The sequence below is a fragment of the Burkholderia sp. Bp9140 genome, assembly GCF_003853425.1.
Taxonomy (GTDB): Bacteria; Pseudomonadota; Gammaproteobacteria; order Burkholderiales; family Burkholderiaceae; genus Burkholderia.
In genome coordinates this window covers 1-44,922 of sequence record NZ_QTPQ01000056.1, presented here as the reverse complement: position 1 = coordinate 44,922, position 44,922 = coordinate 1, and the positions used below count along the sequence as shown (strand labels likewise).

Below are 44,922 nucleotides of genomic sequence, written 5' to 3'. Positions count from 1 at the left end.
TTGTGGCCTTTGGGGGCCTGGCCGTCCCTAGTCTCACCCCCCCTTGTTTTGCGTCTCAATATCTGTGGGGGCGCCCGCCCGGGGGGGGGGGGGGGGGCGGGGGGGCGGCCGGCCCCCGCCGCCGGCCGCGGCGGAGCGGACGCCCGCCGCGGATACTGCCTGACTGCTTACGGCTTACTGCTGCTTTGCTGCTGCGACTTGCGCGGCCACTTCGGCGGCGAAGTCGTCCTGGCGCTTCTCGATGCCTTCGCCGACGACGAACAGCGTGAACTTCTGCACGGCGGAATCCGCCGCCTTCAGCATCTGCTCGATCGACTGCTTGTCGTTCTTCACGAACGTCTGGTTCAGCAGCGACACTTCCTTCAGGTACTTCTGGACGCTACCGTCGACCATCTTCGCGACGATTTCAGCCGGCTTGCCCGATTCCGCAGCCTTCTGCTCGGCCACGCGGCGTTCCGTCTCGATCAGTTCCGCCGGCACGTCAGCCGACGACAGCGCGACCGGCTTCATTGCCGCGATGTGCATCGCGACGTCCTTGCCGACCTGCTCTTCCGCGCCCGTGTACTCGACGATCACGCCGATACGCGCGCCGTGCAGGTACGTTGCGATCTTGTTCGCGGTTTCGAAACGGACGAAACGGCGGATCGACACGTTCTCGCCGATCTTGCCGATCAGTGCCAGACGGACTGCGTCGACCGTCGAGCCTTCGAGCGGCAGTGCCGACAGCGCAGCCACGTCGGCCGGGTTTTGCGTCGCGACGAGTTCTGCAACCGTCTTCGAGAATGCGAGGAAGTCGTCGTTCTTCGCGACGAAGTCGGTTTCGCAGTTCAGTTCGACCAGCGCGCCTGCGTTGCCGCCGACGAACGATGCGACGACGCCTTCTGCCGTCACGCGCGATGCCGCCTTGCTCGCCTTGTTGCCGAGCTTGACGCGCAGCAGCTCTTCAGCCTTGGCCAGATCGCCGTCGGCTTCCGTCAGCGCCTTCTTGCACTCCATCATTGGTGCGTCGGTCTTTGCGCGCAGTTCTGCCACCATGCTTGCGGTAATTGCCGCCATCATTCGCTCCTTGAGTCTGTATTCACAACGCCGCCCGCTTGGACGCGAACGGCCGAGATTCGTTTCCGGACCCGCGCCGATTCGGCGCGATCAGGTCCGGCGCACAAGCTTAAAAAAAGGGGGCCTGTTGAGAGCCCCCTTTTTGCGCCGGCTCGGGGCCAGTTACGCGTTTTCCTCGACGTACTCGTCGTCGCCGCGTGCGGCCTGGACCACTTCGTTGACCGCGTTCGCACGGCCTTCGAGGATCGCGTCGGCCACGCCTTCAGCGTACAGCGCGACTGCCTTGCTCGAGTCGTCGTTACCCGGGATCACGTAATCCACACCTTCCGGCGAGTGGTTCGTATCGACCACGGCGATGACCGGCACGCCCAGCTTGTTCGCTTCCGTGACGGCAATCTTGTGGTAGCCGACGTCGATGACGAAGATCGCGTCCGGAATGCCGCCCATGTCCTTCACGCCGCCGATCGACTTCTGCAGCTTGGCGATTTCGCGTTCGAACAGCAGCGCTTCCTTCTTGCTCATCTTCTCGGTTTCGCCCGATTCGACGGCCGCTTCCATGTCCTTCAGGCGCTTGATCGATACCTTCAGCGTCTTGAAGTTGGTCATCATGCCGCCGAGCCAGCGTGCGTTGACGTACGGCATGCCCGCGCGCTGCGCTTCCTGGGCGATCGTGTCACGCGACTGGCGCTTCGTGCCGACGAACAGGATCGTGCCGCGGTTCGCTGCCAGCTGGCGCACGTACTTCTGTGCGTCCGTGAACATCGGCAGCGTCTTTTCGAGGTTGATGATGTGAATCTTGTTGCGGTGACCGAAAATGAACGGAGCCATCTTCGGGTTCCAGAAGCGCGTCTGGTGACCGAAGTGGACACCCGCTTCCAGCATTTGGCGCATCGTGACTGCCATGTAAATTCTCCACGAGGGTTGGGTCTTAAGCCGGCTGCCGTACCGCCGCGCGAACCCGCCCCGAAGGACCTTCGTTCCGCGCGGCCGGCACCCTGGTTGCGCCGGCTTGCGATTCGGCACGTGCGAAAATGCCCGTGCCGCAAGCCTTTCATCGCCATGCCGCCCCAGATCGGGGCATGTTCGGCATTTGGATGTCGACTTAGCCAAAGAGTATAGCACGCCGATTTGTCGGCTCTCAAGTCGCCCGCCACTTTCGCTTGCCGCGCGGCAGCCGGCCGGACAATCCGCGAAAACCCGCATCGGCACCGCCGGCAGGGGCTGCGAGGCCCGCCATAAGGTGCGATAATCCGTCAATTCACCGCATTCCAGGCATACCTCGATGACTATTACGCTCAAAAACGAACACGACATCGCCGAGATGCGCGTCGCCTGCCGTCTCGCGAGCGAAGTGCTCGACTTCATCACGCCGCACGTCGTCGCGGGCATCACGACCGCCGAACTCGACCGGCTCTGTCACGAATTCATGCTCAACGAGCAGGGCACGATCCCCGCGCCGCTGAATTATCAGCCGCCCGGCTATCCGCCGTACCCGAAGGCCACCTGCATCTCGGTCAACGACGTGATCTGCCACGGCATTCCGGGCGAGAAGGTGATCAAGAACGGCGACGCGCTGAACATCGACGTCACCGTGATCAAGAACGGCTACTTCGGCGACACCAGCCGGATGTTCATCGTCGGCGAGGGCTCGATCCTCGCGAAGCGTCTCGTGCAGACCACCTACGAATGCATGTGGCTCGGCATCGACCAGGTCAAGCCCGGTGCGCACCTCGGCGATATCGGCTACGCGATCCAGAAGCACGCGGAAGCGCAGGGCTACAGCGTCGTGCGCGAATACTGCGGCCACGGCATCGGCACGGTGTTCCACGAAGATCCGCAGGTCGTCCACTACGGCCGTCCGGGCACCGGCATCGAGCTGAAGGCCGGGATGATCTTCACGATCGAGCCGATGATCAACGCCGGCAAGCGCGACATTCGCACGATGCCCGACCAGTGGACGGTCAAGACGCGCGACCGCAGCCTGTCCGCGCAATGGGAGCACACGGTGCTCGTCACCGAGACGGGCTACGAGGTGCTGACCGTGTCCGCCGGTACGCCGGCACGCCCGGTGTTCGCACAACCGGCCGCCGCGGTCTGAGCGCCGTCGCGCCAGCCTGCCCTGCCCGCCCCTGACCTGAACGGCCACCCATGAGCGCTCACGCCGCCCCCTCGCCCGAAGCGCTGTCGCGGCGCGCCGAATTCAAGGCCGCCAAGGCCGACATGCTCGAGCGCTTTCGCAGCGCGACGAACGTCGCGTCGCTGATGCACGCGCTGTCGAAGCTCACCGACGAGGCGCTCAAGCGCGTATGGGACGACTGCGGGCTGCCCGCGACGCTCGCGCTCGTCGCCGTCGGCGGCTACGGGCGCGGCGAGCTCGCGCCCCACTCCGACGTCGACATCCTGGTGCTGCTGCCCGATACGCACGACCCGGCGCTCGACGCGCGCATCGAGCGCTTCATCGGGATGGCGTGGGATCTCGGCCTCGAGATCGGCAGCAGCGTGCGCACGGTCGCGCAATGCATCGAGGAAGCATCGCAGGACGTCACCGTGCAGACCTCGCTGCTCGAGGCGCGCCGCATCGTCGGCAGCACCGCGCTGTTCGAGCGCTTCACCGTGCGCTATCACGAGGCACTCGACGCGCGCGCGTTCTTCACCGCGAAGGTGCTCGAGATGCGCCAGCGCCACGCGAAGTTCCAGGACACGCCGTACAGCCTCGAGCCGAACGTGAAGGAAAGCCCCGGCGGGCTGCGCGACCTGCAGACGATCCTGTGGATCGCGCGCGCGGCCGGCTTCGGCAGCAGCTGGCGCGAGCTCGACACGCGCGGGCTCATCACCGAGCGCGAGGCGCGTGAGCTGCGCCGCAACGAAGGATTCCTGAAGACGCTGCGCGCACGGCTGCACGTGATCGCCGGCCGCCGCCAGGACATGCTCGTGTTCGACCTGCAGACGCAGGCCGCCGAGAGCTTCGGCTACCGGCCGACGCAGGCCAAGCGCGCGAGCGAGCAGTTGATGCGCCGCTACTACTGGGCCGCGAAAGCAGTCACGCAGCTCGCGACGATCCTGATCCAGAACATCGAGGCGCAGCTGTTCCCCGCGACGAGCGGCATCACGCGCGTGCTGTCGCCCGATCGCTTCGTCGAGAAGCAGGGCATGCTCGAGATCGTCGACGACGGCGTGTTCGAACGCCACCCCGACGCGATCCTCGAAGCGTTCCTGCTGTACGAAGCGACCCGCGGCGTGAAGGGCCTGTCCGCCCGCACGCTGCGCGCGCTGTACAACTCGCGCGAAATCATGAACAACACGTGGCGGCGCGATCCGCAGAACCGCCGCACGTTCATGCAGATCCTGCAGCAGCCTGAAGGCATCACGCATGCCTTCAGGCTGATGAACCAGACGAGCGTGCTCGGCCGCTACCTGCTGAATTTCCGCCGCATCGTCGGCCAGATGCAGCACGACCTGTATCACGTGTACACGGTCGACCAGCACATCCTGATGGTGTTGCGCAACATCCGCCGCTTCGCGGTGGCCGAGCACGCGCACGAGTACCCGTTCTGCAGCCAGCTGATCGGCAATTTCGAGCGCCCGTGGGTGCTGTATGTCGCCGCGCTGTTCCACGACATCGCGAAGGGCCGCGGCGGCGACCACTCGACGCTCGGGATGGCCGACGCACGGCGTTTCTGCCGCGAGCACGGGATCGCCGGCGACGACGCGGCGCTTATCGTGTGGCTCGTCCAGCATCATTTGACGATGAGCCAGGTCGCGCAGAAGCAGGACACGAGCGATCCGGAGGTGATCAAGCGCTTCGCCGAAGTCGTCGGCAACGAACGGTACCTCACCGCGCTCTACCTGCTGACGGTCGCCGATATCCGCGGCACCAGCCCGAAGGTATGGAACACGTGGAAGGGCAAGCTGCTCGAGGACCTGTACCGCATCACGCTCGCGGTGCTCGGCGGCGCCAAGCCCGACGCGCATTCGGAACTGAAATCGCGACAGGAGCAGGCACTGGCGCTGCTGCGCCTCGAGACCGTGCCCGACGACGCCCACCGTGCGCTGTGGGATCAGCTCGACGTCGGCTTCTTCCTGCGTCACGACGCGGCGGACATCGCATGGCAGACGCGCGTGCTGTACCGGCACGTGAACGCCGAGACCGCGATCGTCCGCGCACGGCCGTCGCCGATCGGCGACGCGCTGCAGGTGCTCGTGTACGTGAAGGACCGCCCCGACCTGTTCGCGGGCATCTGCGCGTACTTCGACCGCAACGGGCTATCGGTGCTCGATGCGCGCGTCAGCACGACGCGGCACGGCTATGCGCTCGACAACTTCATCGTCACGCAGACCGAACGCGACGTGCGCTATCGCGACATCGCGAATCTCGTCGAACAGCAGCTCGCGACGCGCCTTGCCGATACCGCGTCGCTGCCGGAGCCGTCCAAGGGTCGCCTGTCGCGGCTGTCCCGGACGTTTCCGATCACACCGCGCGTCGACCTCCGGGCCGACGAGCGCGGCCAGTACTACATCCTGTCCGTGTCCGCCAACGACCGGCCGGGCCTTCTCTATTCGATCGCGCGCGTACTGGCCGAGCATCAGGTCGGCGTCCACGCGGCGCGGATCAATACGCTCGGCGAACGCGTCGAGGACATCTTCCTGCTCGACGGTGCCGGCCTGTCCGACAACCGCCTGCAGATCCAGCTCGAAACCGAATTGCTGCGCGCGATCGCAGTCTGAATGAATCCCAGCGTTTATGCGCACCAAATTAACCGTCAAGAATCCGAAGCCGGCATCGCCGACCCGCGCCCCTGTCCGCTCCGGCAGCCTCGTTGCCCGCAAGGCGGTGCGCCCCGCCGCGCCGCCCGCGGCCGACAAGCCCTCGCGCCCGAAGAAGGCCGCGGCACCGGCAGCCGCCGGCGAACGCGCGTTCAAGCCGCGCGGCGCGGAGGGTCCGGGCGCGGATCGCGCTCCGGCGAAGCGCGCGCCGCGTGACGGCGGTGCCGAGCGCGGCTATCGCAGCGATGCGAAGCCGGGCGGCCGCGCCGAAGGCGGTGCGCGCGCGCCCTATCGCGACAAGGCCGCTGGCGAGGGTGCGAAGCGCAGCTTCGGCGAGCGCCGTACCCCGTCCGATCGCCCCGCCCGTCGCGGCGACGACGATGCGCGCCCGCGCCGCGCGGGTGCCGAAGGCGGTGCACGCGCACCGTATCGCGACAAGGCTGCTGGCGAGGGCGAGAAGCGCAGCTTCGGCGAGCGCCGTACCCCGTCCGACCGCCCGGCGCGTCGCAGCGACGACGATGCACGTCCGCGCCGCGCAGGTGCCGAAGGCGGTGCACGCGCGCCCTACCGCGACAAGGCCGCTGGCGAGGGTGCGAAGCGCAGCTTCGGCGAGCGCCGTACCCTGTCCGACCGCCCGGCCCGCCGCAGCGACGACGATGCACGTCCGCGCCGTACAGGCACCGAAGGCGGCGCACGTGCCCCCTATCGTGACAAGGCCGCCGGCGAGGGCGCGAAGCGCAGCTTCGGCGAGCGCCGTACCCCGTCCGACCGCCCGGCCCGCCGCGGCGACGACGATGCACGTCCGCGCCGCGCGAGCGCCGAAGGCGGCGCACGCGCGCCCTATCGCGACAAAGCCGCCGGCTATGGCGAAAAGCGCAGCTTCGGCGAGCGCAGCGGCACCGAGCGCCGCTCGACTGGCACCGCGCCGAAAACCGCACAACCGGTCAAGCGCCGCGCCGCCGACATCGATCACGGGGACGAAACGGGCCTGATGCGCCTGTCGAAGCGCATGTCCGAGCTCGGACTGTGCTCGCGCCGCGAAGCCGACGAATGGATCGAAAAGGGCTGGGTGCTCGTCGACGGCGAACGCATCGATACGCTCGGCACCAAGGTCCGTCCGGACCAGAAGATCGAGATCGACGAGCGGGCGAGCGCCGCGCAGGCCGCGCAAGTGACGATCCTGCTGCACAAGCCGGTCGGCTATGTGTCGGGGCAGGCGGAAGACGGCTACGAGCCCGCGTCGGTGCTGATCACGCGCGCGAACCAGTGGAGCGGCGACCGTTCGCCGGTTCGCTTCTCGCCGCAGCACCTGCACGCGCTCGCGCCGGCCGGCCGGCTCGACATCGATTCGACCGGCCTGCTCGTGCTGACGCAGAACGGCCGGATCGCGAAGCAGCTGATCGGCGAGCAGTCGGACATCGACAAGGAGTATCTGGTACGCGTGCGCTTCGGCGAACGGCTGATCGACATCGATCAGCACTTCCCCGCGGAATCGCTCGCGAAGCTGCGCCACGGCCTCGAACTCGACGGCGTCGCGCTGAAGCCCGCGATGGTGAGCTGGCAGAACGGCGAACAGCTGCGTTTCGTGCTGCGTGAAGGCAAGAAGCGCCAGATCCGCCGGATGTGCGAACTGGTCGGTCTCGACGTGATCGGCCTGAAGCGCGTGCGGATGGGCCGCGTGATGCTCGGCGCGCTGCCGCAAGGGCAATGGCGCTACCTGTCGGCCGACGAGTCGTTCTGACAGCGGGCACGCGCTGCGTGCCACGCAATGCAAAGCCCGCGCAAGCGGGCTTTTTCATTTCCGGTACGACGACGGCGCGCAACATGGCGCACCGCCGCAAGCCGGTCAGTCGTCGGTCGGATCGAGCCCCGGGAACAGCACCTCGGTGAAGCCGAAGCGCGTGAAGTCGGTGATCCGCATCGGATACAGCTTGCCGATCAGGTGGTCGTATTCGTGCTGCACGACCCGCGCGTGAAAGCCTTCGGCGACGCGGTCGAGCTTCGCGCCGAACTGGTCGAAGCCGCTGTAGCGCACCTTCGCATAGCGGCTGACGACGCCGCGCATGCCCGGCACCGACAGGCAGCCTTCCCAGCCCTCTTCCATGTCCGGCGGCATGTACTCGAGCTTCGGGTTGATCAGCACGGTCTCGGGCACGGGCGGTGCGTCCGGATAGCGGTTGTTGCTGCCGAAGCCGAAGATGATGATCTGCAGGTCGATGCCGATCTGCGGCGCGGCAAGTCCCGCGCCGTTCGCGTGATGCATCGTCTCGAACATGTCCGCGACGATCTCGTGCAGTTCGGGGGTATCGAACCGCTCGACCGGCTTGGCGACTTCGAGCAGGCGCGGATCGCCCATCTTCAGGATCTCGCGAATCATGGCGTATTGCCCTCCAGGAGTTGGTGCAGTCCGTCTTCGTCCAGTACGGGGATGCCGAGTTCCTCGGCCTTCACGAGCTTGCTGCCGGCTTCCGCGCCCGCGACCACGTAATCCGTCTTCTTCGATACCGAGCCCGCGACTTTCGCGCCCGCCGCCTCGAGCATCTCCTTCGCCGCGTCGCGCGTGAGCGTCGGCAGCGTGCCCGTCAGCACGACCGTCTTGCCGGCCAGCACACCCTGCGGCGCCTTCGGCGCGGGCGGGCCTTCGGACCACGTGACCTTGCCGGGTGCGCGCAGTTGCTCGATCACGGTGCGGTTGTGCTCTTCCGCGAAAAACTGGTGGAGCGACTCGGCGACGATCGGCCCGACGTCGTTCACTTCGAGCAGCTCCTCGATCGACGCGTCCATGATCGGGTTCAGCGACCCGAAATGCTTCGCGAGATCCTTCGCGGTCGATTCGCCGACATGGCGGATCCCGAGCCCGTAGATGAAGCGCGCGAGCGTCGTGTGCTTCGCCTTCTCGAGCGAGTCGAGCAAATTCTGTGCGGACTTCTCGGCGAACCGGTCGAGTTCCGCGAGCGTCGCGAAACCGAGATTGAACAGGTCGGCCGGCGTGCGCACGAGATTCAGTTCGACGAGCTGATCGATGATCTTCTCGCCAAGCCCGTCGATGTCGAGCGCACGACGCTGCGCGAAGTGCCACAGCGCCTGCTTGCGCTGCGCCGGGCAGAACAGGCCGCCCGTGCAGCGCGCGATCGCCTCGTCCGGCAGACGCTCGATCTTCGAGCCGCATACCGGGCACTCGGTCGGCATCACGAACTCGGCCGCGTCGTCCGGCCGGCGGTCGAGCAACGCACCGACGACCTCGGGAATCACATCGCCCGCGCGCCGCACGATCACGGTATCGCCGATCCGGATGTCCTTGCGGCGCACTTCGTCCTCGTTGTGCAGCGTCGCGTTGGTCACCGTCGCGCCGCCGACGAACACGGGTTCGAGCCGCGCGACCGGCGTGATCGCGCCCGTGCGGCCGACCTGCACGTCGATCGCGACGAGCTTCGTCAGCGCTTCCTGCGCGGGGAACTTGTGCGCGAGCGCGAAGCGTGGGGCGCGCGACACGAAGCCGAGGCGGTCCTGCTCGTCGCGCCGGTTCACCTTGTAGACGACGCCATCGATATCGTACGGCAGCGACTCGCGCTTCTCGCCGACCTTGCGGAAGAAGCCGAGCAAGCCGTCGGCGCCGTGCACGACCGCGCGCTCGCGATTCACCGGCAGGCCGAGCGACTCGTACCAGTCGAGCAGCGCGCTGTGCGTGTCCGGCGTCGGCATCCCGTCGAGCACGCCGATCCCGTACGCGAAGAACGACAGCGGACGCTGCGCGGTGATCTTCGGATCGAGCTGGCGCAGGCTGCCGGCCGCCGCGTTGCGCGGGTTCGCGAATTCGCGCTGCTCGGCCGCGCGCTGGCGTTCGTTCAGGCGTGCGAAATCGCGCTTGAACATCAGCACCTCGCCGCGTACGTCGAGCACGGCCGGCACGTGCGCGCCCTTCAGCTTCAGCGGGATCGAGCGGATCGTGCGGACGTTCTCCGTCACGTCCTCGCCCGTCGTGCCGTCGCCGCGCGTCGAGGCCTGCACGAACACGCCCTGCTCGTAGCGCAGCGAAATCGCGAGGCCGTCGAACTTCAGCTCGCACGCGTATTCGACCGGGGCCGTCACCGAGCCGGCGAGATCGGTCGTCTTGTCGAGCGCATCGGCGACGCGCTTGTCGAACGCAGCGATGTCCTCGTCCGCGAAGCCGTTGTTCAACGACAGCATCGGTGCGTCATGGACGACCGGCGTGAATCCGTTCGCCACTTCGCCGCCGACGCGCTGCGTCGGCGAATCGGGCGTCACGAGTTCGGGGTGAGCGGTTTCGAGTTGCTGCAGCTCGCCGAACAGCCGATCGTATTCGGCGTCGGGCAGATCCGGCTGGTCGAGCACGTAATAGGCGTAATTCGCCCGCTCGAGTTGGTCGCGCAACCACGCGGCACGCGCGTCGGGCTGGCTGGCTGGCGGTTCGGCTTGGGTTCGGGCCATGCTGGCGGCAGATTCGTTCTGAAAAATCGGATGTGCGATTATCTCAGTTTGACGCTGCGACGGGGGCATGCGATGCGTGCCGCGCAGCCCCGCTGCAGTGCACACAAGCGGCGTGTGTGCACTGCAGCGACGGGCGACGGCACCGAAGACCGCCGCCCGTGAAACGCGTTACTGGCTGAAGAGGCGGCGCGTGACCGGCGAACCGGCCGGGATGCCCGCTTCCTCGAGCTTCGCGTACAGCTTCATCAGTTGCTGGTCGATCGCGACGAGCGTCGATTCCGGCAGCGGCCGGCGCGAATCGTCGACGACCCGCGCACCGATCCGCTCGGACAGCGACTTCGCGTAATCGCACATCAGCCGGAACGGCAGGATGTCCTCTTCGGCGACCGGCACGTCGAGCACCAGCGTGATCATGTTGCCGCCCTTGTACGTGAGGTCGTCGCGCAGGAAGTTCGTGTCGCCGAACTGCAGCATGAACACCGGGTTCTGCTTCGCGTCGAGCTTCACGAAGCGCGTGCCGTCGCGCGACAGCAGCAGCCCGTCCTGGGAAGCGACGGCCTGCACGTAGTTCGCCGACCACGGCGCGCCGTCCGACATCACGTTGATCGACAACTGCGCGTCGCACTGCGCGGCAAAGCCGTCGAGCTCGCGCGCCATCGCGACCGTCTCCATCATGTCGGGGAATTCCGGGGCGCCGTCGATCGCGTCGGCGAACTGCTGGACGCCCGTCACGAACTCCGAGAATTCGAGCTCGTTCAGCGCGCCGCTGCGGTTCGCGAGCTGCGCGGCCGCGCGCAGCTCTTCATAGCGCACGCCGTTCTGCAGCAGCTCCCACTGGCCGCCCTCCGGCTTGCCTTCGATATGCACGGGCTTGCTGCCCGCCCGGCGCAGCCGCTGCGCGGCCGGCAGGATCTTGTCGCCCGGCAGCGGCCCGCCGAGGCGAATCGGCACGATGCAGTCGATCCGGCGGTCGACGATCGCGGGCGGCGCCGACGAGATCGTCGTCGCGGCCGGCAGCACGGGTTCGGCCGGTTCGTGCGAGGTATCGGCGGCCTGCGCTTCCTGCGCGGCGGCGACCGAACCTTCGTCGACGGACTGCTCGGCCGGCTCGGTCGATTCCGACGGCATGTCGACCCCGGTGGCCTCGGCCTGCAGATCGGCCGGCATGTCGGCCGGCGCCGCGCCACTCGCGGCCCCACCGAAGGTCGGCTCGACGCGCGCGGCTTCGGCCGGCGCGCTCGCGGCGGCCGCCGGTGCCGGCGCCGCGGGTTCGCGGCGCACGGGCTGGCGCACCGGCTCGATGAACGGCAGCTCATCGTCGCGCTCGGGGCGATTCATCGCCTCGGCCGCCTCTTCCGGCATCGGGCGCGGCATCCTGCGCCGCACCTTCGCGCCCTGCCACGCGTTGTAGACCACGACGCCGCCCACCACGACGGCGCCCGCGCCGATCAAACCGAGTGTCAACTCGTCCATGCACGCTCCATCAGCAATTCTTGTTCGTCGGACCCGCGAACGGGCGCCCATGCGCCGCGCGAACGCGGTCCGGTTTCGTCAAACGTCAATTCTGGGCAAAGCCCGCGGCGGTTTCCATGTCCACCGCGACGATCCGCGACACGCCCTGCTCCTGCATCGTCACGCCGATCAGTTGCTGCGCCATCTCCATCGCGATCTTGTTGTGCGAGATGAAGAGGAACTGCGTCTTGTCGGACATCGCGCGCACGAGATTCGCGAAACGCTCGGTGTTCGCGTCGTCGAGCGGCGCATCGACCTCGTCGAGCAGACAGAACGGTGCCGGGTTCAGCTGGAACATCGCGAACACCAGTGCGGTGGCGGTCAGCGCCTTCTCGCCGCCCGACAGCAGGTGGATGGTCGCGTTCTTCTTGCCCGGCGGCTGCGCCATCACCTGCACGCCCGCATCGAGGATCTCGTCGCCCGTCATGATCAGCTTCGCCTGGCCGCCGCCGAACAGGCGCGGGAACAGGTCGCTGAAGTGACGGTTGACCTCGTCGAAGGTGCCCTGCAGCAGCGTGCGGGTTTCCTGGTCGATCTTGTGGATCGCATCCTCGAGCGTCGTGATCGCGTCGGTCAGGTCGGCCGACTGCGCATCGAGGAATACCTTGCGCTCGCTCGCGGCCTTCAGTTCGTCGAGCGCGGCCATGTTCACCGGGCCCAGCGCGTTGATCGCGTTGTTCAGGCGCGTGACCTCGCCCTGCAGGTACGCCGGCTTCAGGTCCGGCGTCAGCTTCTCGCGCAGCGCTGCCTCGTCGACCTCGGCCGCCGTGAGCTGCTCGGCAAACTGCTCGACGGACAGGCGTGCGGCCTGCTCCTTCAGCTGCAGTTCGGTGATGCGGTCGCGCAGCGGCTGCAGCGAGCGCTCGGCGACGAGACGCTGCTCGTCCGATGCGCGCAGCTTCGCGGTCAGGTCGTCGAGTTCGATCCGCGCGGCCTGCAGCGCTTCTTCCTTCACGGCGCGAATTTCGAGCGCGTCCTGCAGGCCGGTGTGCGCGGTCTGCTCGTTGATCGTCTCGAGTTCGGCGCGCGCGTCTTCCAGCGACGCGGCAACGCGCTCGCTCTGCTCGTGCGCGACCTGGATGCTGCGCTTGAGCTCGTCGATCCGCGTGACCGCGTTGCGCGCGGCGAAGCGCGCGTCGTTCGCGCCGCGCTCGAGGTCGCGCGCTTCCTGGCGCGCCTGCGTCAGCGATTCGTCGAGCGCCTCGAACGCGAGCTGGTTGTCCTCGAAGCGCGCCTGCAGTTCCGCGAGTTCGCCGTCGAAGCGCTCGAAGTTCGCTTCCGATTCCGCGCGTAGTGCGCGCTGCTCGTCGATCTGCGCGCCGATTTCCTCGAGCTCCTCGCGGATCTGCGTGCTGCGCTGCGTGTAGCGTTCATGCGCCTGCGCGAGCTTCAGCACGTCCATCTGCAGCGCGTGCACGCGCTGCGTCGCGCGCTCGGCCTGCGCACGCACGTCGCCGAGCGCCTGGGTGGCCTGCGTGTGCGCGGCCTCCGCCCGCACGGCGGCCGTGCGGGCCTCGTCGGCGAGCAGCGCCTGCGCGCGCACCTGGCGCGTCAGGTTCTCGATTTCCTGCTGGCGGGCCAGCATCCCGGCCTGCTCCGAATCGGCCGCGTACAACTGCACACCGACACGCGTGACGATGTGGCCGGCCTTGACCACGAACGCGCCGCCTGCCGGCAGTTGCGCGCGCGCCGCGAGCGCCTGCGCGACGTCGTCGGCGACGTACACGTTGCCGAGCCAGTCGTTCAGCACCGCACGGATGCCCGCATCGTCGATGCGCACGAGCGACAGCACCGGGCGCAGCCCGGCCGCGGCGGCCGGCGGCTCACCGGCCGCGGGCGGCGCGTAGAACGCGAGCTTCGCGGGCGGCGCATCGGTCGCGAACGCCTTCACCCAGTCGAGATTCGACACTTCGAGCGCGGCAAGGCGCTCGCGCAGCACGGCCTCGAGCGCCGCTTCCCAGCCCGGTTCGACATGCAGCTTCTTCCACAGGCGCGGCAGCGCGCCGAGCTCGTGCTTGTCGAGCCACGGCTGGATCTTGCCTTCGGTCTGCACGTTCTCCTGCAGCTGCCTGAGTGCGGCGAGCCGCGCCTCGAGCTGGTGGATCTGCGCGCTTTCCGCCTGCACGCGCTCCTGCGCGGCACGGCGTTCGCCGTCGAGGCGCGGCAGCGCTTCCTGCGCATCGGCGAGACGCGCCTGTGCCTCGGCGAGGACCTCTTCCTGCTCGGCGAGCTGCATGCGCAGCTCCTCGAGCTGCGCCTCGTCCGGTGCGTCGAGCCCGCCCGCCTCGGACTTCAGGCGCTCATGGCGCTGCTGAAGCTGCTGGAGCTGCTGGTCGGCATTGCGCTGGTGCGCGGCCTCGAGCTTCAGCGACTGTTCCGTCTGCGCGATCCGCGCGCGCTCGTCGTTGAGCTGCGCCTGCGCATCGCGCCATTTCGCTTCGAGCGCCGGCAGCGCATCGTGTTTCGCGGCCGCGTTGTCTTCAGCGAGCGCGGCCTTCTCGTCGGCCATCGCGCGCGCCTCTTCGGCTTCCTCGAGCTCGTCCTGCGCCTTCTCGGCCTGCGCGCGCCATTGCTCACGCTGCGCGTTCAACGCGGCGATCTGCGCCTGCACCCGGTTGCGCGACTCGACGATGAACTTGATCTCGGCCTCGAGGCGGCTCACTTCGGCGTTCGCCTCGTAGAGCGCGCCCTGCGCGCCCTGCATCGCGTCGCTCGCCGAGTAATGCGCGACCCGCAGCGTCTCGAGCTGCGACTCGACCTCGCGCAGCCTGGCCGTCTGCGCCTCGAGGTCGATCTGCGCCTGCTCGATCGCGCGCTGCTGCTTCTGCTGCTCGCCCGCGGCCTCGTTCTTGCGCAGCAGCCACAACAGGCGCTGCTTCTCCTCGCCGTCGGCGACGAGCGCCTTGTACCTGGTCGCGACGACGGCCTGCGCCTCGAGCTTCTCGAGGTTCGCGCCGAGCTCGCGGACGATGTCCTCGACGCGCGTCAGGTTCTCGCGCGTGTCGTGCAGGCGGTTCTCGGTCTCGCGGCGGCGTTCCTTGTACTTCGACACGCCCGCGGCTTCCTCGAGGAACACGCGCAGCTCTTCCGGCTTCGCCTCGATGATCCGCGCGATCATGCCCTGCCCGATGATCGCGTACGCACGCGGGCCGAGGCCCGTGCCGAGGAAGATGTCCTGGATGTCGCGGCGGCGCGCCGGCAGGTTGTTGATGTAGTAGCTCGACGTGCCGTCGCGCGTCAGCACGCGCTTCACGGCGATCTCGCCGTACTGGCCCCACTGCCCGGCCGCGCGGCCGTCGGAGTTGTCGAAGATCAGCTCCACGCTTGCCCGGCTGCCGGGCTTGCGGGCGGTCGAGCCGTTGAAGATCACGTCCTGCATCGACTCGCCGCGCAGCTCGGACGCGCGCGACTCGCCGAGCACCCAGCGCACGGCATCGATGATGTTGGACTTGCCGCACCCGTTCGGGCCCACCACGCCGACAAGCTGGCCCGGAACCTGGAAATGCGTGGGATCGACAAAGGATTTGAAGCCAGCGAGTTTGATCGAGCTCAGACGCACGGCGGTATCGGATGTGAAGAAGGTGTGAAACGGACGGGGCCGCGACGCGCGGGGCCGGACGGCCCGTGCGCGCGATGCGCCCCGGAATTCAAAAGCGGGGCCGCGCGCATCCAGCGTTGGGCCCCGCAAACGGCTTCCATCATACCATCGCGCGTGCGCCGTCCCGCCCGCCGCCGGGTTTGCCCGATGCCGGCGCGGCACGATGGACCCGGCTCGACAGCAGCGTCGCCAGCACGATGCACGCACCGCCCGCCCACTCGCGCGCGCTCGGCAGTTCGTTCGCGAACACCCACGCGGACAGCGCGGTGATCACGATCTCGAACAGCATGATGATCGACGCGCGGTTCGCCGGCACGCGCGCGAGCCCGTATTGCACGAGCAGGTTATTCGCGGCCATCGTCATGCCGATCGCGACGATGATCAGTGCGGCCATGCCGAGCTGGCCGCCCGCCGGCGCGGCAGGCAGCCCCTCGAACAGCGACGCGGTCGCGCCGAACACCGCCGCGCCGCCGAACAGCGTCGCGGTGCGCATCTCGGCGCGCATCTGCGGCAACTCGCGGCTCGCCTTGATCACGAGCACGTTGCTCATCGCGAAACTGAGCCCGGCCGCGAGCCCGGCCCATTCGGCCGGGTTGGCCGGCAGCGGCACGCCGAGCTTCGGCGACCACAGCATCAGCATCGCGCCGCCGATCGACAGCGCCGCGAGCCCCGCGCCTGCCCAGGTCAGCCGCTCGCGCAGCAGGAAATGCGCGTAGATGGCGGTCCATGCCGGGGTCAGGTAGAACAGCAGCATCACGCGCAGCACTTCGCCGTGGATCGTGCCCCATACGAAGCCGAGGTTGGTCACGCCGGCCGTGATCGCGATGCCCGGCAGCACCCAGTGCCAGCGCAGCGTCGCGATCGTGCGGTGCCGCACGACGATCACGAGCAGGAACGCGACCGCGCTCGTCAGCGCGCTCGCCAGCGTGCCGGTGAGACCGAGCGATGCGAGGATCCGCAGCGGATACCAGATCAGGCCCCATACCGAGGCGCCGATCAGGATGGCCAGCGTCGGCAGGCTGCCGCGTACCGCGTTATTCATTTGCTTCGATACCCTTTATTCGACCGGCCCGGCCGCCGTTCCGGCGGGCCGTGACCGCATTGCGTCACGTTATAATCGTCCGCTGCGACCCGCGCGCCGTCGGCGCCCGCTCGCAGCCGCGCGGCACCTGCGCCGCCCTTTTCGCTCCAACCGGCCGCGATGGCCGCTTCGCCCGTGAACCCTCGACTCGACTCGCTCCAGCCCTATCCCTTCGAAAAGCTGCGCGCCCTGTTCAAGGACGTGACGCCCTCCGCCGGCCTGAAACCGATCAGCTTCGGCATCGGCGAGCCCAAGCACCCGACTCCGGCGCTGATCCGCGACGCCGTGGTGGCCGCGCTCGACGGCCTCGCGTCGTACCCGGCCACCGCCGGCTCGGACGCGCTGCGCACGTCGATCGCGCACTGGCTCGAACGCCGCTACGGGCTGTCGGCGATCGACCCGGCCAGCCAGGTGCTGCCCGTGTCGGGGTCGCGCGAGGCGCTGTTCTCGCTCGCGCAGACGGTGATCGACGCGCGCCCGGGCGCGGACGGCAAGAAGGCGATCGTACTCTGTCCGAATCCTTTCTATCAAATTTACGAAGGCGCGGCGCTCCTGGCCGGTGCCGAACCCTATTTCGCGAACAGCGACCCGGCGCGCAACTTCGCGTGCGACTACGCGGCCGTGCCCGATGAAGTCTGGGCGCGCACCCAGCTGCTGTACGTGTGCTCGCCGGGCAACCCGACGGGCGCCGTGCTGACGCTCGACGACTGGCGCGAACTGTTCGCGCTGTCCGACCGCCACGGATTCGTGATCGCGTCCGACGAGTGCTATTCGGAAATCTATTTCGACGAAGCGGCGCCGCCGCTCGGCGGCCTCGAGGCTGCGCACCGCCTCGGCCGCGGCTTCGAACGCCTCGTGATGCTGTCGAGCCTGTCGAAGCGCTCGAACGTGCCGGGCATGCGCTCGGGCTTCGTCGCCGGCGACGCCGCGCTGCTGAAGAAATTCCTGCTGTACCGCACGTACCACGGCGCGGCGCTGTCGCCGGTCTGGCAGCACGCGAGCATCGCCGCGTGGAACGACGAGGCGCACGTGCGCGAGAACCGCGCGCTGTACCTGCAGAAGTTCAACACGGTCACGCCGATGCTGGCCGACGTGATCGACGTGAAGCTGCCCGACGCCGCGTTCTACCTGTGGGCCAACGTCGCGCGCACCGGCCTGTCGGACACCGAGTTCGCCCGCCGCCTGTACGCCGACTATAATGTGACGGTTCTGCCCGGCTCGTACCTGGCGCGCGACGCGCACGGCACGAATCCGGGCCGCGATTTCATCCGGATCGCGCTCGTCGCGGGCACCCCCGAATGCGTCGAGGGCGCGCAACGCATCGTCGATTTCTGCCGGGCTCTCGCGCGGTAAGACGTCCATCCCGATCAATTCCATTCATCTCCTGCGAAAACGAACATGTCGCAACAACTTCAGCAAATCATCGATACCGCCTGGGACAACCGCGCCGAGCTGTCGCCGAAGGCCGCGCCCGCCGACGTCCGCGAAGCCGTCGCGCACGCGATCGAGCAGCTCGACAAAGGCGCGCTGCGCGTTGCCGAGAAGATCGACGGCAACTGGACCGTGCACCAGTGGCTGAAGAAGGCCGTGCTGCTGTCGTTCCGCCTGGAGGACAACGCCCCGATGCCCGCCGGCGGCTACTCGCAGTTCTACGACAAGGTGCCGTCGAAGTTCGCGAACTACACGGCTGAAGACTTCGCCGCGGGCGGCTTCCGCGTCGTGCCGCCGGCCATCGCGCGCCGCGGCTCGTTCATCGCGAAGAACGTCGTGCTGATGCCGTCGTACACCAACATCGGCGCGTACGTCGACGAAGGCACGATGGTCGACACGTGGGCCACGGTCGGTTCGTGCGCGCAGATCGGCAAGAACGTGCACCTGTCGGGTGGCGTCGGCATCGGCGGCGTGCTCGAGCCGCTGCAGGCGAACCCGGTCATCATCGAAGACAACTGCTTCATCGGCGCGCGCTCGGAAGTCGTCGAAGGCGTGATCGTCGAGGAGAACTCGGTGATCTCGATGGGCGTGTACCTCGGCCAGAGCACCAAGATCTACGATCGCGAAACGGGCGAAGTCAGCTACGGCCGCATCCCGGCCGGCTCGGTCGTCGTCGCCGGCAACCTGCCGTCGAAGGACGGCTCGCACAGCCTGTACTGCGCCGTGATCGTGAAGAAGGTCGACGCGAAGACCCGCGCGAAGGTCGGCCTGAACGAGCTGCTGCGAGGCGACTGATGGCCAAGCCGCGCACCGTGGTCGTCTACGGCATTCCGAACTGCGACACCGTGAAGAAGGCCCGCGTGTGGCTCGACGATCACGGCGTCGAGTTCGAGTTTCACGACTTCAAGAAGCTCGGCGTCAGCACACCGCTCGTCGAGGACTGGCTGAAGGACGTGTCGCTCGACGCGCTCGTGAACAAGCGCGGCACGACGTGGCGCGGCCTGGACGACGCCATGAAGGCGGCCGCGGAAACGAAGTCCGGCGCGGTCGCGCTGATGATCCACAAGCCGTCGGTCATCAAGCGTCCCGTGCTCGTCGTCAACGGCCGCGTGAAATCGCTCGGCTTCGTGGCCGACCAGTACGCGGCGCTGTTTGCCGCCTAGGGCCGCCCGCGCTGCGCCCGCGGGCGCAGCCCGACGTCTCGTCGCTGCCGGCCACCGCGCCGGCATTTTTTATCGAAAGTGGTCCGAACCATGTCCGCCACCCTAGCCCTTACCGAACAGCTGATCGCCCGCGCATCCGTCACGCCCGACGACCAGCATTGCCAGCAGATCATGACCGAGCGCCTCGTCGCGCTCGGCTTCGAATGCGAGACCATCGCGTCGCACGGCGTGACCAACCTGTGGGCCGTCAAGCGCGGCGCCGACGGCCGCGACGGCAAGCTGCTCGCATTCGCGGGCCACACCGACGTCGTGCCGACCGGTCCGCTCGAGCAGTGGACCTCGCCGCCGTTCATTCCCGCGCATCGCGACGGCAAGCTGTACGGCCGCGGCGCGGCCGACATGAAGACGTCGCTCGCGGCGTTCGTCGTCGCCTCCGAGGAATTCGTCGCGGCCCACCCCGGCCACCGCGGCGCGATCGCGTTCCTGATCACGAGCGACGAGGAAGGCCCGGCCACCGACGGCACCGTGAAGGTCGTCGAGTTGCTCGAAGCGCGCGGCGAACGCCTCGACTACTGCATCGTCGGCGAGCCCACCTCGACCGCCGAACTCGGCGACGTCGTGAAGAACGGCCGCCGCGGCTCGATGTCGGGCGAACTGATCGTCAAGGGCGTGCAGGGCCACATCGCTTACCCGCACCTCGCGAAGAACCCGATCCACCTGCTCGCGCCGGCACTTGCCGAGCTCGCCGCCGAACAGTGGGACGAAGGCAACGAATACTTCCCGCCGACCACCTGGCAGGTGTCGAACCTGCACGCGGGCACCGGCGCGACCAACGTGATTCCCGGCCACGCGGACCTGATGTTCAACTTCCGCTTTTCGACGGCGAGCACCGTCGAGGGCCTGCAGGCACGCGTGCATGCGATCCTCGACAAGCACGGCCTCGAATACACGCTGAAGTGGTCGGTGAGCGGCCTGCCGTTCCTCACGCCGCGCGGCGACCTGTCGAACGCGCTGGAGAACGCGATCCGCGCCGAGACCGGCCTCACGACCGAGCTGTCGACGACGGGCGGCACGTCCGACGGGCGCTTCATCGCGCGCATCTGCCCGCAGGTGATCGAGTTCGGCCCGCCGAACGGCAGCATCCACAAGATCGACGAGCACATCGACGTGCGCTTCGTCGACCCGCTGAAGAACGTGTACCGCCGCGTGCTCGAACAACTGATCGCCTGATGGAGCCTCGCATGACGACACCTTTTGCAACTGTTCGCGACCTGCTGCGCTATGCGGTCTCGCGCTTCTCGAAGGCGAAGCTCGCATTCGGCCATGGCTCGGACAACGCGTACGACGAAGCCGCCTACCTCGTGCTGCACACGCTCGACCTGCCGCTCGACACGCTCGAGCCGTTCCTCGATGCCCGCCTGCTGCCCGACGAAATCGCGGCCGTGCTCGCGGTGATCGAACGGCGCGCGACGGACCGCGTGCCGGCCGCGTACCTCACGCACGAAGCGTGGATGCACGGCCACCGCTTCTACGTCGACGAGCGCGTGATCGTGCCGCGCTCGTTCATCGGCGAGCTGCTCGACGACGGGCTGCAGCCGTATGTCGCCGACCCCGAGCAGGTCGGCGCAGTACTCGAGCTGTGCACCGGTTCGGGCTGCCTCGCGATCCTCGCGGCCAGCGCGTTCCCGAATGCCGAGATCGACGCGGTCGACCTGTCCGACAAGGCGCTCGAAGTCGCCGAGATCAACGTGCGCGACTACGGCCTCGACGATCGCATCACACTGCATCACGGCGACCTCTACGCGCCGCTGCCCGCGTTCCGCGCGGAACCCGACACGCGCTACGACGTGATCCTGACGAACCCGCCGTACGTGAACGCAACGTCGATGGCGGCGCTGCCGCCCGAGTACCGGCACGAGCCGGAGATGGCGCTCGCGGGCGGCGACGACGGGATGGACATCGTGCGGCGAATCATCGCGGAAGCGCACAAGTGGCTGCACGACGACGGCGTACTCGTGGTCGAGATCGGCAACGAGCGCGAGCACGTCGAAGCCGCGTTCGGCGGCCTCGAGCTCACGTGGCTGCCCACCAGCGCGGGCGACGACACCGTGTTCCTGATCCAGGCGTCGGACCTGCCGCGCAAGGCCTGACGGCGCGCCGCGACCGAACCGTGCGGCACGGCACACCGCTGTCCCGCACGGTTGGGTAAGATGCGCGTAGCGGCTGTCGCGCCGCACGACTTCAGGAGTCCGTCACGCGCCTATGACCCTCGACTGGCTACATCTCGGCACCCTGATCCTGGCCATCCATGTGCTCGGGATCATCGCGGCGTGTCACGCGATCATGAACACGCGAACGTCGCAAGGCGCGATCGCGTGGGCCGTGTCGCTCGCCGCGATGCCGTACCTGACGCTCATCCCCTACCTGTTCCTCGGCCGCAGCAAGTTCTCCGGCTACGTCGACGCGCGGCGCCACGAGATGGAAGCGTTACGCACGCACACGCCGCGCGCGCGGTGGCTCGATGCGGACGCAACCGACGGCCCGGCCGCCGATGCGATCGGCCGGGCCGCCGTGCTCGCGCTCACGCGGCTCGGCGGGATGCCGTTCGTCGGCGGCAATGCGGTGCGCACGCTCGTCAACGGCGAGGCGACCTTCTCGGCGATCCTGTCGGCGATCGACGCCGCGCGCGATTACGTGGTCGTCCAGTTCTTCATCGTGCGCGACGACGCGCTCGGCCAGATGCTGCTCGACGCGCTGCTCGCACGCGCGGCGGCCGGCGTGCGCTGCTACCTGCTGTACGACAGCATCGGCAGCTTCGACCTGCCGCACGGCTACGTCGACACGCTGCGCCGCGGCGGCGTCGAGGTCCATCCGTTCGCCACCCACCGCAAGTTCGTCAACCGCTTCCAGCTCAACTTCCGCAACCATCGCAAGATCGTCGTCGTCGACGGCAATCGCGCGTTCGTCGGCGGACACAACGTCGGCGTCGAGTATCTCGGCGCGAACCCGCGCCTGTCGCCGTGGCGCGACACCCATATCGAGATCCGCGGCCCGGTGGTCGCGAGCATTCAGTACGTGTTCGCCGAAGACTGGCACTGGGCCACGCAGACGCTGCCGCCGCCCGCCGCGCCGCCGGAGGCACTGCCCGACGACGCGATGCATTGCCTCGCCGTGCCGATGGGGCCGGCCGACAAGCAGGAAACCGGCTCGCTGTTCTTCGTCGAGGCGATCAACGCCGCGCGCGAACGGGTCTGGATCACGACGCCGTACCTCGTGCCCGACGAAGCGGTGATCGCCGCGCTGAAGCTCGCGGTGATGCGCGGCGTCGACGTGCGCATCCTGATCCCGAGCCGGCGCGACCACTACGTCGTGTTCGAGGCGTCGAAGCTGTATGCGCGCGATCTCGTCGACGCAGGCGTCAAGGTGTTCCGCTACCGGCCCGGCTTCCTGCACCAGAAGGTCGTGCTGATCGACCGCATCGCCGCCGCGATCGGCAGCGCAAATCTCGACAACCGCTCGTTCCGGCTGAACTTCGAAATCATGGTGCTGACCGTCGATCGCACGTTCGCCGGCGAGGTCGAGGCGATGCTCGATGCCGATTTCGCGCAGGCCTACGAGGTCGATGCGAACGAGTATCGGCACTCGCCCGCGTGGCGGCGCATCGCGATGCACGTCGCGCGCCTGTTCGCGCCGATCCTGTAGCGCTCGCGCGAACGCCGCCCGCGCGCCGCCCGCATGGCGGCGCACGCTCTCGCACCGTTCGGCCCGCCGCCGCGGTTGTGACCGGTTCGGTCCGGACGGCCGCTCGCCACTTCACGGCGTTACAGCAGCTTGTCGATATCCGCGGCGATTTCCTCGGGCTTCGTCGACGGCGCATAGCGCTTGACGATCCGCCCGTCGCGGTCGACCAGGAACTTCGTGAAGTTCCACTTGATCGCCTTGAGACCGAGGATGCCGGGTGCCTCGTCGGTCAGGTAGCGGTACAGCGGATGCGCGTGGTCGCCCTTCACGTCGATCTTCGCGAACATCGGGAACGTAACGCCGTAGTTGCGCTCGCAGAACGCGCCGATCTGCGTGGCGTCACCCGGCTCCTGCTTGCCGAACTGGTTGCACGGAAAGCCGAGCACGAAGAAGCCGCGCGCCGCGTACTGCTCGTACAGCTTCTGCAGGCCCGCATACTGCGGCGTGAAGCCGCACTCGCTCGCGGTATTGACGATCAGCAGCACCTTGCCGCGATACGCATCGAGCGACGCCGGCTCACCGGCGAGCGTCTCGGCGCTGAAGGAATACAGGGTGGACATCGGGCACTCCTTTTACGAAACCGGATCGACGTGGAGTCTAGGCGAAATCGCGCCGCTGCGACACCGGCCGTTCGGCCGATATCCGGAGCGACGCGCGCGCAGTCTAGAATAGCGGTTTTGGTCAGTCATTCCCGCCGTGATCCGTTTCAATCAGTTCAGCCTTGCGCGCGGCACCAAGCCGCTGTTCGAGTCGGCCTCGTTCGTGCTCAATCCCGGCGAGAAGGCCGGCCTGATCGGCGCGAACGGCGCCGGCAAATCGACGATGTTCTCGGTCCTGCGCGGCGAGTTGCATTCCGACGCCGGCGATTTCTCGATGCCGCCGTCGTGGCGGATCGCCCACGTGTCTCAGGAAACGCCCGCGGTCGACCGTTCGGCGCTCGACTACACGCTCGACGGCGACACCGCGCTGCGCGAGATCGAAGCGCGCATCGCCGCCGCCTCGGCCGCGCATGACGGCGCGGCCGAAGCCGACGCGCACGCGGCGTTCGCCGACGCCGACGGCTATACCGCACCGGCGCGCGCCGAAGCGCTGCTGCTCGGCCTCGGCTTCACGCTCGCGCAGACGCGCGAGTCGGTCGCCAGCTTCTCCGGCGGCTGGCGCATGCGCCTGAACCTCGCGCAGGCGCTGATGTGCCGCTCCGACCTGCTGCTGCTCGACGAACCGACCAACCACCTCGACCTCGACGCAATCGTCTGGCTCGAGGACTGGCTGCACCGCTACGCCGGCACGCTCGTCGTGATCTCGCACGACCGCGAATTCCTCGACTCGATCTGCAACGTCACGCTGCACCTGGAAAATCGCCAGGTGAAGCGCTACGGCGGCAATTACTCGCAGTTCGAGGTACTGCGTGCGCAGCAACTGGCGCTGCAGCAAAACGCATACGAAAAGCAGCAGAAGACGATCGAGCACCTGCAGAGCTTCGTCGACCGCTTCAAGGCGAAGGCGACCAAGGCCAAGCAGGCGCAGAGCCGGATGAAGGCGCTCGAGAAGATGGAACTGATCGCGCCCGCGCACATCGCGTCGCCGTTCACGTTCGAATTCCGCACGCCCGACGCCGCGCCGAACCCGATGATGGTGATGGAAGACGTCCGCTGCGGCTACCATGCCGACGACGGCACCGACATCCCGATCGTCGAGCGCGTCGCGCTGTCGATCCAGAACGGCCAGCGCATCGGCCTGCTCGGCGCGAACGGCCAGGGCAAGTCGACACTGATCAAGACGCTGGCCGGCACGCTCGCGCCGCTGTCGGGCCACGTGCGCGACGGCAAGGGGCTGACGATCGGCTATTTCGCGCAGCACCAGCTCGAAACGCTGCGCGAAGACGATTCGCCGCTCGCGCATCTCGCACGGCTCGCACCGGATACGCGCGAGCAGGAACTGCGCGACTTCCTCGGCGGCTTCAATTTCTCGGGCGACATGGCGACGAGCCCGGTCGGCCCGTTCTCCGGCGGCGAGAAGGCACGGCTTGCGCTCGCGCTGATCATCTGGCAGAAGCCGAACCTGCTGCTGCTCGACGAACCGACCAACCACCTCGACCTCGAAACGCGTCACGCGCTGACGATGGCGCTCGCGCAGTTCGAAGGCACGCTGATCCTCGTTTCGCACGACCGCCACCTGCTGCGCGCAACCACCGACCAGTTCATGCTGGTCGCGAAGCACCGTCTGCAGCCGTTCGACGGCGACCTCGACGACTACCGCGACTGGCTGCTGCAGCACGCCGCCGAGCAGCGCGCGGCCGCGAAGGCCGACAGCGCGGCCGCGGCGGGCGCGGATCCGGGCATCAACCGCAAGGATCAGAAGCGCCAGGCGGCCGAGGAGCGCCAGCGCCTGTCGCAACTGAAGAAGCCGCTGCAGAACCGCATCACGAAGCTCGAAAAGGAAATGGAAACGCTGCACGCGGAGAAGGCACGCCTCGACACGTTCGTCTCCGATCCGGCGAGCTACGAGGCCGCGCGCAAGACGGAACTGACCGAGGCGATCCGCAAGCTCGGTGAGGTCAATACCCGGCTCGAGACGGTCGAGGCCGACTGGCTCGCCGTCCAGGAAGAGCTCGAGCAGATCGGCTGAACGCGGCCCGGGCGCCACCAGCCGGTCGCTTGATCGGCAGCGCGGCATCCGCGGGGGCGTGAACGTGCCGCGACCCCGCCTGCCGTGCCAGGCCTGGAAACGACAAGGCCGGGCGCCCTGGCCCGGCCTCTTTGTCGTGGATTCGGCTGTCGTTTTCAGGTCGGCCGTATGCCAAACCCGACTTCTGTTCAACGCCGCGGCAACGTATCGCGCGGCATCTGCTCGTCATCGCTCATCAGGTGACGGCGCCCTTCGGTCGGCCGGCGGATCGCCGCGGCGACCTCCGCTTCCGTCACGTCCTCGGACACGACCCGGCGCGCGAGACGCCCTTCGTCGTCGATCCACTCGACGATCCGGCATCCGCCGCCCCACGGCTGGACGATCGGCTCCGATACGCGGCAGCCGCGCAGGTTGTAAAGGCGTCCGCTCGGCGCTTCCCCATACTGTTTCAACATAGGTTCCCTTCGCATTGCGCGGTTCGACAACCCGGCAAAGGATAGGGAAAAGCGATGTCCGGCGGGTTACAGAAGCCTACATATTCTTTACAGCGAATTACGCGACACATCGCGGCCGGCCGGCACGCACGGCGCCGGCCACGCCCGGTCATTCGAGATCGCGCACGCGGTCGATCGCCTGCTCGATCCGCTCGACGGCCATCACATTCAGCCCTTCGATCGGCTGCTTCGGCGCATTCGCCTTCGGGATCAGCGCGGCGGTGAAACCGAGCTTCGCCGCCTCGCGCAGCCGCTCCTGCCCGCGCGGGGACGGCCGGATCTCGCCTGCCAGCCCCACTTCGCCGAACACGATCAGGCCCTTCGGCAGCGCCTTGTTGCGCATCGACGAATGGATCGCGAGCAGCACCGCGAGGTCGGCGGCCGGCTCGGTGATCTTCACGCCGCCCACCGCGTTCAGGAACACGTCCTGGTCGAAACACGCGATGCCCGCGTGCCGGTGCAGAACAGCGAGCAGCATCGCCAGCCGGTTCTGCTCGAGGCCGACCGCGAGCCGGCGCGGGTTCGGCACGTGCGCCGTGTCGACGAGTGCCTGGACTTCGACGAGCAGCGGGCGCGTGCCCTCCTGCGTGACGAGCACGCAGGAGCCCGGCACGACCTGCTCGTGCTGCGACAGGAACAGCGCGGACGGGTTCGCGACGCCGCGCAGCCCGCGCTCGGTCATCGCGAACACGCCGAGCTCGTTGACCGCGCCGAAGCGGTTCTTGAACGCGCGCACGAGCCGGAACGACGAATGGGTGTCGCCCTCGAAGTACAGCACCGTGTCGACGATGTGCTCGAGCACGCGCGGGCCCGCGAGGTTGCCCTCCTTCGTCACGTGTCCGACCATGATGATCGCGGTGCCGGACTGCTTCGCGATGCGCGTGAGCTGCGCCGCGCATTCGCGCACCTGCGCGACCGAGCCGGGCGCCGACGTCAGCGCTTCCGAATAGACGGTCTGGATCGAGTCGATGACGGCGACGTCCGGGCGTTCCGCGTCGATCGCGGCCTGGATCTTCTCGAGCTGGATCTCCGCGAGCAGCTTGAGCTCGGCCGCCGGCGCGCCGCCATCGAGCAGCGCGAGCCGTTGCGCGCGCAACGCGATCTGCGCGGCCGATTCCTCACCGCTGATATAGAGTGCGCGCCGCTCGTTCGCGATGTCCGCGAGCGACTGCAGCAGCAGCGTCGACTTGCCGATGCCCGGATCGCCGCCGATCAGCACGACGCCTCCCGGCACCAGCCCGCCGCCCAGCACGCGATCGAATTCGCCGATGCCGGTGGAGAAGCGCGGCACGTCGGCCGCCTCGATGTCGACGAGCCGCTGCACCGGCGCCCGCTTCGCGAGCGACTGGAAGCGATGGGCGGCCGGCGACTCGGCGACCGATTCGACGAGGGTGTTCCAGGCCTGGCACGACGGGCATTGCCCCTGCCACTTCGGGGTTTGTCCGCCGCACTCGCTGCAGACGTAGACGGTTTTCTGTTTGGCCACGCGAACTGCCCTTATTCCGCGCGCACCGGTACGCGGCCAGCGACCGCGCACATCAGTTCATAGCCGATGGTCCCGCAATGGCGCGCGACGTCGTCGATCGGCAGCGCGGTGCCCCACAGCTCGACCCGCGCGCCGACACCGGCCTGCGGGCACGGGGTCAGGTCGACGGTAATCATGTCCATCGACACGCGCCCGACGATCCGCGTGCGGATCCCGTCGACGATCACCGGCGTGCCTTCGGGCGCGACGCGCGGATAACCGTCCGCGTAGCCGCACGCGACGACGCCGATGCGCATCTGCGTTTGCGCGGAGAACGTCGAGCCATAGCCGATCGCCTGCCCCTTCGCGATCGTCTGAACCGCGATCAGCTCGGACGCGAGCGTCATCGCGGGCTTCAGCCCCGAGTCGGCGATATCGGCCGACAGCCCCGACGGCGACGCGCCGTACAGCATGATCCCCGGCCGCACCCAGTCGAAGTGGGTATCCGGATGCCACAGCACGGCCGCCGAATTCGCGACGCTGCGCGCCCCGGCGATGTTTTCCGCGCCGCGCTCGAATGTCGCGAGCTGGTCGGCGACGCCGCGCGCGTTGTCGGCGTCCGAAAAATGGGTCATCAAGGTGATCTGGCCGATGCCGTGGCACGCGCGGGCACGCTCCCACGCGGCGCGATATTTTTCCGGCGTGTAACCGAGCCGGTTCATCCCGCTGTTCATCTTGAGCTGCACGTTGACGGGCTTCGACAGCCGCGCCGTCTCCAGCATCCGCATCTGTTCGTCGTTGTGGACGGTGGTCGTCAGGCTGTAGCGGTCGATCACGTCGATGTCGGTCGAACGGAAGAAACCTTCGAGCAGCAGGATCGGGCCGGCCCAGCCGAGCTCGCGCAACTTCACGGCCTCGTCGAGGTCGAGCAGGCCGAAGCCGTCGGTGCCGCGCAGGCCCGGAAACGCACGCGCGAGACCGTGGCCGTACGCGTTGGCCTTGACGACCGCCCAGACCTTGGACGGGCCGGCAAACCGGCGGACGACGGAGAGATTGTTCGCGAGAGCGGCGGTATGGATGGTGGCGGAGATCGGGCGCGGCATGGGAAATTTACGTAAAGACGCTTGCGAATCATCAGCTTACCGCGCCTTTTGAGCACTGAAGCCGACAATTTGCGGAACGATCGGGGAATCTTGCTAGTCCGAACTGGCGTATTTTCATGTTATAAAGCCGTGCGCACAACCCATTTCGAACGGAATAAGCCGATCGCATACCAGGCGGCCTACGCGGCCCTGCCGCAGCGACGAAAGCATCGCATCAGATGAAAAAAGGTTTTTACACCATCATGGCCGCGCAGTTTTTCTCGTCGTTGGCCGACAATGCGCTTCTCATCGCCGCCATCGCCCTGCTGAAAGACCTCCACGCCCCCAACTGGATGACACCGCTGCTCAAGCTGTTCTTCGTGTTGTCCTATGTGGTGCTGGCGGCTTATGTCGGTGCGTTCGCCGATTCGCGTCCGAAGGGGCGCGTGATGTTCATCACCAACTCGATCAAGGTGGTCGGCTGCCTGATCATGCTGTTCGGCGCCCACCCGCTGATCGCGTACGGGATCGTCGGGTTCGGCGCCGCGGCCTACTCGCCCGCGAAATACGGCATTCTGACCGAGTTGCTGCCGGCCGACCGGCTCGTCGCCGCGAACGGCTGGATCGAAGGCACGACTGTCAGCTCGATCATCCTCGGCACCGTGCTCGGCGGTGCGCTGATCAGCCCGCACATCGCGTCGCACGTGATCGCGCACACGCCCGCCTGGATCAGCACGCCCGCCGAAGCAGCGATGGCGATCATCATGGCAATCTACGTGATCGCCGCCATCTTCAACCTGCGGATTCCCGATACCGGCGCGCGCTACCCGAAGCAGGAGCGCGGCCCGGTCAAGCTCCTCACCGATTTCGCCGACTGTTTCATGGTGCTCTGGCGCGACAAGCTCGGCCAGATCTCGCTCGCGGTCACGACGCTGTTCTGGGGCGCGGGCGCGACGCTGCAGTTCATCGTGCTGAAGTGGGCCGAAGTCTCGCTCAACATGTCGCTGTCCGAAGGCGCGATCCTGCAGGCCGTGGTGGCGGTCGGCGTCGCGGGCGGCGCGATCGCCGCCGCCGCGCGAATCCCGCTGAAGAAGTCGCTCACTGTCCTGCCCGTCGGCATCATCATGGGCATCGCGGTCATGCTGATGGCGTTCTACACGCGCGACCTGTTCCCGTCGCACTGGGCCGTGCACTTCGGCCACCTGCGCATGCCGGTGTACCTGATCGTCGCGTACATCTTCCTGGTCTGCGTCGGCGCGCTGTCGGGCTATTTCGTGGTTCCGATGAACGCGCTGCTGCAGCATCGCGGTCACGTGCTGCTGTCGGCCGGCCACTCGATCGCGGTGCAGAACTTCAACGAGAACCTGTCGGTGCTCGTGATGCTGTGCCTGTATGCGGTGCTGGTCTGGCTCGACGTGCCGGTCGGCGTCGTGATCGTGCTGTTCGGCACGTTCGTCTGCCTGACGATGTGGCTCGTGATGCGCCGCCACCAGGCGAACCAGCGTCAGTTCGACTCGGTCGCGCTGATCGGCGAATCGCGGCACTGACGCTACACTTCCGGTTTCCGTCCGTCGGCGCCGGTCTTCGCACCGGCGCCTTGCCATCATGACGCACCCGATACCCAACGTCCTGACGATCGCCGGCTCCGACTCGGGCGGCGGCGCAGGTATCCAGGCCGACCTCAAGACCTTCTCCGCGCTCGGCGCGTACGGCGCGAGCGTGATCACCGCGCTGACCGCGCAGAACACGCGCGGCGTGAGCGGCGTGCACGCGCCGGACGCCGCGTTCGTGACCGCGCAGCTCGACGCGGTGTTCGACGACATCCGCATCGACGCGGTCAAGATCGGCATGCTCGCGAACGCGGCGATCGTGCACGCGGTGGCCGACGCGCTGCGGCGTTACGCGCCGCGCTTCGTCGTGCTCGATACGGTGATGATTTCGAAGAGTTCGCACGCGCTGCTCGCGCCCGACGCCGTCGATGCGCTGCGCGACGCGCTGCTGCCGCTCGCGACCGTCGTCACGCCGAACCTGCCGGAAGCGGCCGCCCTGCTCGGCGATACGCCCGCGACGACCGAAGACGACATGGTCCGGCAGGGCCACGCGCTGCTGCAGACCGGCGCGCACGCCGTGCTGATGAAAGGCGGCCACCTGCCCGACGCGGCAGCGAGCCCCGACTGGCTCGTCGATGCGACGCATACGGTGCGGTTCGACGGCACCCGCGTGCCGGCCAGCAACACGCACGGCACGGGCTGCACGCTGTCGTCGGCGATCGCCGCGCTACTGCCGCAGCAGCCCGATCTCGACAGCGCGGTACGCGAAGCGAAGGTCTACCTGACCGGCGCGATCGCCGCGAGCGGCCGGCTCGACGTCGGCCACGGCGTCGGCCCGGTCCATCACTTCCATCGCTGGTGGTAAACGCCGGCTGACGCGGCGTCAGTGGTCCTGCGCGGCAAACGCCTGCGCGCGCGCCGGCCAGTCGTCCGGCACGATGAAGCCGCGCGCCATCTCCCGCCATACGCCGCCGGCGTCCTGTCGATGGACGCCGATCAGCGCGGGCGCCTGGCGCGCCGTCAATACAGAGGGCAGCGCAAGCGAATGCGCCAGCGGTTCGGGCGCGGCATCGGCCGCCATCCGCCGCGGCGCGAGCCATGCGAGGCGCGCCAGCACGCTCCACGCCGCACCGTCGGGTTGCGCGGCCGCCCAGGCCGGCCACTGCGCATGCGTGAGCCAGAAGCCGCGCGGATGATCGGCCGCGATTTCCGCGGAGACCGGCGGCAGCGGCACGCCGTGCGGATAGAACAGCCAGCCCTTGATGAACATTTGCGCATCGGACGGCGCACCGTAGCCGAGCAGCGCAAACCCGTGGCGATCGCTCAGCCGCAGCTGATGCTCGAGCAGCCGGCTGCGCTTGCGATCGAGGCGGTCGACGAGATTCGGACCAACGAAGTCCGCGAGCGATGCGCCGCCCTGCACCGGCGCGCACAGGTAGCACTTCACCGCGAGTTCCCAGTGCAGGCGCTGCCCGCCCGGAGCATCGACGAGGAAATCGACCTCGCCAAGCGTCTTGCCGTTGCTGCGCAGCGGCAGGTTGGCGGCGACGAGCCGCAGCGACGGCCCGTGCGTGAGGAAATATTCGAGCAGGCATTCGGCATAACGGCCGAGCCGCACGGGCCGCAGCCCGTCGAGCGCGCGGTGCAGCGGCTCGGGCGCGGCATCGAGCGCGACGAGCCATGCTTCGACGGCCACCCGCTCGACCGCATCCGACCACGGGTGCGCGAGCGGTGCGCCGGGCGCCGCGGTGAGCAGGCTCGGGCTCGCGAGGAGCCAGCCCAGATCGCGGACCGCGGCATCGCGCAGCGTATCGACGAACGCGAGCGCCGCGCCGCGCGTCATTGTCCGGCCGGCCCGTTCGCGTCGGCGTCTCCGGCCCGCTGGAACGTATCGCGCGCCAGGCACAGGTCGGCCCACGCCTTCGACTTGTCCTGCAGGCTGCGCAGCAGGTACGCAGGGTGGTAGGTGACGATCACCGGCACGCTTTCGTACGTGTGCACGCGACCGCGCAGCGATGCGATGCTCGCGTCCGTCTTCAGCAGCGTCTGCGCGGCGAAGCGGCCGAGCGCGACGATCAGCTTCGGCTTCACGAGCGCGACCTGGCGCTGCAGGTACGGCTCGCAGCGCGCGACCTCGTCGGGTTCCGGATTGCGGTTGCCGGGCGGCCGGCACTTGATCACGTTCGCGATGTAGACGTTGTCGCCGCGTTTGAGCGCCAGCGACTGCAGCATGTTGTCGAGCAGCTTGCCGGCCTGGCCGACGAACGGCTCGCCCTGCTTGTCCTCGTTCTCGCCCGGCGCTTCGCCGATCAGCATCCAGTCCGCTTCACGATCGCCGACACCGAACACGGTATTGGTGCGCTTCTCGCAGAGGCGGCAGCTCGTGCACTCGGCGACGCGAGCGGCGAGCGTATCCCAGTCGAGCATCGCCACCGGCGTCGCGGCAGGACGCGATTCGGCCGGTGGCAGCGGATCGCCGGGCGGCGCCGCGTCGAACCAGGCGAAATCGTCTTCGGCGACCGGCGGCATGTCGTCCGCGGCGGCCGGCGCGGGCTTGACGGACGCACGATCGTCGTCGATCGCGGCACGCGGCGCTCCACCCGCTTCGCCGGCCCGAGCCGCATCGCGGGTTCCGCCGACCGGCGGCGTATCGTCACGTGCGAGCGCGCGCGTCGCGGACGGCTGCGCGTCACGAGGCTGCTCCACCACCGGCCGCGGCGCTGCCGCGACGGTTGCGGCCGCAACGGCGGACACGTCGTCCGCCGCGCCGGAAGCCGCAGCAGGCGCGGCGTCCTCCTCAGCGCTTTCCGCGCGCTGCCCGCGCCGCACCCAGATCTGCGCGAGACCCATTTCCTCGAGCGCTGCTTCAGCCCACGCCATGCACGTCCCCTTCGTCCTTGTTCAGCGTCAGACGCATCACGATCGCGTCCTCCCGGCTGCGATGCCGCGCCGGATAGTAGTTCTTGCGCCGGCCGATCGTCACGAAGCCGAAGCGCTCGTACAGATGGATCGCGCGCTGATTGGACGGCCGCACCTCGAGCAGCACGCCGTCGAGCCGCTCCGCGCGCGAGATCCGCACGGCTTCGCGCAGCAGCGCGAGGCCCGCGCCCGACTGCTGGGCGGCCGGGGCGACACACAGGTTCAGCAGGTGCATCTCGTCGATCACCGGCATCAGCACGCTATAGCCGACGAGCGCGCCCGTCACGTGCCGCAGGCATACGCCGAAATAGCCGTTGCGCAGCGAATCCTCGAAGTTGCCGCGGCTCCACGGGAATTCGTACGCGACCTGCTCGATCGCGACGACCTCGTCGAGATCGGTGTCGGTCATCGGCGACAAATAGCGGTCGCTCAACAGTACGCCCGTCATCCTTTCGTTCCGCCCGTCTGCGCCGCGCGCGCAGCGAGGCGCTCGGCGGTGGTCTGCGCGACCTTGTCGCGCACGTACTCCGGCGCGGCCTGGTCGGCCGGCACCGTACGGCCGGCGCGGAACGCCCGCAGCGCGGCATGCGCGACCGCCAGCGCATGCGGCAGCGCGTCGCCGTCGATCACGGCTGCCGCGGCGGCGGCCGGCAACAGCGCGCCGAACGCGGCAGCCGCGTTGCCCGCGAGCGTAAACGGCACGTCGGGCACGCCGACGGCGCCCGGCGCATCGAGCGACGCCGGATGCAGCGTGCGCCAGTCGCCCGCCTGGTCGTCCCACGCGAAGTCGGCCCAGTACGCTTCGTCCATCCGCGCATCGAGCGCGGCCAGCACGCGCGTCGTGCCGGGCGCGCGCAGCCGCGCGTGCTCGGCGCACGCGAGCAGCGTGCTGACCGGCACGACCGGCAGCCCGCGCCCGAACGCGAGCCCCTGGGTAATGCCGGTCGCGGTACGCAGGCCGGTGAACGAGCCGGGGCCCGCACCGAACGCGATCGCGTCGCAGTCGGCGAACGAAAGGCCGGATTCGGTGAAGAGCTCCTGGATGGCCGGCAGCACGCGCGTGCTCGACACGGCGCCCGTCAGTTCGTGGCGGACCCAGGCTTGGGAGTGGGAAACGGCGTCATCGGCCTGAGCCGAGCGCAGCAGCGCGACCGAGCAATATTCGGTCGACGTATCGATGGCGAGGAGCACTGTTTGCGTCATGGCCGACATTGTAATGCGGCGCCCCGCTCCCACGGGCGATCGAACCCGATCGCGGTGCGCGCGCCGCGCCACCGGCGGTTTGGAAGGATCGCTCGACCCCGCGCAGCGTTGCGCTTGTTAAGATCGGCCGACTTGAAACCCTTACGGAGACACACGATGAGCGAACTCACCGCCCAATTCGACCAGGCCCAGGTCGACGTCAAGCAACTGACCGAGCGACCGGGCAACCTGACCCTGCTGCGCCTGTACGCGCTCTTCAAGCAAGCGACGGACGGCGACGCGCACGGCGACAAGCCGGGCTTCACCGACATCGTCGGCAAGTACAAGTACGACGCGTGGGATGCGCTGAAAGGCACGTCGCAGGATGCGGCGAAGCAGCAGTACATCGAGCTCGTCGAATCGCTGAAGAACGGCACGGCGTCCTGACCTGCCCCTCCAGCCGCAATAGGCAATCAAATCAGTGGCGCAGCGCAGCAAATTTCTTTATAATGCGGCCTGCGTCACCTCCGCGCTCGGCTCGCAAGCCGTTCCGGCCCGACGCCTCGTAGCGTTAAGCTCCAATCCGGTTTAGAACCTGTCCCCTCCTGCTTCGACCCTCGCGGTCGTCACTTATCAGGCTGGCGGCCCCGCTCCAGAAGCGCGCCGCACCCAAAACAGCTTCTAATGCCTCATCCGCCGACGGTTCGGCGGATTGCACCCGTTTCCCGATTTGCTCGCTGAATCCGACGACTTGGGTATGCGCGATTGGCGCCGACGTTTCACCCACTGTGTTTCAAGGATTGTTATGACTTCGAGCATCAACACCAGCCCGCTCAACGCGATCGCCGACCAGGCGCTCGGTCTCGACGCCGCCGCACCGGCCGCAGTCGAACCGGCGTCGGACGAGCCGACTTTCGCGTCGCTCGGGCTGTCGCCGGAGATCGTCTCCGCGCTGCAGGCCGCCGGCTACGCCAAGCCGACGCCGGTCCAGCAGCGCGCGATTCCGGCCGGCATCGCCGGTCGGGACCTGCTGGTATCGAGCCCGACCGGTTCGGGCAAGACGGCCGCATTCATGCTGCCCGCGATCGAACGTTTCGCGCAGCTCCAGAAGACGCAGGCGCAGCAACCGCGTGCGCCGCGTGACCCGAACCAGGGCGACCGCCGTGCGCGCCGCCCGCAGCCCGTCGCCCGCCCGGGCCTGCTCGTGCTGACGCCGACCCGTGAACTCGCGATGCAGGTCACCACGGCCGCGTCGACCTACGGCAAGCACCTGAAGCGCCTGCGCACCGTCAGCATCCTCGGCGGCGTCGCCTACGGCCAGCAGCTGATGCTGCTCGCGAAGAACCCCGAGATCCTGGTCGCCACGCCCGGCCGCCTGCTCGACCACCTCGAGCGCGGCCGCATCGACCTGTCCGAGCTGAAGATGCTCGTGCTCGACGAAGCCGACCGCATGCTCGACATGGGCTTCATCGACGACATCGAGACGATCGTCGCCGCGACGCCCGAGTCGCGCCAGACGATGCTGTTCTCGGCCACGCTCGACGGCAAGATCGGTTCGCTGACGAGCCGCCTGCTGAAGGATCCGGAGCGCATCGAGATCCAGCAGCGCCTCGAATCGCGCGCGAACATCGCGCAGACCGTGCACTACGTCGACGACCGCGATCACAAGGATCGCCTGCTCGATCATCTGCTGCGCGACGACGCACTCGACCAGGCAATCATCTTCACGGCGACCAAGATCGACGCCGACCAGCTCGCCGGCCGTCTCGCCGATGCGGGCTTCGAGTCGGCGGCACTGCACGGCGACCTGCCGCAGGGCGCGCGCAACCGCACGATCCGTGCGCTGCGCGAGCGCCGCGTGCGCGTGCTGGTCGCGACCGACGTCGCGGCCCGCGGCATCGACATCCCGGGCATCACGCACGTGTTCAACTACGACCTGCCGAAGTTCGCGGAAGACTACGTGCACCGTATCGGCCGCACGGGCCGGGCCGGCCGTTCGGGCACCGCGGTGAGCCTCGTGCACCACGCCGAACAGGGCGCGCTCAAGCGCATCGAGCGCTTCGTGCGCTCGCCGCTGCCGGTCAACGTGATCGAAGGCTTCGAGCCGCGCAAGGCGCCCCCGCGCAACGATCGCGGCACCGGCGGCCGCGGCCGTCCGGGCGGCGGTAACGGCGGTCGTCGTTTCGGCGGCAAGCCGGGCGGCGGTTACGGCGGCAACGGCCGCAGCTACGGCGGCGGCAATGGCGGCGGCTGGAGCGGCAAGCCGGGCGGCAGCCGCGACGGCGGCGGCCCGCGTCGCGACGGCCAGCGCAGCAGCGGCCCGCGCCGCGGCAACTCGGCGTCGTAAGCACGCCCGGGCGGCCCTCCGGCCGCCCCGCCCATCCGGCAAACCGGCGCACCCGCGCCGGTTTTTTTTCGTCCCGCACCAAATTTCACGATGCGGAAAATTTTTTTGCGTCGTAAAAAATCATGCTGCGCGGCACAACCTTGTGATTGCGAGATGGGAAAAATTGTTTCTTATTGTGAAATAAGATCCACAACCAATTGATTAATAAAGATTAAAAAGTTTCAAACTTCCTGATACAGCCCCTGTTTCATCGCGATCGGTTTGCCTAGACTCTTATACAAGACTTCACGAAACGGCACGCGTCCCGCCCCGCTTCGAGAACAGCATCACCATCGTCCGGTTCGACCCATCAGGCAACACACCGCATCAAGGAGCTCATCATGTCGCGACATCAACAGGCACAGGAACTGCAAAAGCAATGGGAAACCGATCCGCGCTGGAAGGGCATCAAGCGCGGCTACACGGCTGAGGACGTGGTTCGCCTGCGCGGCTCGATCGTCGTCGAGCACACGCTGGCCAAGCGCGGCGCGGAAAAGCTGTGGCACCTCATCAACGAAGAGCCGTTCGTCAACGCGCTCGGTGCGCTGACCGGCAACCAGGCAATGCAGCAGGTGAAGGCCGGCCTCAAGGCGATCTACCTGTCGGGCTGGCAAGTGGCCGGCGACGCGAACGTCGCGGGCGAAATGTACCCGGACCAGTCGCTGTACCCGGCGAACTCGGTGCCGCTCGTCGTCAAGCGCATCAACAACACGCTGACGCGTGCCGACCAGATCCAGTGGTCGGAAGGCAAGAACCCGGGCGACGAAGGCTACGTCGATTTCTTCGCGCCGATCGTCGCGGACGCGGAAGCCGGCTTCGGCGGCGTGCTGAACGCATTCGAACTGATGAAGGCGATGATCGAGGCGGGCGCATCGGGCGTCCACTTCGAGGACCAGCTCGCGTCGGTGAAGAAGTGCGGCCACATGGGCGGCAAGGTGCTCGTGCCGACGCGTGAAGCCGTCGCGAAACTGTCGGCGGCGCGCCTCGCGGCCGACGTGATGGGCACGCCGACCGTGCTGGTCGCGCGGACCGACGCGGAAGCGGCGGACCTGATCACGTCCGACATCGACGACAACGACAAGCCGTTCCTGACGGGCGAGCGTACGGTCGAAGGCTTCTTCCGCACGAAGCCGGGTATCGAGCAGGCGATCTCGCGCGGCCTCGCGTACGCACCGTACGCCGACCTGGTCTGGTGCGAAACGGGCAAGCCGGATCTCGAGTATGCGAAGAAGTTCGCGGAGGCGATCCACAAGCAGTTCCCGGGCAAGATGCTGTCGTACAACTGCTCGCCGTCGTTCAACTGGAAGAAGAACCTCGACGACGCGACGATCGCGAAGTTCCAGAAGGAACTCGGCGCGATGGGCTACAAGTTCCAGTTCATCACGCTGGCCGGCTTCCATGCGCTGAACTACTCGATGTTCAACCTCGCGCACGGCTATGCCCGCACGCAGATGAGCGCGTTCGTCGAACTGCAGCAGGCCGAGTTCGCGGCGGCCGACAAGGGCTTCACGGCCGTCAAGCACCAGCGCGAAGTCGGCACCGGCTACTTCGACGCGGTGACGCAGACGGTCGAGCGCGAAGCATCGACGACCGCGCTGCACGGCTCGACCGAAGACGAACAGTTCTTCGACGGCAAGAAGGTCGCGTAACGCGCGCCGGCGGCACGGAACAATAATCAGGGAGGAGACGGCAGGCGCGCGGTGATCCGCGCGACCCGCCGCGCGGCCTGCGGCCGCCAGCCATGACGCGCGCCGGCTTCGTCCGGCGCGCCTTTTTTCAGCGGTGCTGCCGAGCTGCCGCTCGCGCGGCCAGGGACAACGTCGCCGCTACCGATAGACGATCACCGGAATTTTCGTATGGGTCAGCACGCGCTGCGTTTCGCTGCCGATCAGCAGGCTGCCGAGCCCGCGGCGTCCGTGCGACGCCATGAAGATCACGTCGCAGCCGCCGCGTTCCGCCGCTTCGATGATGCCGAGGTACGGCGACGGATGCACGCTCGTCCAGCTGTCGCAGACGACGCCGGCCGCCTTCGCGGCCGCCTGCACCTCGTCGAGGTGTGCTCGCGCCTCACGCTCGCTGCGCGCCCGGAAATCGGCGGGCGGCTCGATGATCACTTCGGAAAACGGCGAGTACGGATACTGCGGCAGGCACGCATAGGCCGTGACCTGCGCGCCGACCGCACGCGCCAGATCGATCGCGCCGTCGATTGCCTTCTGCGACAGTTCGGAACCGTCGGTTGGAACGAGGATGTGCCGGAACATCGCGCCCTCCTGCGTCAGACGCACCGCGCGCGCCGCGAACCCATGCGAGCCGGCCCCGGCGCGTCGCGCATGCCAGTTTCGATTGTAGTGCGCGAAACCGGGCGACCGGCGCCGTCAGCGGGTTCGCCCTCATATCGGAAACGCGCGGGCGGGCGCGCCCTACTCGCCCCAATACCCCGGCCGCTCGTACGTATGTTTCAGGTAATCGAGAAACAGCCGCACGCGCAGCGGCAGGTGGCGGCGCTGCGGAAACACCGCGTGGATGCCGATCGGCGGCGCGGCGAACGCATCGAGCACGCTGACAAGGCGGCCCGCCGCGATGTCGTCGCCGACCTCCCACCACGATCGCCATGCCAGGCCGTAGCCGGCAAGGCACCACTCGTGCAGCACCGCACCGTCCGAGCATTCCATCGTGCCGTTCACGCGAATCGACACGACCTTGCCGTCTTCCTGGAACGCCCAGCCGCGCTGCTGGTTCGCATTCGCGGCAAGGGCGAGGCAGTTGTGGCGTGCGAGTTCGGCGAGTGTGGCAGGCGTGCCGCGCCGCTCGAGATACGCCGGAGACGCGACGCACACGCGCCGGTTCTCGCCGAGTTTCAGCGACACCAGCGACGAATCGGGCAGTTCGCCGAGCCGCACCGCGCAATCGAACCCTTCGTTGACGAGGTCGACCATCCGGTCGGACAGGTCGAGCGTGACCGATACGTCCGGATGCGCGCCGCTGAACTCGGGCACGAGCGGCGCGACGTGGCGCCGCCCGAAGCCGGCCGGCGCGGAAATGCGCAGGTGGCCGCTCGCCTTCACACCGCCGGCGGACACGCTCGCCTCCGCGTTCTGCATGTCGTTGATGATCCGCTGGCAGTCCTCGAGGAAGGCCGAGCCCTCGAAGGTCAGCGTGAGCTTGCGCGTCGTGCGCACCAGCAGCTTGACGCCGAGCCGCTCCTCGAGCGCGTCGAGGCGGCGGCCGATGATCGCCGGCGCGACGCCTTCCGCGTGAGCGGCCGCCGACAGGCTGCCCTTCGCCGCGACCGCGGCGAACGTTTCGATCTGTTTGAACCGGTCCATGACTCGAAAGAACGACGTTCCCGCCCTTCAAATAGCTTAAGCGGCTCAAGATTAGGTATATGAAAGTAAAAGATCAAGTGATGATTAGCGTCTTTTTTAGTACATGTGATCACGAATAGAATCGACCCGACCTCTGAAACTGGAGCGCAAGGCTATGTCGGCCACAACGACACTCTCCTCTCCCGACGCCATCCTCTTCGACGCATTCGGCACGTTGTTCGACGTGCATGCGGTCGTGGCCGCGGCAGAGCAGATGTTTCCCGGTCACGGGGACCGCTTGTCGCAGCTGTGGCGACGCAAGCAAATCGAATATTCGCAGTTGCGCACGCTCGCCGATCCGGCCGGCGCCCGCTATCGCCCGTTTCGCGACATCACGCTCGACGCGCTGCGGTTCGCCGCACGCGTACTCGGCCTCGCGCTGAACAGCGCGGCCGAGAAGCGGCTGATGGACGAATACGCGTGCCTGTCCACCTATCCCGACACGGTGCCCGCGCTGCGCAAGCTGCGCGCGCTCGAGCCGCGCCCGCCGCTCGCGATCCTGTCGAACGGCAACCCGCAGATGCTCGACATCGCGATCAAGAGCGCCGGCATGTCCGGCCTGTTCGATCGCGTGCTGTCGGCCGACACCGTGCGCGCGTACAAGCCGAGTCCTGCCGTCTATGCACTCGGCACCGCCGCGTTCGGCGCGAACCCGCGCGACATCGTGTTCGTGTCGTCGAACGCCTGGGACGTCGCGGGGGCCGCCTGGTTCGGCTACACGACGTTCTGGCTCAACCGCACGGGCGCGCCCGCCGAGGAACTCGGCGTGCCACCCGACGGCACCGGCAGCGGCATGGCCGATCTGCTCGCATTCCTCGCCACCCCGGCTCCGTCCGGCAGACCCGCAAACCGCGCGCGCCCCGGCCCGGGCGCATGACGTTCGCGGCGCTGCCGCCTTCCTCTTTCACCGAAACCGCAACTGACCGACCAAGGAGATGAGACTCATGAGCACCCCGATCACGCTGCCGCAAGGCATGGCGATCACCGGCGACATCAAGCCGGGTTACGAAGCGATCCTGACACCGGAAGCGCTCGCACTCGTCGCGGCGCTGCACCGCACGTTCGAGCCGCGCCGCCAGGTGCTGCTGCAAGCCCGTGTCGAGCGCACCAAGCGCCTCGACGCCGGCCAACGCCCCGATTTCCTGGCCGATACGAAGGCGATCCGCGAAGGCGACTGGAAGGTCGCGCCGCTGCCGGCCGACCTGCAATGCCGCCGCGTCGAGATCACCGGCCCCGTCGAGCGCAAGATGATCATCAACGCGCTGAACTCCGGCGCCGACTCGTACATGACGGACTTCGAGGATTCGAACGCGCCGAGCTGGACGAACCAGATCGACGGCCAGATCAACCTGAAGGACGCCGTGCGCCGCACGATCTCGCTCGAGCAGAACGGCAAGTCGTACCAGCTGAACGACAAGGTCGCGACGCTGATCGTGCGTCCGCGCGGCTGGCACCTCGATGAGAAGCACGTGACGGTCGACGGCCAGCGCGTGTCGGGCGGCATCTTCGATTTCGCGCTGTTCCTGTTCCACAACGCGAAGGAACTGATCGCGCGCGTCTCGGGCCCGTACTTCTACCTGCCGAAGATGGAAAGCCATCTCGAGGCGCGCCTGTGGAACGACATCTTCGTCGCGGCGCAGGAAGCGGTCGGCGTGCCGCGCGGCACGATCCGCGCGACGGTGCTGATCGAGACGATCCTCGCCGCGTTCGAGATGGACGAGATCCTGTACGAGCTGCGCGAACACAGCTCGGGCCTGAACGCCGGCCGCTGGGACTACATCTTCTCGGCGATCAAGAAGTTCAAGAACGATCGCGACTTCTGCCTGGCCGACCGCTCGAAGATCACGATGACGGTGCCGTTCATGCGTGCGTACGCGCTGCTGCTGCTGAAGACCTGCCACAAGCGCAACGCGCCGGCGATCGGCGGGATGAGCGCGCTGATTCCGATCAAGAACGATCCGGAAGCGAACGACAAGGCGATGGGCGGCGTGCGCTCGGACAAGCAGCGCGACGCAACCGACGGCTACGACGGCGGCTGGGTCGCGCACCCGGGCCTCGTGCCGATCGCGATGGAAGAATTCGTCAAGGTGCTCGGCGACAAGCCGAACCAGATCGCGAAGCAGCGCGACGACGTGCAGATCGAAGGCAAGAACCTGCTCGACTTCCAGCCTGAGGCGCCGATCACCGAAGCCGGCCTGCGCAACAACATCAACGTCGGCATCCACTATCTCGGCGCCTGGCTCGACGGCAACGGCTGCGTGCCGATCCACAACCTGATGGAAGACGCGGCCACCGCCGAAATCTCCCGCTCGCAGGTGTGGCAGTGGATCCGCTCGCCGAAGGGCGTGCTCGACGACGGCCGCAAGGTTACCGCGGAGCTCGTGCGCGCATTCGCGCAGGCGGAGCTCGACAACGTGAAGCGTTCGGTCGGCGGCAACACGCAGCCGTACGAGCGTGCCGCGGCGATCTTCGAACAGATGTCGACGTCGGAAGGCTTCACCGAATTCCTGACGCTGCCGCTGTACGAGGAAATCTGACGACGCGGGCCGGGTCCTGCCAGACCGGGTCGCCCCCGTCCTGCCCGCCGCCGGTCGCACGACCCGGCGGCATGAAAAAAAGCGCCCCGCGGGGCGCTTTTTCCTTTGCGGCGCGGCGGCTTGCCACGCGGGCGCTCAGGCGGCTTCCCGCTCGCGCCGGTGCTGAACCCAGTCGCCCGACGCGATGCGCGGACGGTCGGCTGCCGCGTGCGCGGCGACCGGATAGTAGACGCACGCGTACGTACGGCCGCCGAGTTCGACGGTCACCGGCTCCTGCCGGAACAGCGTGTCGACGCCTGGATAGACGCGCTCGATCTCGTCGAGCACGGGCACCAGCTGCTCGTCGATCTCGTAGACGTCGCCCCACACGAGCGACTGGCCGGCCGCCCCGGCGACCATGCCCGGGTAGGTGCCGAAATCATACAGTTCGCCCGGCAGCGCGGCCGCACCGAGCAGCGTCGGCGCGGCGATCCCGTGCCGCGCGGCCGCATAGCCGATGTCGTTGGCCTCTCCCGCTCTCAACGTGCCGTAGACGAATACGTAGCGCATCGTGGTTCTCCTCTTCGATTCAGGTGTTGCCGTGCCGGGCCGTCGCGGCCGCGCCGCGGGCATCGGCGTCCGTTGGCGCCGCTCGCGCGGAAACGCGCCCGCACGGGTAGACCGCGATCGCGGCCCGATGGTTCTTTTCGGCACGACGCGCTGTGCAGGCCAGAGCCCAGGCTTGCTGCCTGGCCGGAATGCGCACGGGCCCCATACAAAGTTCATTTGAACGGTGCATTATCGGCCGAAAAACCGCCGCATGCGCCCGCGCGGCGCCTTCTAAAATAACGGCATCGCCGCCGCGCCGACCGAATCGTCCATGAATCCGCCTGCCCAAGCCGACGCATCGAACCCCTACGACGTCATCGACATCCCGCCCGAGTTCGCGCCGACCCGCGTCCATCCGATGCGCGTCCGGGCGCGGCAGGTGGATGCCGGCCGCCGGATCCCGCTGCATACGCATGCATGGGCGCAGCTCGCGTATGCGTCGCGCGGCGTGCTGCGCGTCGCGACGACCGGGACGACGTGGATGGTGCCGCCGTCCCGCGCGATCTGGGTGCCACCGCACATCACGCACGAGGTCGTGATCGTCGAGGAGGCGTATTTGCGCACGCTGTATATCGACGAGTCGATCGTGCCGGACGGGCTCGACGCATGCCGGGTGGTCGAGGTGACGGGCTTGCTGCGCGAACTGATCGTCGCGCTCGACGCGCGCGACCTGAGCGACGCACGCGAGCGGCTGTTGTGCGGGCTCGTGCTCGACGAGCTGAGCCGCGCCGAACCGCTGCCGCTCGCAGTGCCGATGCCCGACGAGAAGCGGCTGCGCATGCTGTGCGAGTCGGTGCTCGCGCAACCGGCGCATGCGGAATCGCTCGAACACTGGGCGAGCGAGGTCGGCGCGAGCACGCGCACGATTTCGCGGCTCTTCAAGCAGGAACTGGGCGTGAGTTTTTCGCAGTGGCGACAGCAGGCGCTGCTCGCGCGCGCGATCCCGCTGTTGAACCAGGGGCGTCCGCTGTCGCATATCGCGCGCGAGCTCGGCTACCAGAGCCAGAGTGCGTTTTCAGCGATGTTCCGGCGCGCGTTCGGAGAAAGCCCGCGCGCATTCATGCTGCGCGGCTACGAGCACCGCGGCGCGGAAGACCGCAGCGCGGCGGACGATGCCCCCGATGACGACGCGATCGGCGCCGCCCGCTGACCGTCGCCGCGTCGTTACACGCTCAGACCGGACGCACCATGTGACGGATCGAGCCGAGCTGCGCCAGCCTCGGCCCGGTGACGCTGTAGCCCATCCGCTGGTAGAGCCGCGCGGCCGGATTGTCGACGAACACGCGCAACTGCAGTTCGTGCAGCCCACGGGCGCGTGCCCAGCGATGCGACATGTCGAGCATGTAGGTGCCGGCGCCCTGCCCGCGATGACCGGCTGCGATCTGCACGTCGCGAATGTGCAGCGAATCGCCCTCCTCGGTCACGCGCAGCACGCCGATGCGCTCGCCGTCGGCTTCGAGGATGAAGTTTTCGGATTCGCGCCAGCTCGCATAGAACAGGTCGCTGCGCCAGACGAGTCCGTGGCGCTTGTAATAGCCGCCCATGTTGCCGTGCGTCAGCGCCTCGGCGAACGGAAAATCGCCAGGCTCCGCAGGCCGGAGCTGATACAGCAATCGCAGGTCGGTCGGATCGAGCATCGCGCAGGGGTCAAGAACGCATTCCGCCACGATAGCGCAGTCTCGGGCGGATGCAATCGCGAATTTCTCGTAGCGGCGCGACCGGCGGAGCGCAGCCCTTCGAGTCCCGCCGGAAGCCGCGCAGGCGGCTTCCTCCACTCCGCAGTCACGCGCCCGCAAGCGGGCGCAACCGGCGATGCAAATGAAAAAGCCCGCGCAAGGCGGGCTTCTTCATTTTTGGCGGAGCGGACGGGACTCGAACCCGCGACCCCCGGCGTGACAGGCCGGTATTCTAACCGACTGAACTACCGCTCC

Annotated in this window: 37 protein-coding genes and 1 tRNA gene; 18 read left to right on the top strand and 20 right to left on the bottom strand. The window is 67.9% G+C overall.

The genetic code is table 11. The annotated features are described in order from the left end of the window. Positions 1 to 174: 174 nt before the first annotated feature. Positions 175 to 1,056: a translation elongation factor Ts gene (tsf, locus tag DIE21_RS33455; protein ID WP_124501689.1), complete on the bottom strand. Its 882-nt coding sequence runs from the start codon at positions 1,054 to 1,056 to the stop codon at positions 175 to 177. A 162-nt stretch (positions 1,057 to 1,218) separates the two neighbouring features. Beyond that, complete coding sequence (rpsB, locus tag DIE21_RS33450) at positions 1,219 to 1,959, bottom strand: 30S ribosomal protein S2 (RefSeq protein ID WP_006758564.1); 741 nt, start codon at positions 1,957 to 1,959, stop codon at positions 1,219 to 1,221. 379 nt (positions 1,960 to 2,338) lie between these two features. Here rpsB and map point away from each other — a divergent pair, with 379 nt between their 5' ends. Genes map through DIE21_RS33430 form a run of 3 tightly spaced genes read left to right on the top strand, consistent with a single transcriptional unit; the run spans position 2,339 to position 7,561 of the window. Beyond that, positions 2,339 to 3,154, top strand: coding sequence for a type I methionyl aminopeptidase (map, locus tag DIE21_RS33440; protein WP_124501688.1), 816 nt, complete (start codon positions 2,339 to 2,341; stop codon positions 3,152 to 3,154). A gap of 50 nt (positions 3,155 to 3,204) precedes the next feature. After that, positions 3,205 to 5,781, top strand: coding sequence for a [protein-PII] uridylyltransferase (locus DIE21_RS33435; protein ID WP_124501687.1), 2,577 nt, complete (start codon positions 3,205 to 3,207; stop codon positions 5,779 to 5,781). Positions 5,782 to 5,797: 16 nt separating this feature from the next. Further along, positions 5,798 to 7,561, top strand: coding sequence for a pseudouridine synthase (locus tag DIE21_RS33430; RefSeq protein WP_124501686.1), 1,764 nt, complete (start codon positions 5,798 to 5,800; stop codon positions 7,559 to 7,561). A 105-nt stretch (positions 7,562 to 7,666) separates the two neighbouring features. Here DIE21_RS33430 and def read toward each other — a convergent pair whose 3' ends face one another. From def to DIE21_RS33405, 5 genes are all read right to left on the bottom strand, one after another. Further along, positions 7,667 to 8,197 carry a peptide deformylase gene (gene def, locus DIE21_RS33425; RefSeq protein ID WP_124501685.1) on the bottom strand — a complete coding sequence of 177 codons (531 nt, stop codon included), beginning with the start codon at positions 8,195 to 8,197 and terminating at the stop codon, positions 7,667 to 7,669. Next, a complete protein-coding gene (gene ligA / locus DIE21_RS33420) occupies positions 8,194 to 10,269 on the bottom strand; it encodes an NAD-dependent DNA ligase LigA (RefSeq protein WP_124501684.1) in 2,076 nt (691 codons plus the stop codon). The genes def and ligA overlap by 4 nt, the downstream gene beginning before the upstream one ends. A 168-nt stretch (positions 10,270 to 10,437) precedes the next feature. Then, positions 10,438 to 11,742 carry a cell division protein ZipA C-terminal FtsZ-binding domain-containing protein gene (locus DIE21_RS33415; protein WP_124501683.1) on the bottom strand — a complete coding sequence of 435 codons (1,305 nt, stop codon included), beginning with the start codon at positions 11,740 to 11,742 and terminating at the stop codon, positions 10,438 to 10,440. A gap of 85 nt (positions 11,743 to 11,827) precedes the next feature. Next, positions 11,828 to 15,340 carry a chromosome segregation protein SMC gene (smc, locus tag DIE21_RS33410; RefSeq protein WP_124501682.1) on the bottom strand — a complete coding sequence of 1,171 codons (3,513 nt, stop codon included), beginning with the start codon at positions 15,338 to 15,340 and terminating at the stop codon, positions 11,828 to 11,830. A 139-nt stretch (positions 15,341 to 15,479) separates the two neighbouring features. Further along, positions 15,480 to 16,421 carry a DMT family transporter gene (locus DIE21_RS33405; protein ID WP_124501681.1) on the bottom strand — a complete coding sequence of 314 codons (942 nt, stop codon included), beginning with the start codon at positions 16,419 to 16,421 and terminating at the stop codon, positions 15,480 to 15,482. 159 nt (positions 16,422 to 16,580) lie between these two features. On the opposite strand from DIE21_RS33405, the gene dapC reads away from it, so the two are divergent. The 6 genes from dapC to cls all read left to right on the top strand — a co-directional run bounded on the left by dapC (position 16,581) and on the right by cls (position 22,756). Further along, on the top strand, positions 16,581 to 17,813 hold the full coding sequence (gene dapC, locus DIE21_RS33400) for a succinyldiaminopimelate transaminase (protein WP_124501680.1): 1,233 nt from the start codon (positions 16,581 to 16,583) through the stop codon (positions 17,811 to 17,813). A 45-nt stretch (positions 17,814 to 17,858) separates the two neighbouring features. After that, the gene (gene dapD / locus DIE21_RS33395; protein ID WP_014896723.1) at positions 17,859 to 18,686 is read left to right on the top strand and encodes a 2,3,4,5-tetrahydropyridine-2,6-dicarboxylate N-succinyltransferase; all 828 of its coding nucleotides are present in this window, start codon (positions 17,859 to 17,861) and stop codon (positions 18,684 to 18,686) included. Beyond that, a complete protein-coding gene (locus DIE21_RS33390) occupies positions 18,686 to 19,054 on the top strand; it encodes an ArsC family reductase (RefSeq protein WP_124501679.1) in 369 nt (122 codons plus the stop codon). Before dapD ends, DIE21_RS33390 begins: the two co-directional genes overlap by 1 nt. 90 nt (positions 19,055 to 19,144) lie before the next feature. After that, complete coding sequence (gene dapE / locus DIE21_RS33385) at positions 19,145 to 20,284, top strand: succinyl-diaminopimelate desuccinylase (RefSeq protein ID WP_124501678.1); 1,140 nt, start codon at positions 19,145 to 19,147, stop codon at positions 20,282 to 20,284. An 11-nt stretch (positions 20,285 to 20,295) separates the two neighbouring features. Beyond that, a complete protein-coding gene (prmB, locus tag DIE21_RS33380; RefSeq protein ID WP_124501677.1) occupies positions 20,296 to 21,204 on the top strand; it encodes a 50S ribosomal protein L3 N(5)-glutamine methyltransferase in 909 nt (302 codons plus the stop codon). 112 nt (positions 21,205 to 21,316) lie between these two features. Next, the gene (gene cls / locus DIE21_RS33375) at positions 21,317 to 22,756 is read left to right on the top strand and encodes a cardiolipin synthase (RefSeq protein WP_124501676.1); all 1,440 of its coding nucleotides are present in this window, start codon (positions 21,317 to 21,319) and stop codon (positions 22,754 to 22,756) included. Between the two features lie 119 nt (positions 22,757 to 22,875). Here cls and DIE21_RS33370 read toward each other — a convergent pair whose 3' ends face one another. Beyond that, positions 22,876 to 23,355 (bottom strand): glutathione peroxidase, encoded by a 480-nt coding sequence (locus DIE21_RS33370; RefSeq protein ID WP_124501675.1) that lies wholly within the window; start codon positions 23,353 to 23,355, stop codon positions 22,876 to 22,878. A gap of 136 nt (positions 23,356 to 23,491) precedes the next feature. Here DIE21_RS33370 and DIE21_RS33365 point away from each other — a divergent pair, with 136 nt between their 5' ends. Further along, positions 23,492 to 25,423, top strand: coding sequence for an ATP-binding cassette domain-containing protein (locus tag DIE21_RS33365; RefSeq protein WP_124501674.1), 1,932 nt, complete (start codon positions 23,492 to 23,494; stop codon positions 25,421 to 25,423). Between the two features lie 188 nt (positions 25,424 to 25,611). On the opposite strand, the gene DIE21_RS33360 is transcribed toward DIE21_RS33365, so the two are convergent. The 3 genes from DIE21_RS33360 to alr all read right to left on the bottom strand — a co-directional run bounded on the left by DIE21_RS33360 (position 25,612) and on the right by alr (position 28,485). Then, on the bottom strand, positions 25,612 to 25,878 hold the full coding sequence (locus tag DIE21_RS33360) for a DUF2866 domain-containing protein (RefSeq protein WP_124501673.1): 267 nt from the start codon (positions 25,876 to 25,878) through the stop codon (positions 25,612 to 25,614). Positions 25,879 to 26,026: 148 nt separating this feature from the next. Continuing rightward, entirely contained in the window at positions 26,027 to 27,403 is a 1,377-nt protein-coding gene (radA, locus tag DIE21_RS33355) for a DNA repair protein RadA (RefSeq protein ID WP_124501672.1), read from the bottom strand. An 11-nt stretch (positions 27,404 to 27,414) separates the two neighbouring features. Next, positions 27,415 to 28,485 (bottom strand): alanine racemase, encoded by a 1,071-nt coding sequence (alr, locus tag DIE21_RS33350; protein WP_124501671.1) that lies wholly within the window; start codon positions 28,483 to 28,485, stop codon positions 27,415 to 27,417. 218 nt (positions 28,486 to 28,703) lie between these two features. Between alr and lplT the strand changes: the two genes are divergently transcribed. After that, positions 28,704 to 30,011, top strand: coding sequence for a lysophospholipid transporter LplT (gene lplT / locus DIE21_RS33345; RefSeq protein WP_124501670.1), 1,308 nt, complete (start codon positions 28,704 to 28,706; stop codon positions 30,009 to 30,011). Between the two features lie 58 nt (positions 30,012 to 30,069). Beyond that, positions 30,070 to 30,879 (top strand): bifunctional hydroxymethylpyrimidine kinase/phosphomethylpyrimidine kinase, encoded by an 810-nt coding sequence (gene thiD / locus DIE21_RS33340; RefSeq protein WP_124501669.1) that lies wholly within the window; start codon positions 30,070 to 30,072, stop codon positions 30,877 to 30,879. Positions 30,880 to 30,897: 18 nt separating this feature from the next. Here thiD and DIE21_RS33335 read toward each other — a convergent pair whose 3' ends face one another. The 4 genes from DIE21_RS33335 to tsaB are packed head-to-tail and all read right to left on the bottom strand — an operon-like array spanning position 30,898 to position 34,145. Then, positions 30,898 to 31,857, bottom strand: a complete 960-nt coding sequence (locus tag DIE21_RS33335) for a DUF1853 family protein (RefSeq protein WP_124501668.1) — start codon at positions 31,855 to 31,857, stop codon at positions 30,898 to 30,900. Continuing rightward, positions 31,854 to 32,894 carry a uracil-DNA glycosylase gene (locus tag DIE21_RS33330; RefSeq protein ID WP_124501667.1) on the bottom strand — a complete coding sequence of 347 codons (1,041 nt, stop codon included), beginning with the start codon at positions 32,892 to 32,894 and terminating at the stop codon, positions 31,854 to 31,856. Before DIE21_RS33330 ends, DIE21_RS33335 begins: the two co-directional genes overlap by 4 nt. Next, positions 32,881 to 33,381, bottom strand: coding sequence for a ribosomal protein S18-alanine N-acetyltransferase (gene rimI / locus DIE21_RS33325; protein WP_124501666.1), 501 nt, complete (start codon positions 33,379 to 33,381; stop codon positions 32,881 to 32,883). The genes DIE21_RS33330 and rimI overlap by 14 nt, the downstream gene beginning before the upstream one ends. Beyond that, the gene (gene tsaB / locus DIE21_RS33320) at positions 33,378 to 34,145 is read right to left on the bottom strand and encodes a tRNA (adenosine(37)-N6)-threonylcarbamoyltransferase complex dimerization subunit type 1 TsaB (protein WP_124501665.1); all 768 of its coding nucleotides are present in this window, start codon (positions 34,143 to 34,145) and stop codon (positions 33,378 to 33,380) included. Before tsaB ends, rimI begins: the two co-directional genes overlap by 4 nt. Before the next feature lie 147 nt (positions 34,146 to 34,292). Here tsaB and DIE21_RS33315 point away from each other — a divergent pair, with 147 nt between their 5' ends. From DIE21_RS33315 to aceA, 3 genes are all read left to right on the top strand, one after another. Next, positions 34,293 to 34,562 carry an acyl-CoA-binding protein gene (locus tag DIE21_RS33315; protein ID WP_096507307.1) on the top strand — a complete coding sequence of 90 codons (270 nt, stop codon included), beginning with the start codon at positions 34,293 to 34,295 and terminating at the stop codon, positions 34,560 to 34,562. 358 nt (positions 34,563 to 34,920) lie between these two features. After that, positions 34,921 to 36,462, top strand: a complete 1,542-nt coding sequence (locus tag DIE21_RS33310; protein WP_124501664.1) for a DEAD/DEAH box helicase — start codon at positions 34,921 to 34,923, stop codon at positions 36,460 to 36,462. A gap of 380 nt (positions 36,463 to 36,842) precedes the next feature. Then, positions 36,843 to 38,150 (top strand): isocitrate lyase, encoded by a 1,308-nt coding sequence (aceA, locus tag DIE21_RS33305; RefSeq protein WP_124501663.1) that lies wholly within the window; start codon positions 36,843 to 36,845, stop codon positions 38,148 to 38,150. 177 nt (positions 38,151 to 38,327) lie between these two features. On the opposite strand, the gene DIE21_RS33300 is transcribed toward aceA, so the two are convergent. Both DIE21_RS33300 and DIE21_RS33295 read right to left on the bottom strand, forming a co-directional pair. Further along, positions 38,328 to 38,762, bottom strand: a complete 435-nt coding sequence (locus DIE21_RS33300) for a universal stress protein (RefSeq protein WP_006755353.1) — start codon at positions 38,760 to 38,762, stop codon at positions 38,328 to 38,330. Between the two features lie 159 nt (positions 38,763 to 38,921). Then, on the bottom strand, positions 38,922 to 39,827 hold the full coding sequence (locus DIE21_RS33295) for a LysR family transcriptional regulator (RefSeq protein ID WP_124501662.1): 906 nt from the start codon (positions 39,825 to 39,827) through the stop codon (positions 38,922 to 38,924). Between the two features lie 154 nt (positions 39,828 to 39,981). Between DIE21_RS33295 and DIE21_RS33290 the strand changes: the two genes are divergently transcribed. Further along, the gene (locus DIE21_RS33290; protein WP_124501661.1) at positions 39,982 to 40,743 is read left to right on the top strand and encodes a haloacid dehalogenase type II; all 762 of its coding nucleotides are present in this window, start codon (positions 39,982 to 39,984) and stop codon (positions 40,741 to 40,743) included. Between the two features lie 67 nt (positions 40,744 to 40,810). Beyond that, on the top strand, positions 40,811 to 42,403 hold the full coding sequence (aceB, locus tag DIE21_RS33285; RefSeq protein WP_124501660.1) for a malate synthase A: 1,593 nt from the start codon (positions 40,811 to 40,813) through the stop codon (positions 42,401 to 42,403). Positions 42,404 to 42,538: 135 nt separating this feature from the next. On the opposite strand, the gene DIE21_RS33280 is transcribed toward aceB, so the two are convergent. Next, positions 42,539 to 42,952 (bottom strand): gamma-glutamylcyclotransferase, encoded by a 414-nt coding sequence (locus tag DIE21_RS33280; RefSeq protein WP_124501659.1) that lies wholly within the window; start codon positions 42,950 to 42,952, stop codon positions 42,539 to 42,541. A gap of 310 nt (positions 42,953 to 43,262) precedes the next feature. Here DIE21_RS33280 and DIE21_RS33275 point away from each other — a divergent pair, with 310 nt between their 5' ends. After that, entirely contained in the window at positions 43,263 to 44,141 is an 879-nt protein-coding gene (locus DIE21_RS33275; RefSeq protein WP_124501658.1) for a helix-turn-helix domain-containing protein, read from the top strand. Between the two features lie 22 nt (positions 44,142 to 44,163). On the opposite strand, the gene DIE21_RS33270 is transcribed toward DIE21_RS33275, so the two are convergent. Together DIE21_RS33270 and DIE21_RS33265 are read right to left on the bottom strand one after the other, a co-directional pair. Beyond that, positions 44,164 to 44,628, bottom strand: a complete 465-nt coding sequence (locus tag DIE21_RS33270) for a GNAT family N-acetyltransferase (protein ID WP_124501657.1) — start codon at positions 44,626 to 44,628, stop codon at positions 44,164 to 44,166. A 217-nt stretch (positions 44,629 to 44,845) separates the two neighbouring features. After that, positions 44,846 to 44,922: transfer RNA gene (locus tag DIE21_RS33265), tRNA-Asp, on the bottom strand.

Excerpts from the sequence above, each read along its gene's own strand:
- DIE21_RS33300 (WP_006755353.1), bottom strand. The coding sequence starts at position 38,762 with ATGTTCCGGCACATCCTCGTTCCAACCGACGGTTCCGAACTGTCGCAG.
- tsaB (WP_124501665.1), bottom strand. The coding sequence starts at position 34,145 with ATGTCGGCCATGACGCAAACAGTGCTCCTCGCCATCGATACGTCGACC.
- DIE21_RS33430 (WP_124501686.1), top strand. The coding sequence starts at position 5,798 with ATGCGCACCAAATTAACCGTCAAGAATCCGAAGCCGGCATCGCCGACC.
- dapE (WP_124501678.1), top strand. The coding sequence starts at position 19,145 with ATGTCCGCCACCCTAGCCCTTACCGAACAGCTGATCGCCCGCGCATCC.
- aceA (WP_124501663.1), top strand. The coding sequence starts at position 36,843 with ATGTCGCGACATCAACAGGCACAGGAACTGCAAAAGCAATGGGAAACC.
- aceB (WP_124501660.1), top strand. The coding sequence starts at position 40,811 with ATGAGCACCCCGATCACGCTGCCGCAAGGCATGGCGATCACCGGCGAC.
- DIE21_RS33335 (WP_124501668.1), bottom strand. The coding sequence starts at position 31,857 with ATGACGCGCGGCGCGGCGCTCGCGTTCGTCGATACGCTGCGCGATGCC.
- cls (WP_124501676.1), top strand. The coding sequence starts at position 21,317 with ATGACCCTCGACTGGCTACATCTCGGCACCCTGATCCTGGCCATCCAT.
- DIE21_RS33290 (WP_124501661.1), top strand. The coding sequence starts at position 39,982 with ATGTCGGCCACAACGACACTCTCCTCTCCCGACGCCATCCTCTTCGAC.
- map (WP_124501688.1), top strand. The coding sequence starts at position 2,339 with ATGACTATTACGCTCAAAAACGAACACGACATCGCCGAGATGCGCGTC.
- DIE21_RS33405 (WP_124501681.1), bottom strand. The coding sequence starts at position 16,421 with ATGAATAACGCGGTACGCGGCAGCCTGCCGACGCTGGCCATCCTGATC.
- rpsB (WP_006758564.1), bottom strand. The coding sequence starts at position 1,959 with ATGGCAGTCACGATGCGCCAAATGCTGGAAGCGGGTGTCCACTTCGGT.
- DIE21_RS33315 (WP_096507307.1), top strand. The coding sequence starts at position 34,293 with ATGAGCGAACTCACCGCCCAATTCGACCAGGCCCAGGTCGACGTCAAG.
- DIE21_RS33415 (WP_124501683.1), bottom strand. The coding sequence starts at position 11,742 with ATGGACGAGTTGACACTCGGTTTGATCGGCGCGGGCGCCGTCGTGGTG.
- tsf (WP_124501689.1), bottom strand. The coding sequence starts at position 1,056 with ATGGCGGCAATTACCGCAAGCATGGTGGCAGAACTGCGCGCAAAGACC.
- lplT (WP_124501670.1), top strand. The coding sequence starts at position 28,704 with ATGAAAAAAGGTTTTTACACCATCATGGCCGCGCAGTTTTTCTCGTCG.
- rimI (WP_124501666.1), bottom strand. The coding sequence starts at position 33,381 with ATGACGGGCGTACTGTTGAGCGACCGCTATTTGTCGCCGATGACCGAC.
- alr (WP_124501671.1), bottom strand. The coding sequence starts at position 28,485 with ATGCCGCGCCCGATCTCCGCCACCATCCATACCGCCGCTCTCGCGAAC.
- DIE21_RS33295 (WP_124501662.1), bottom strand. The coding sequence starts at position 39,827 with ATGGACCGGTTCAAACAGATCGAAACGTTCGCCGCGGTCGCGGCGAAG.
- DIE21_RS33370 (WP_124501675.1), bottom strand. The coding sequence starts at position 23,355 with ATGTCCACCCTGTATTCCTTCAGCGCCGAGACGCTCGCCGGTGAGCCG.
- DIE21_RS33310 (WP_124501664.1), top strand. The coding sequence starts at position 34,921 with ATGACTTCGAGCATCAACACCAGCCCGCTCAACGCGATCGCCGACCAG.
- ligA (WP_124501684.1), bottom strand. The coding sequence starts at position 10,269 with ATGGCCCGAACCCAAGCCGAACCGCCAGCCAGCCAGCCCGACGCGCGT.
- DIE21_RS33280 (WP_124501659.1), bottom strand. The coding sequence starts at position 42,952 with ATGCGCTACGTATTCGTCTACGGCACGTTGAGAGCGGGAGAGGCCAAC.
- DIE21_RS33275 (WP_124501658.1), top strand. The coding sequence starts at position 43,263 with ATGAATCCGCCTGCCCAAGCCGACGCATCGAACCCCTACGACGTCATC.
- DIE21_RS33360 (WP_124501673.1), bottom strand. The coding sequence starts at position 25,878 with ATGTTGAAACAGTATGGGGAAGCGCCGAGCGGACGCCTTTACAACCTG.
- DIE21_RS33390 (WP_124501679.1), top strand. The coding sequence starts at position 18,686 with ATGGCCAAGCCGCGCACCGTGGTCGTCTACGGCATTCCGAACTGCGAC.
- dapD (WP_014896723.1), top strand. The coding sequence starts at position 17,859 with ATGTCGCAACAACTTCAGCAAATCATCGATACCGCCTGGGACAACCGC.
- prmB (WP_124501677.1), top strand. The coding sequence starts at position 20,296 with ATGACGACACCTTTTGCAACTGTTCGCGACCTGCTGCGCTATGCGGTC.
- def (WP_124501685.1), bottom strand. The coding sequence starts at position 8,197 with ATGATTCGCGAGATCCTGAAGATGGGCGATCCGCGCCTGCTCGAAGTC.
- DIE21_RS33330 (WP_124501667.1), bottom strand. The coding sequence starts at position 32,894 with ATGGCGTGGGCTGAAGCAGCGCTCGAGGAAATGGGTCTCGCGCAGATC.
- DIE21_RS33270 (WP_124501657.1), bottom strand. The coding sequence starts at position 44,628 with ATGCTCGATCCGACCGACCTGCGATTGCTGTATCAGCTCCGGCCTGCG.
- DIE21_RS33435 (WP_124501687.1), top strand. The coding sequence starts at position 3,205 with ATGAGCGCTCACGCCGCCCCCTCGCCCGAAGCGCTGTCGCGGCGCGCC.
- thiD (WP_124501669.1), top strand. The coding sequence starts at position 30,070 with ATGACGCACCCGATACCCAACGTCCTGACGATCGCCGGCTCCGACTCG.
- dapC (WP_124501680.1), top strand. The coding sequence starts at position 16,581 with ATGGCCGCTTCGCCCGTGAACCCTCGACTCGACTCGCTCCAGCCCTAT.